The 57,671-nt window shown below is 70.9% G+C and carries 45 protein-coding genes (1 of these 45 only partly in view); 22 read left to right on the plus strand and 23 right to left on the minus strand.

All coding sequences use genetic code 11. The annotated features are described in order from the left end of the window. The first annotated feature begins 69 nt into the window (after positions 1–69). Positions 70–963 (plus strand): putative endonuclease domain-containing protein, encoded by an 894-nt coding sequence (locus AB0C03_RS21755; RefSeq protein ID WP_357638580.1) that lies wholly within the window; start codon positions 70–72, stop codon positions 961–963. A 128-nt stretch (positions 964–1,091) separates the two neighbouring features. Here the strand turns inward: AB0C03_RS21755 and AB0C03_RS21760 are convergent, their stop codons facing one another. From AB0C03_RS21760 to AB0C03_RS21780, 5 genes are read right to left on the minus strand one after another with little or no spacing between them, the layout of a single operon-like run. Beyond that, positions 1,092–2,039, minus strand: coding sequence for an ABC transporter substrate-binding protein (locus tag AB0C03_RS21760; protein ID WP_030335085.1), 948 nt, complete (start codon positions 2,037–2,039; stop codon positions 1,092–1,094). Then, entirely contained in the window at positions 2,039–2,890 is an 852-nt protein-coding gene (locus tag AB0C03_RS21765; RefSeq protein WP_357638582.1) for an ABC transporter ATP-binding protein, read from the minus strand. The genes AB0C03_RS21760 and AB0C03_RS21765 overlap by 1 nt, the downstream gene beginning before the upstream one ends. A gap of 19 nt (positions 2,891–2,909) precedes the next feature. Then, positions 2,910–4,091 (minus strand): FecCD family ABC transporter permease, encoded by a 1,182-nt coding sequence (locus tag AB0C03_RS21770; RefSeq protein WP_357638584.1) that lies wholly within the window; start codon positions 4,089–4,091, stop codon positions 2,910–2,912. Then, complete coding sequence (locus AB0C03_RS21775; RefSeq protein WP_030335090.1) at positions 4,088–5,134, minus strand: FecCD family ABC transporter permease; 1,047 nt, start codon at positions 5,132–5,134, stop codon at positions 4,088–4,090. The genes AB0C03_RS21770 and AB0C03_RS21775 overlap by 4 nt, the downstream gene beginning before the upstream one ends. A gap of 60 nt (positions 5,135–5,194) precedes the next feature. Next, positions 5,195–7,150 carry a multicopper oxidase family protein gene (locus AB0C03_RS21780; protein WP_357638587.1) on the minus strand — a complete coding sequence of 652 codons (1,956 nt, stop codon included), beginning with the start codon at positions 7,148–7,150 and terminating at the stop codon, positions 5,195–5,197. A 118-nt stretch (positions 7,151–7,268) separates the two neighbouring features. Between AB0C03_RS21780 and AB0C03_RS21785 the strand changes: the two genes are divergently transcribed. Then, a complete protein-coding gene (locus tag AB0C03_RS21785) occupies positions 7,269–7,628 on the plus strand; it encodes a YciI family protein (protein WP_030335093.1) in 360 nt (119 codons plus the stop codon). A gap of 11 nt (positions 7,629–7,639) precedes the next feature. On the opposite strand, the gene AB0C03_RS21790 is transcribed toward AB0C03_RS21785, so the two are convergent. Beyond that, positions 7,640–8,032: a cytidine deaminase family protein gene (locus AB0C03_RS21790; RefSeq protein ID WP_030335095.1), complete on the minus strand. Its 393-nt coding sequence runs from the start codon at positions 8,030–8,032 to the stop codon at positions 7,640–7,642. A gap of 155 nt (positions 8,033–8,187) precedes the next feature. Between AB0C03_RS21790 and hrpA the strand changes: the two genes are divergently transcribed. Beyond that, positions 8,188–12,234, plus strand: coding sequence for an ATP-dependent RNA helicase HrpA (gene hrpA, locus AB0C03_RS21795; protein WP_030335097.1), 4,047 nt, complete (start codon positions 8,188–8,190; stop codon positions 12,232–12,234). Between the two features lie 6 nt (positions 12,235–12,240). Here the strand turns inward: hrpA and AB0C03_RS21800 are convergent, their stop codons facing one another. Continuing rightward, positions 12,241–13,170, minus strand: coding sequence for a LysR family transcriptional regulator (locus tag AB0C03_RS21800; RefSeq protein WP_030335099.1), 930 nt, complete (start codon positions 13,168–13,170; stop codon positions 12,241–12,243). An 83-nt stretch (positions 13,171–13,253) separates the two neighbouring features. On the opposite strand from AB0C03_RS21800, the gene AB0C03_RS21805 reads away from it, so the two are divergent. The 7 genes from AB0C03_RS21805 to AB0C03_RS21835 all read left to right on the plus strand — a co-directional run bounded on the left by AB0C03_RS21805 (position 13,254) and on the right by AB0C03_RS21835 (position 21,858). Next, the gene (locus tag AB0C03_RS21805; protein ID WP_081883961.1) at positions 13,254–13,937 is read left to right on the plus strand and encodes a succinate dehydrogenase cytochrome b subunit; all 684 of its coding nucleotides are present in this window, start codon (positions 13,254–13,256) and stop codon (positions 13,935–13,937) included. Between the two features lies 1 nt (position 13,938). Then, positions 13,939–15,876: a fumarate reductase/succinate dehydrogenase flavoprotein subunit gene (locus tag AB0C03_RS21810; RefSeq protein WP_030335103.1), complete on the plus strand. Its 1,938-nt coding sequence runs from the start codon at positions 13,939–13,941 to the stop codon at positions 15,874–15,876. Continuing rightward, positions 15,873–16,637 (plus strand): succinate dehydrogenase/fumarate reductase iron-sulfur subunit, encoded by a 765-nt coding sequence (locus tag AB0C03_RS21815; RefSeq protein WP_210860989.1) that lies wholly within the window; start codon positions 15,873–15,875, stop codon positions 16,635–16,637. The genes AB0C03_RS21810 and AB0C03_RS21815 overlap by 4 nt, the downstream gene beginning before the upstream one ends. Positions 16,638–17,366: 729 nt before the next feature. Next, positions 17,367–18,551, plus strand: a complete 1,185-nt coding sequence (locus tag AB0C03_RS21820) for a zinc-dependent alcohol dehydrogenase (RefSeq protein ID WP_357638591.1) — start codon at positions 17,367–17,369, stop codon at positions 18,549–18,551. A 16-nt stretch (positions 18,552–18,567) separates the two neighbouring features. Further along, on the plus strand, positions 18,568–19,497 hold the full coding sequence (locus AB0C03_RS21825) for an SDR family NAD(P)-dependent oxidoreductase (RefSeq protein ID WP_357638593.1): 930 nt from the start codon (positions 18,568–18,570) through the stop codon (positions 19,495–19,497). A 101-nt stretch (positions 19,498–19,598) separates the two neighbouring features. After that, a complete protein-coding gene (locus tag AB0C03_RS21830) occupies positions 19,599–20,603 on the plus strand; it encodes a serine hydrolase (RefSeq protein ID WP_357638595.1) in 1,005 nt (334 codons plus the stop codon). A gap of 160 nt (positions 20,604–20,763) precedes the next feature. Then, positions 20,764–21,858, plus strand: a complete 1,095-nt coding sequence (locus AB0C03_RS21835) for an MBL fold metallo-hydrolase (protein ID WP_357638703.1) — start codon at positions 20,764–20,766, stop codon at positions 21,856–21,858. A gap of 58 nt (positions 21,859–21,916) precedes the next feature. Here AB0C03_RS21835 and AB0C03_RS21840 read toward each other — a convergent pair whose 3' ends face one another. Beyond that, positions 21,917–23,428 carry a deoxyguanosinetriphosphate triphosphohydrolase family protein gene (locus tag AB0C03_RS21840; RefSeq protein ID WP_030335115.1) on the minus strand — a complete coding sequence of 504 codons (1,512 nt, stop codon included), beginning with the start codon at positions 23,426–23,428 and terminating at the stop codon, positions 21,917–21,919. Positions 23,429–23,552: 124 nt separating this feature from the next. Here AB0C03_RS21840 and AB0C03_RS21845 point away from each other — a divergent pair, with 124 nt between their 5' ends. Next, entirely contained in the window at positions 23,553–25,994 is a 2,442-nt protein-coding gene (locus AB0C03_RS21845; protein WP_357638597.1) for a Tex family protein, read from the plus strand. 198 nt (positions 25,995–26,192) lie between these two features. On the opposite strand, the gene AB0C03_RS21850 is transcribed toward AB0C03_RS21845, so the two are convergent. After that, positions 26,193–27,140 (minus strand): DUF389 domain-containing protein, encoded by a 948-nt coding sequence (locus AB0C03_RS21850; RefSeq protein ID WP_030335119.1) that lies wholly within the window; start codon positions 27,138–27,140, stop codon positions 26,193–26,195. Positions 27,141–27,555: 415 nt separating this feature from the next. Between AB0C03_RS21850 and AB0C03_RS21855 the strand changes: the two genes are divergently transcribed. The 6 genes from AB0C03_RS21855 to AB0C03_RS21880 all read left to right on the plus strand — a co-directional run bounded on the left by AB0C03_RS21855 (position 27,556) and on the right by AB0C03_RS21880 (position 34,089). Beyond that, on the plus strand, positions 27,556–27,735 hold the full coding sequence (locus tag AB0C03_RS21855) for a hypothetical protein (RefSeq protein WP_030335121.1): 180 nt from the start codon (positions 27,556–27,558) through the stop codon (positions 27,733–27,735). A gap of 23 nt (positions 27,736–27,758) precedes the next feature. After that, positions 27,759–28,214, plus strand: a complete 456-nt coding sequence (locus AB0C03_RS21860) for a hypothetical protein (RefSeq protein WP_357638600.1) — start codon at positions 27,759–27,761, stop codon at positions 28,212–28,214. A 291-nt stretch (positions 28,215–28,505) separates the two neighbouring features. Continuing rightward, the gene (locus AB0C03_RS21865) at positions 28,506–29,543 is read left to right on the plus strand and encodes an MraY family glycosyltransferase (RefSeq protein WP_357638602.1); all 1,038 of its coding nucleotides are present in this window, start codon (positions 28,506–28,508) and stop codon (positions 29,541–29,543) included. Next, on the plus strand, positions 29,512–30,612 hold the full coding sequence (locus AB0C03_RS21870; RefSeq protein WP_357638603.1) for an NAD-dependent epimerase/dehydratase family protein: 1,101 nt from the start codon (positions 29,512–29,514) through the stop codon (positions 30,610–30,612). The genes AB0C03_RS21865 and AB0C03_RS21870 overlap by 32 nt, the downstream gene beginning before the upstream one ends. Before the next feature lie 100 nt (positions 30,613–30,712). After that, on the plus strand, positions 30,713–31,963 hold the full coding sequence (locus tag AB0C03_RS21875) for a glycosyltransferase family 4 protein (RefSeq protein WP_357638605.1): 1,251 nt from the start codon (positions 30,713–30,715) through the stop codon (positions 31,961–31,963). Between the two features lie 251 nt (positions 31,964–32,214). Beyond that, positions 32,215–34,089, plus strand: coding sequence for a nucleoside-diphosphate sugar epimerase/dehydratase (locus tag AB0C03_RS21880; protein ID WP_210865506.1), 1,875 nt, complete (start codon positions 32,215–32,217; stop codon positions 34,087–34,089). Positions 34,090–34,292: 203 nt separating this feature from the next. Here the strand turns inward: AB0C03_RS21880 and wecB are convergent, their stop codons facing one another. From wecB to AB0C03_RS21895, 3 genes are read right to left on the minus strand one after another with little or no spacing between them, the layout of a single operon-like run. Then, positions 34,293–35,417, minus strand: coding sequence for a non-hydrolyzing UDP-N-acetylglucosamine 2-epimerase (wecB, locus tag AB0C03_RS21885; protein WP_210857618.1), 1,125 nt, complete (start codon positions 35,415–35,417; stop codon positions 34,293–34,295). Further along, on the minus strand, positions 35,414–36,553 hold the full coding sequence (locus AB0C03_RS21890) for a polysaccharide biosynthesis C-terminal domain-containing protein (protein WP_210865505.1): 1,140 nt from the start codon (positions 36,551–36,553) through the stop codon (positions 35,414–35,416). Before AB0C03_RS21890 ends, wecB begins: the two co-directional genes overlap by 4 nt. Next, positions 36,547–37,587 (minus strand): SDR family NAD(P)-dependent oxidoreductase, encoded by a 1,041-nt coding sequence (locus AB0C03_RS21895; RefSeq protein WP_030335135.1) that lies wholly within the window; start codon positions 37,585–37,587, stop codon positions 36,547–36,549. The genes AB0C03_RS21890 and AB0C03_RS21895 overlap by 7 nt, the downstream gene beginning before the upstream one ends. 596 nt (positions 37,588–38,183) lie before the next feature. On the opposite strand from AB0C03_RS21895, the gene AB0C03_RS21900 reads away from it, so the two are divergent. Then, positions 38,184–39,509, plus strand: a complete 1,326-nt coding sequence (locus AB0C03_RS21900) for a hypothetical protein (RefSeq protein WP_210865503.1) — start codon at positions 38,184–38,186, stop codon at positions 39,507–39,509. Here the strand turns inward: AB0C03_RS21900 and AB0C03_RS21905 are convergent. Next, the gene (locus AB0C03_RS21905) at positions 39,480–40,808 is read right to left on the minus strand and encodes a glycosyltransferase (RefSeq protein WP_357638608.1); all 1,329 of its coding nucleotides are present in this window, start codon (positions 40,806–40,808) and stop codon (positions 39,480–39,482) included. The two genes, AB0C03_RS21900 and AB0C03_RS21905, sit on opposite strands and share 30 nt — an antisense overlap. Beyond that, a complete protein-coding gene (locus tag AB0C03_RS21910; protein ID WP_357638610.1) occupies positions 40,805–41,890 on the minus strand; it encodes a glycosyltransferase in 1,086 nt (361 codons plus the stop codon). Before AB0C03_RS21910 ends, AB0C03_RS21905 begins: the two co-directional genes overlap by 4 nt. Before the next feature lie 162 nt (positions 41,891–42,052). Here AB0C03_RS21910 and AB0C03_RS21915 point away from each other — a divergent pair, with 162 nt between their 5' ends. Then, positions 42,053–43,357, plus strand: a complete 1,305-nt coding sequence (locus AB0C03_RS21915) for a glycosyltransferase (RefSeq protein ID WP_357638612.1) — start codon at positions 42,053–42,055, stop codon at positions 43,355–43,357. A 10-nt stretch (positions 43,358–43,367) separates the two neighbouring features. Here the strand turns inward: AB0C03_RS21915 and AB0C03_RS21920 are convergent, their stop codons facing one another. The 4 genes from AB0C03_RS21920 to AB0C03_RS21935 form a co-directional block, all read right to left on the minus strand. Next, a complete protein-coding gene (locus AB0C03_RS21920) occupies positions 43,368–43,988 on the minus strand; it encodes a DapH/DapD/GlmU-related protein (RefSeq protein ID WP_357638614.1) in 621 nt (206 codons plus the stop codon). Continuing rightward, positions 43,948–45,471 carry a lipopolysaccharide biosynthesis protein gene (locus AB0C03_RS21925; protein ID WP_357638616.1) on the minus strand — a complete coding sequence of 508 codons (1,524 nt, stop codon included), beginning with the start codon at positions 45,469–45,471 and terminating at the stop codon, positions 43,948–43,950. Before AB0C03_RS21925 ends, AB0C03_RS21920 begins: the two co-directional genes overlap by 41 nt. Next, positions 45,471–46,418, minus strand: coding sequence for an NAD-dependent epimerase/dehydratase family protein (locus tag AB0C03_RS21930; protein WP_030335149.1), 948 nt, complete (start codon positions 46,416–46,418; stop codon positions 45,471–45,473). Before AB0C03_RS21930 ends, AB0C03_RS21925 begins: the two co-directional genes overlap by 1 nt. A 108-nt stretch (positions 46,419–46,526) precedes the next feature. Beyond that, positions 46,527–47,510 (minus strand): acyltransferase, encoded by a 984-nt coding sequence (locus AB0C03_RS21935; protein ID WP_357638618.1) that lies wholly within the window; start codon positions 47,508–47,510, stop codon positions 46,527–46,529. A gap of 41 nt (positions 47,511–47,551) precedes the next feature. On the opposite strand from AB0C03_RS21935, the gene AB0C03_RS21940 reads away from it, so the two are divergent. Then, a complete protein-coding gene (locus AB0C03_RS21940; RefSeq protein WP_030335153.1) occupies positions 47,552–50,659 on the plus strand; it encodes a M14 family metallopeptidase in 3,108 nt (1,035 codons plus the stop codon). 100 nt (positions 50,660–50,759) lie between these two features. Beyond that, positions 50,760–51,683 (plus strand): NAD(+)/NADH kinase, encoded by a 924-nt coding sequence (locus AB0C03_RS21945; protein WP_387221958.1) that lies wholly within the window; start codon positions 50,760–50,762, stop codon positions 51,681–51,683. A 133-nt stretch (positions 51,684–51,816) separates the two neighbouring features. On the opposite strand, the gene pgm is transcribed toward AB0C03_RS21945, so the two are convergent. Next, positions 51,817–53,460 (minus strand): phosphoglucomutase (alpha-D-glucose-1,6-bisphosphate-dependent), encoded by a 1,644-nt coding sequence (pgm, locus tag AB0C03_RS21950; protein WP_030335775.1) that lies wholly within the window; start codon positions 53,458–53,460, stop codon positions 51,817–51,819. Positions 53,461–53,491: 31 nt separating this feature from the next. Then, a complete protein-coding gene (glgC, locus tag AB0C03_RS21955) occupies positions 53,492–54,724 on the minus strand; it encodes a glucose-1-phosphate adenylyltransferase (protein WP_030335777.1) in 1,233 nt (410 codons plus the stop codon). A gap of 72 nt (positions 54,725–54,796) precedes the next feature. On the opposite strand from glgC, the gene glgA reads away from it, so the two are divergent. Then, positions 54,797–56,002: a glycogen synthase gene (gene glgA / locus AB0C03_RS21960; protein ID WP_030335778.1), complete on the plus strand. Its 1,206-nt coding sequence runs from the start codon at positions 54,797–54,799 to the stop codon at positions 56,000–56,002. An 18-nt stretch (positions 56,003–56,020) separates the two neighbouring features. Here glgA and AB0C03_RS21965 read toward each other — a convergent pair whose 3' ends face one another. The 3 genes from AB0C03_RS21965 to AB0C03_RS21975 form a co-directional block, all read right to left on the minus strand. After that, a complete protein-coding gene (locus tag AB0C03_RS21965) occupies positions 56,021–56,416 on the minus strand; it encodes a fluoride efflux transporter FluC (RefSeq protein WP_030335780.1) in 396 nt (131 codons plus the stop codon). Continuing rightward, positions 56,416–56,814 (minus strand): fluoride efflux transporter FluC, encoded by a 399-nt coding sequence (locus AB0C03_RS21970; RefSeq protein ID WP_051708754.1) that lies wholly within the window; start codon positions 56,812–56,814, stop codon positions 56,416–56,418. The genes AB0C03_RS21965 and AB0C03_RS21970 overlap by 1 nt, the downstream gene beginning before the upstream one ends. 78 nt (positions 56,815–56,892) lie before the next feature. After that, on the minus strand, positions 56,893–57,671 hold the 3' portion of the coding sequence (locus AB0C03_RS21975) for an inositol-3-phosphate synthase (protein WP_030335783.1). The gene runs 166 nt beyond the window's last position; 779 of the gene's 945 nt are visible here — the last part of the coding sequence; the start codon falls outside the window, past its right edge; its stop codon occupies positions 56,893–56,895.

Below are 57,671 nucleotides of genomic sequence, written 5' to 3' on the forward strand. Positions count from 1 at the left end.
CGTCCGGCCCCACGTGAGGGTTATCCACAGGGGCTGTCGGCGGGCGTACCCGGCCGGCAGGGTGTCTTCATGCCTGCTTCTCCACGGCGTCCGGCAAGGTTGCAGGGGCGTGTCTTCCGCGGCTCCCGCGCCGTCGCGGACGGACTCATCACCCCTGCGGAACTGCGCAGCTCGGCGTGGCGGCCCCTCTTCCGCGACGTCTACGCGGATGCCCGACTGGAGGTCACGCACCGCGCTCGTTGTGCCGCGGCGGCACAACTGGTGCTACCCCCGGGTGTGGTGATCGCCGGGCGCAGCGCGGCAACGCTCTACGGCGCAGCGTCGGTCGCCGGCAACGAGCCGGTCGATGTCCTCGTGCCCAGCGGCCAGCGGTTCGGACCGGTGTCGGGCCTCGCCGTCCACGTCGGCACGATCGACGGGGCCGACGTCACGCTACGCCGGGGCATCCCGATGACCACGCCGACGCGTACCTGCTGGGATCTGGCCCAGTGGCTGCCGACGGAGGAGGCCGTCGCGATCGTGGATCGGCTCGCCCACAACCATCTGGTGGCACTCGCATCGTTGCGGGCAAACGCCCGGGCGCGGGTCGGCGACCGAGGGTGGAAGCGCATGGTGCGGGTGGCCGCCCTGGCTGACGCGGGCGCGGAATCGGCACCGGAGTCCCGACTTCGCGTGCGGATCGTGCTCGCCGGGGTGCCGACGCCGGTCACCCAGTTCGTGGTCGAGCGCGAGGGGAGATTCGTGGCCCGCCTGGACCTGGCGTGGCCACACCTCAAGGTCGCCGTCGAGTACGACGGACTGTGGCACGACGATCCCGAGCAGTTTCACCGCGATCGACGTCGCCTCAACCGCCTGCTCGGTGACAACTGGATCGTGCTGCACGTGACCGCGAAACGATTCCGGGAGGACTTCGACGGCTTCCTCGAGGAACTCCGTCAAGCCCTCAACTCCCGATCCCGCTGACCCCGACGGGCCCCCGACCCCAAGATCCGAACAACTTCCGGGTTACTGCTGCTTCTGCGGCTTGGGAGGCAGCAGTTTCCCGGTAGTTGCGCGGATCTTGGGGTTCGTTCGCGACGGTGCCGGCGGGGTCAGGCGGCGGGGAGGTACTTGGCCAGGTCGTCGAGGATCTTGTTGGCGGCGCCGACGCCGATGCCGGTCATCCAGACCTCGTCGGAGACGGGGTACGCCTTGCCGGCCTTGACGGCGCCCAGGCCCTTCCAGAGGGTTCCGCCAGCCACCTTGCTCTGCTCGGCGGCGGCCTTGTCGCCGTACGCGGTCACGAAGATGACGTCACCGTCGACTTCGCTGATCCGCTCGGGGCTGACCAGGTCGAAGCGCTTGTCCTCCTTGTTGGCGAGCATCTGCCGCTCGGGGCGGCCGAGGCCGGTGTCGCCGATGACGATGCCAGAGAACGAGTCCGGGCCGTACACCCGGATGTTGCCGGGCAGGAACCGCACGATCGACACCTTGCGCGCGGCGGGGTCGCCGAGGGTGGCACCGAAGTCCTTGGCCCGCTTCTCGTACGCGCCGAGCAGGTCCTTGGCCTGCTGCTCGCGGCCGAGCGCCTTGCCGTCGAGGAGGAGGTTCTCCTTCCAGGTGATGCCCACCTTGTCGGTGAACACTGTCGGCGCGATGGCGGCCAGTTCGTCGTAGAACTTCTCCTGGCGGAACTTGCTGCCCAGGATGAGGTCCGGCTTCAGTGCGTTGATCGCCTCCAGGTCGGGCTCGGTGAGCACCCCGACCTCCTTGATGCCGGCGAGCTTGTCCGCGCCGAAGTAGGTCGGCCAGCTCTTGGCCTCACCGGCGGTGGCGGCACCGACGGGCGTGATGCCCAGTGAGAGCGCCGTGTCGATCTTGTCGGTGTCGAGCACGACCACCCGCTTGGGCTCCGCCGGGACCTTGGTGGTGCCCATGGCGTGGGTGATCTCCCGGGTCTCCCCGGTGGTGGTGCCGGCGACCGGGTCGCTCTCACCGCAGGCGGTGAGTCCGACGCCGAGGGCGGCGGCCGCGGCGAGAGCGGCGACGAGACGACGCATCAGAGTCCTTTCGAGGGGTACGAGCCGGCGAGCGGAATCGCTGCGTCGGCGGGGGTGACCGGGCTGGCGGAGTTGCCACCGGTGTACGCGGGCACCACCAGGGGTGCGCCGGTCACCGGGCAGGGCACGACCACACAGGCCAGCCCGAAGACGTCGCGGACCAGGTCGGCGGTGAGGATCTCCCGGGGCGGTCCGGCGGCCACCACGGCGCCGGCGCGCATCGCGACCAGGTGGTCGGCGTAGCGGGCGGCCTGGTTCAGGTCGTGCAGCACGGCGACCACGGTGCGGCCCCGCTCGGCGCGCAGCCGGTGCAGCAGGTCCAGCACCTCCACCTGGTGGGCCAGGTCGAGGAAGGTGGTCGGCTCGTCCAGCAGCAGGGCGTCGGTGTCCTGGGCGAGGGTCATGGCGATCCAGACCCGTTGCCGCTGACCGCCAGAGAGGCTGTCCACCGGTCGGTCGGCCAGGTCGGTCACGTCGGCGAGGGCCATCGCGTGGTCCACCGCCGCGCCGTCCTCCGACGACCACTGCCGCCACCACCGCTGGTAGGGCTGCCTGCCCCGCCCGACCAGGTCCGCCACTGTGACGCCCTCGGGCACCAGCGGGCTCTGCGGCAGGACGCCGAGGCGGCGGGCGACCTCCCGGGTCGGCAGGTCGCGGATCGCGGTGCCGTCCAGCAGCACCGTGCCCCGGCGGGGGTTGAGCAGCCGGGCCATCGTGCGCAGCAGGGTGGACTTGCCGCACGCGTTGGGGCCGACGATGACGGTGAACGCGTCGGTCGGCAGGTCCAGGTCGAGCCCGTCGAGCACGGTCCGGTCGTCGTAGCCGGCGACCAGGTCGCGGGTAGAGAGCATCACACGACTCCTCGAGGCGTCACGACGACCGCCGCCGACCACGCAGCAGCAGGAAGATCAGGTACGGGCCACCGATCGCGGCGGTCAGCACCCCGGCGGGCAGTTGGGTGGGTGCGAACAGCCGCCGGCCGGCCAGGTCGGCCAGCACCAGCAGGAGCGCGCCGAGCAGGGCCGCGCAGACCAGCGGCGGCCGTTCGGCGCGTACCAGCCGGCGGGCCACCTGCGGGGCGACCAGCGCCACGAAGTCCACGGCCCCGACCTGGGCGGTGACCATCGCGGCGACGAGCACACCGGTGCCGGCGAGACCGATCCGGCGGGCCACCGGGCGCAGCCCGACGCCCCGGGCGGTGTCGTCGTCGAGGGCGGTGCTGTTCAGCGCCCACCCGGCCCAGGCCAGCACCGGCAGCAGCACCAGCAGGGTGCCGGCGATCCAGGCGGCCTCGGTCCAGCCCTTGCCGGCCAGGGTGCCGATCAGCCAGATCTGCGCGCGCAGCCCGTCGATCGGGTCGGCGGTGAGCATGACCACCTCGGTGAGCGCCCGGAAGCCGAACGCGACCGCCACGCCGGCGAGCACGAACCGCTGTGCCGCCAGCCCGTGCCGGGCGCCGAGGGCGAACAGCAGCGCCGCCGCGAGCAGCCCACCCACCAGCGCGGTGGGCGCCACCAGCACGGCGGCCATTCCGCTGGTCAGGGCCACGGTCGCGGCGAGACCGGCACCCTGGGTGATGCCGATGACGTCCGGGCTGGCGAGCGGGTTGCGGGCCACGCTCTGGATCAACGTGCCAGCCACGCCGAAGGCGGCGCCGGCCACGGCGGCCAGCACGACGCGCGGCAGCCGAAGGTCGAAGACCACGAGGTCGTACGGGGTGCCGGCCCCGGAGAGGGCACGCAGCACGTCGGCCGGGGCGACGTACGGGGTGCCCAGCGAGAGACTGAGCACCACGGCCAGCAGGAGCAGCACGGTCAGCACGGCGGCCACCAGGACCGCGCGACGGCGGATCAGCAGGCTGACCGGGCCGATCCGCAGCAGCGACCGCCCGGCCAGCCGGATCGACTCACCGGACGGCACGGCGGTGCTCGACAGGCCGGCGGCACCGGGCGAGGCGGAGGCAGCGGCGGGCGAGCCGGCGGCGGAGGCGGCGGACGAGGCGGCGGCGTCAGACGCGTCGGAGGGGCCGGAGGTGCGCTGGGTGGTGGTCACGCGGTCACCACCCGGGCGCGACGGACCAGCACGGCCAGCAGTGGCGCACCGATCAGCGCGGTGACGATCCCGGCCGGGATCTCGCCGGGTGGGGCGACGAGCCGACCGACGATGTCGGCGGCGAGCAGCAGCGCCGGCCCGAGCAGGGCGGAGACGGCCAGGGTCCAGCGGTGGTCCGCGCCGACCAGGGCGCGCGCCAGGTGCGGCACGGCCAGCCCGACGAACGCGACCGGGCCGGCAGCGGCCACCGCCGCACCGGTCAGCAGCACGGCGGCGAGGCCACCGCCGAGGCGGACCAGGCCGATCCGGTGGCCGAGTCCACGGGCCACGTCGTCGCCGAGGGCCAGCGCGTCCAGACCGCGGGCCACCAGGGCGGCCAGGACCAACCCGACGAGGACGAACGGCAGCACCTGCGCGGTGACCGACAGGTCCCGGCCGGACAGCCCGCCGACCACCCAGAAGCGGTACTCCTCGAAGGTGCGGGCGTCGATGCTGAGCAGGGCGTACACCCCGGAGGCCAGGCTGGCGTCGAGCGCCGCGCCGACCAGCGCGAGGGTGACCGGGCTGGCGCCCTCGCGGGCGCGGGTGGCGATGGCGAAGACCAACAGCCCGGCGATCAGGGCTCCGGCGATGCCGAACCAGACGTACCCGGCGAGCGTGCCGACGCCGAAGACGGAGATCGCCAGGACCACCCCGAACGACGCGCCAGCGCTGATGCCCAGGATGCGCGGCTCGGCGAGGGGGTTGCGGGTGAGCGCCTGGAACAGCACCCCCGCCACGGCGAGCGCGAGGCCGACGGCGAGGCCGAGCGCGGTCCGTGGCATCCGCAGCTCACGGACGATGGTGCTGGCGTCGCCGCCGTCGGGTGCGACGAGCGCGTGCCAGACCTGGTCGACGCCGAGTTGTCGGCTGCCGAGCGCGAAGCTGGCCAGCACGGTGAGCAGCAGCACCAGCGCGGCCCCGACGGTGACGGCCACCCGGCGGCCGGTACGGGTGCCGGACCGGTTGCGGGCCGGGGTCGGCCGGGTGGCGAGGGTGGTCACGAGTCTCCTGCACGTTCACGCTTAGGTTCGCCTAACCTTAGCCGAGCTGCAGAAAGAGGCCTAACCGGCGTCTGTCGATGCCGTCGGGGCTCCCCCGGCCCCGCCCGCCGCGCCACCGTCACCGGCCGCCGCGCCACCGCGCGGCAACACGTTCAGCGGTCGCATCATCTCGTTGTCCTCGTGCTCCAGCAGGTGGCAGTGCCAGGCGTACCGACCCGGCAGGTCGAAGTGCGCCTTGATCCGGGTCACCTCCCACGGGTACGCGAGCACCGTGTCCATCCACCCCCGGTCCGCCGGGCCCGGCTGCACCCTGCCCGAGTGTCCCCGGCCGAGCAGCTCGAACTGGACCTGGTGCAGGTGGACCGGGTGCACGTGCCGGGTGAAGTTGCGCACCTCCCAGACCTCGGTGTCGCCGAGGGTGGGCTGTTCGGTCACCGGATCGCTCCAGCGCAACGGCAGACCCCGGCCGCGCTCGTCGAGGACGCCGAGCAGCATCACCGTCGACCCGCCGGACCCGCGCTCGTTGAGCGACAGCCGGCGTACCCGCTGGGCCGCTCCGAGCCGAGGGTGCGCCGGCAGCCGTAGCTGTTCCGGTGGGACGCTGGGATCCGCGCCGGCGGCGTCGGTGACCACGAACCGCAGCACCTGCCCGGTGGTCTGCGGGTCGGCCGGCGGGAAGTCCACCCCGGGGCGACCGCCGGCGTACATCCCGTCCGGCCCTTCGTTCACGAGGTACAGCTCGGTGCCGGCCGGGACGTCGGTGAAGTCGACGATCGCGTCGACCCGCTGGGCGGGGCCGAGTGACACGCGTTCGTGCGCCACCGGCTCCGGCAGGAAGCCGCCGTCGCTGCCGATCTGCCAGACCGGCAGCACCGGCCGGGCCGGCCGGGCGGTGGCGTTCGCGGCCACGCTGAGCAGCAGGAAACGGCTGTTGCAGCCGTTGAGCAGCCGGAACCGGTAGCGCCGGCGCCGCACTGTCAGCGTGGGCCAGGTGCGGCCGTTGACCACGATGGTGGAGCCGGAGAACCCGGGCACGGACACTGGCGGCCCGTCGCCGTTGCCGGAGTACCGCTTCGGGTATTGCAGGTCGCCGTCGGCGGTGAAGCTGCGGTCCTGGATCATCAGCGGGATGTCGTGGTACGAGGCGGTCGGCGGGTCGTCGCGGGTCGGCGCCGGGCCGGGCAGCACTTCCTCCGGCAGCTCGTCCCCGCCGAGCAGGTAGAACCCGGCGGGCCCGGCGTAGACGTTCTCGCGGGTGAGCCCGAGCGTGTGGTCGTGGTACCAGAGGGTGCACGGGCGCTGGTCGTTCGCGTACTCGAAGGTGGCCGAGCCCGGCGTCCAGCGCAGCCCGGACCGTTCGGCGAACCGGGACCGGAACTCGCGGTACGCGCTGCCGGACACGGCGAAGTCCGGCGGCAGGTCGCGGGCCGTCGGCAGGTACCACGCCTCCGCGTGCCCGTCGCTCTCCTGGGCGCTGTGCGCGCCGTGCAGATGCACCACCTGCGGCACCGGTCCGCGATACCCCTGCGGGCTGCCGTCCCACCGCCCGTGACGGTCCCGGTGCTCGATGCCACCGGCCGGGTTGGCCCAGTGCACTGTGGGGTCCACCGGCAGCAGGTGCGGCAGGTAGTCGCCCCGGTCGTCGACGAGCTGGTTGACCCAGGTCACCCGCACCGGCCGGCCGACCCGGGCCATGATGGTGGGCGCCGGGTAGCCGAAGCTGCCGGGGTGGGCGGTGGAGCCGTAGCCCCACACTGTGGTGCGCGGCCACGGGGGCGGCAGGATCTGCTGGCGGAACTGTCGTACCGCGATCTCGTAGGTGTCGCGCTCGGGATCGGGCGCCACCGTCGGCATCGCCGGGGGGATCCGCAGCGGCGTGACGTACTTCGGGATGTCACGGGCGTCCAGCGACGCTGCCGCGGCGAGCGCCCGGCCCGATGCCGGCCAGCCCGCCGGGATCAGCGCCGCCGCGCCGCCGGTGGCACCGGCCACGAGCAGCCCACGTCTGGTGACCATGCCGCACCTCCCAATCGTCGCGAACCTCGATATGAGAATGAGATTCGCGGACGACCACAGGACGGACAGATGCTCGATGGCACCCAGAAGAGGGACATTCGCCTCATAGGGTGGGAACATGCGATTCGACCAGCACACGGTCGTCCTGCTGAGCCGACCGTCGGATCCGCCGGAGCTGCCGCAGGACGCCATCGACCGCCTGCAGGACGCCCACCTGGCGCATCAGGCGGGCCTCGTGCAGCAGGGGCTGGTGCTCGCGGCCGGGCCGTTCCTCCACCCCGACGACGAGCGGTTGCGGGGCTTCGTGGTGCTGTCCATCGCCCCGGACGAGGCCCGCGCGCTCTTCGCCAACGACCCGGCCGTGCGTGCCGGTCGCCTGCTCGCGCGGGTGACCACCTGGCTGCTCCCGGAGGGCAACCTGCGCTTCGAGAGCGTGCCGGTGCCGCAGTCGATGCTGGAGGCCGCCGCCGGAGACTGACGCGCGCCCGGTCAGCCGGCCGAGTCGCTGCCGGTCTCCGCCGGCAGCTTCCCGAGCGGGACCACCAGCGGGGCGTCCATCGGGCCGACGATCACCCGCAGGTCCGGGAAGTGGTCGGCCAGCACCTGCCGGCACCGGGCACAGGGCGCGACGACCTCGCGACCGCGGTCGGCGACCGTGACGATCGTCTCCAACGCGGTGACGCCCTGCGTCGCGGCCGTGGCGATCACGACCAGCTCGGCGCAGACCGCTGCGCTGGCGTGCCGGACGTTCACGCCCGTGAAGACCCGCCCGTCCACGGTCCGGGCCGCCGACGCGACAGTGTGGCGCTGGCTGCGGCACCGCAGCTTGGCGACCGCGGTGGCGGCCTGCACCAACGCGCGGTCGGTGTCACGCATCTCCATCCCGGCTCCCCCAGCGCTCGACGTCGGCCGCCAACTCTAGGTCCCGGTCATGGCCGTCACGGGACCGGAGGCCCCCGGTGAACGGCAGTCGAGGAGCGGGCCGCTCGATAACCCGGGGGCGGTGCGCCGCCGGGCTGCCTATCCTTGGGCACGACATGCAGAATCCAACCGCCTCCGTCGCGACCGATCCCGTTCGCGAGCTGCACCGCCGCCTCACCCCTCTGATGTTCCGCGACCAGCGCCGACTCCAGCGGCGGCTGGACGGTGCCCGCAAGCTGCGCGACCCGCAGCGTCGGGAGGCGGCGCTGACCGAGATCACCGCCGACCTGGTCCGGGCCGAGCAGCGGCTCGCCGCCCGCCAGGCCGCGGTGCCCGTGATCACGTACCCGGCGGGTCTGCCGGTCAGTGAGCGCAAGGACGACATCGCCACGGCCATCCGCGACCACCAGGTGGTGATCGTGGCGGGCGAGACCGGCTCCGGCAAGACCACCCAGATCCCCAAGATCTGCCTGGAGCTGGGGCGCGGCGTGCACGGCCTGATCGGGCACACCCAGCCCCGGCGGTTGGCCGCCCGCACGGTGGCCGACCGGATCGCCGACGAGCTGGGCACCGAGCTGGGTGACGTGGTCGGCTACAAGGTGCGCTTCACCGACCAGGTCAGCGAACGCAGCCTGGTGAAGCTGATGACCGACGGCATCCTGCTGGCCGAGCTGCAGACCGACCGGATGCTGCGCCAGTACGACACGCTGATCATCGACGAGGCGCACGAGCGCAGCCTCAACATCGACTTCATCCTCGGGTACCTGCGGGAGCTGCTGCCCCGCCGACCCGACCTCAAGGTGATCATCACCTCGGCGACCATCGAGACCGACCGGTTCGCCAAGCACTTCGCTGACACCGAGGGCAGTCCCGCGCCGGTCGTCGAGGTCTCCGGACGCACCTATCCGGTCGAGGTCCGCTACCGCCCGCTGGTCGAGCTCGCCGAGGGCGAGGACGACGGCGACGCCGACGAGGAGAACGTCCGCGACCAGATCCAGGCGATCGGCGACGCCGTCGAGGAGCTGGCCGCCGAGGGCCCCGGCGACATCCTGGTCTTCCTCAGCGGCGAGCGGGAGATCCGGGACACCGCCGACGCGCTGGGCAAGCTGGTGCAGAAGAAGCGAACGCTGCTCGGCACCGAGATCCTGCCGCTGTACGCGCGGCTCTCCTCCGCCGAGCAGCACCGGGTCTTCGCCGCGCACAACTCCCGTCGGGTGGTGCTCGCCACCAACGTCGCGGAGACCTCGCTGACAGTGCCCGGCATCAAGTACGTGGTGGACCCGGGCACCGCCCGCATCTCCCGCTACTCCAGCCGGCTCAAGGTGCAGCGGCTGCCGATCGAGCCGATCTCCCAGGCCTCGGCCAACCAGCGCAAGGGCCGCTGCGGCCGTACGTCGGACGGCATCTGCATCCGCCTCTACGACGAGCAGGACTTCGCGTCCCGGCCCGAGTTCACCGACCCGGAGATCCTGCGGACCAACCTGGCGTCGGTCATCCTCCAGATGACAGCGATCGGGCTCGGCGATCTCGCCGCGTTCCCGTTCATCGACCCGCCGGACAAGCGCAACATCACCGACGGTGTCAATCTGCTGCACGAGTTGGGCGCGTTGGACCCGACCGAGGTTGACCCGGCGAAGCGGCTCACCGCGCTCGGTCGGCGGCTGGCCCAGCTGCCTGTCGACCCGCGACTGGCCCGGATGGTGGTCGAGGGCGAGCGCAACGGCTGCGCCACCGAGGTGCTGGTGATCGCCGCCGCGCTCTCCATCCAGGACCCGCGGGAGCGACCGGCGGAGAAGCAGGCCCAGGCCGACCAGGCGCACGCCCGGTTCGCCGACAAGGAGTCGGACTTCGTCGCCTACCTCAATCTGTGGCGTTACCTGCGCGAGCAACAGCGCGAGCTGTCCTCCAGCGCCTTCCGCCGGATGTGCAAGGCGGAGTACCTGAACTACCTGCGGATCCGCGAGTGGCAGGACATCGTCAGCCAACTGCGCCAGGTGCTGCGTACCCCGGGCGAGGGCGACCGGCGCGGTGGACGGCCGGCGCCCGACACCCCGGCCGACGCGGACGCCGGCCGGGCCCGCCGTGGTGGCGCGGACCTGCCGGAGGAGATCGACACCCCGAAGGTGCACCAGTCGCTGCTGCCCGGCCTGCTGTCGCACATCGGCCTCAAGGACGCCCAGAAACACGAGTACCTGGGGGCGCGGGGGGCGAAGTTCGCTGTCTTCCCCGGATCGGCGTTGTTCAAGAAGCCGCCGCGCTGGGTGATGGCCGCCGAGTTGGTGGAGACATCCCGGCTGTGGGGCCGCATCGCCGGTCGGGTCGAGCCGGAGTGGGTCGAGCCCCTCGCCCAGCACCTGGTCAAGCGCAGTTACAGCGAGCCGCACTGGGAGAAGAAGCAGGCCGCGGTGATGGCCTACGAGAAGGTCACCCTGTACGGCGTTCCGCTGGTCAGCTCCCGCAAGGTCAACTTCGGGCGGATCGACCCGACGCTGAGCCGGGAGCTGTTCATCAGGCACGCCCTGGTCGAGGGTGACTGGCAGACCCACCACCAGTTCTGGGCGGAGAACAAGCGGCTGCTCGCCGAGATCGAGGAGCTGGAGAGCCGGGCCCGACGCCGGGACATCCTGGTCGACGACGAGACCATCTTCGGCTTCTACGACCAGCGGATCCCGGCCGACGTCTCCTCCGGCCGACACTTCGACTCGTGGTGGAAGAAGACCCGCCGCGAGCGACCCGACCTGCTCACCTTCACCCGCGACCTGCTGATCAACGATGGTCGGGCGGGCGTGGCCGAGGACGACTACCCGGACGAGTGGCAGACCGACGGGGTGAGTCTCCCGCTGACGTACCGGTTCGAGCCGGGCACGCCGGACGACGGCGTCACAGTGGACATCCCGTTGCCGCTGCTCAACCAGGTGCCGGCGGAGAGCTTCGACTGGCAGGTGCCGGGGCTGCGCGAGGAGACGGTGATCGCGCTGATCCGCTCGCTGCCGAAGGCGATCCGCCGCAACTTCGTCCCGGTGCCGGACTACGCCCGGGCCGCCCTGGCGGCGATCACGCCCGGCGAGGAGTCGCTGCTGGACGCGCTCACCCGGCAGCTGCGCCGGATGACCGGGGTGACAGTGCCCCGCGATGCCTGGGAGCCGGGCAAGCTCCCGCCGCACCTGCGGGTGACCTTCCGGGTGCTCGGCGACGACGAGAAGCCGGTCGCCGAGGGCAAGGACCTGCCGGCCCTGCAACGCCAACTCCGCCAGGAGGTACGCCAAACGGTGGCGGCCGCCGCGCCGGAGGTGGCCCGCACGGGCCTGCGGGAGTGGAGCATCGGCACGCTGCCCCGCACCATCGAGCAGGTCCGGGCCGGCTACGCGGTCACCGCGTACCCGGCGCTGGTGGACGAGGGCGCCACGGTCGGGGTGCGGGTGTTCGACTCCCCCGCCGAGGCGGAGGCGGCGCACTGGGCGGGCACCCGCCGGCTGCTGCGGCTCACCGTGCCGTCCCCGGCTCGGTTCCTGCAGGGGCGGCTGAGCAACGAGGCGAAGCTGGCGCTGAGCCGTAACCCGCACGGCGGTGTACAGGAGTTGATCGAGGACGCCGCGGGCGCGGCCATCGACCGGCTGATCGCTGCGGCCGGTGGGCCGGCGTGGGACGCCGACGGTTTCGCGGCGGTGCGTGAGAAGGTCCGCGCCGACCTGGTCGACACCGTCGTCGAGGTGATGGACCGGGTCCGCAAGGTCCTCGCCGCCGCGTACGCCGTCGAGCAGCGCCTCGGCGCGACCCGCAACCTCGCCGTGGTGGCGGCGCTGGCCGACATCCGCAACCAGCTCGCCGGGCTGGTGCACGCCGGGTTCATCACCGAGACCGGGTACGCGCGCCTGCCCGACCTGCTGCGCTACCTCACCGCCATCGAACGTCGACTGGACCGCCTCGGCGGCAACCCGCAACGCGACCGCCAACAGCAGGACCGGATCGCCGTGGTGCAGAAGGAGTACGCCGACCTGCTCGCCAACCTGCCGCCGGCCCGTCGGCAGGAGACAGCGGTCCGGCAGATCCGCTGGATGATCGAGGAGCTGCGGGTGAACGTCTTCGCCCAGGCGCTGGGCACCCCGTACCCCGTCTCGGAGCAGCGAATCTACCGCGCGATGGACGACGCCGAGGGCCGCTGACGCCGGTCAGAGCGGGTCCACCCCGGGCGGGAGCTCGTCGCGGTCGATGGCCGACTGAATGTAGTCGAGCAGGATGCGGCGCAGCTCCCGGCCGGCGTGGGTGGGTACGACGTCACGGCGGCGGGCCACCGCGATGGTCCGCCGCACCCCGGGCGGGGCGAGCGGGGTGATCCGCACGCCCGGTCGGCGCGCCAGCACGATGCCGGGCACGAGCGCGATGCCGAGCCCCGCCTCGACGAAGCTGAGCACGGCGTCCATCTCGCCGCCGTCCACCGCGAAGCTCGGTTCGAAGCCCGCCTCCCGGCAGGCCTGGATGGTCGCGTCGCGCAGGTCGTACCCCTCCCGGAACATCACCATCGGCTGGTCCCGAAGGTCGGTGATGCGCAGCTCGCCCGTCGCCGAGGCGGTCGGCACCTCGTCCACCGAGGCCACCACCAGGCTCTCCCGCAGGATCGGGTCGACCCGCAGACCCGGGTCGGCGCCCTGCGACGGCATGATGATCAGCGCCAGGTCCAGATCCCCGCGCAGCAGGTCACGGACGAGGTCCTGGGAGCCGCCCTCCTCGACGCGCAGGTCGACCGTGGGGTGCGCGTCGCGGAACCGGCGCAGCACCGGCGGGGCGAGCGAGGTGGCCAGGCTGGGGGTGGCCCCGAGCCGGACCCGGCCCCGGCGCAGCCCGACCAGCTCCTGGACCTCCCGGGTCGCCGTCTCCACGTCGGCGAGGATGCGGGTGGCCAACGGCAGCAGCACCTCACCCGCCGCGGTGAGCGCGATGTTGCCCCTTACCCGCTCGAACAGGGGCGCCCCGAGGTCGGCCTCCAGAGCGTGAATTTGCTTACTGAGAGAAGGCTGAGTGATGCCGACCAGGTCGGCGGCTTGGGTGAAATGTCGTACTTCGGCCACCGCGACGAAGTACCGGAGCTGATGGAGCTGCATCTACATAGCCTACGGCTATCAACGCTGCGAGTTTGATGCATTGGACGACTGATCGAAGTGCTCCTAGCGTCGGTCTCGTGGTAATGACGAAAACTCGGTCGCCCATCCGCTCGAACGTCGGCCTCAAGGCCGTCATGGCGGTGACGGGCATCCTGCTGGTGCTCTTCCTCATCGCCCACATGCTGGGGAACCTGAAGGTGTTCACGGGGGAAACCTCGTTCGACCACTACGCGCACTGGCTGCGCGACATCGGCAAGCCACTGCTGCCCGGCGTCTGGTTCCTGTGGATCCTGCGCACCGTGCTGGTGGTGGCGGTCGTCGCCCACATCGTGGCCGCCACCGTGCTGGCCCGGCGGGCCCGCGCCGCCCGCCCGGTCAAGTACGCCCACCGCAAGAAGGTCAACGGCAGCTACGCCGCGCGCACGATGCGCTGGGGCGGCGTGATCATCCTGCTCTTCGTGATCTACCACCTCCTGGACCTGACCACCGGCACGCTGAACCCGGTCGGCAACGAGAGCAAGCCGTACGGCAACGTCGTCGCCGACTTCGCGCCGGAGCGCTGGTACGTCACGCTCTTCTACACGCTCGCCATCGTCACGGTGGGCTTCCACCTGCGCCACGGCGCGTTCAGCGCGTTCCGCAGCCTCGGCCAGCAGACGCCGCGCGGCGAGCGGCGGGCGCGTACCGCAGCTCTGGTCTTCGCCGTGCTGCTCTGCGCCGGGTACCTGGTGGTCCCGTTCGCCGTACTCACCGGATTGGTGTCCTGACATGGAACTCTTCACCGAGGGCGACCCGATCGCCGACACCAAGGCTCCCGCCGGCCCGGTCGAGAAGCGTTGGGAGACCCGGCGCTTCGAGGCCAAGCTGGTCAACCCCGCCAACCGCCGCAAGATGACGGTGATCGTGGTCGGCACCGGCCTGGCCGGCGGCTCGGCCGCCGCCACCCTGGCCGAGCAGGGCTACCACGTGAAGTCCTACTGCTACCAGGACAGCCCGCGCCGCGCGCACTCCATCGCGGCCCAGGGCGGCATCAACGCGGCGAAGAACTACCGCAACGACGGCGACTCCGTCCACCGGCTCTTCTACGACACCGTCAAGGGCGGCGACTTCCGCTCCCGCGAGTCGAACGTGCACCGGCTGGCCGAGGTCTCGGTCAACATCATCGACCAGTGCGTCGCCCAGGGCGTGCCCTTCGCCCGCGAGTACGGCGGTCTGCTGGACACCCGCTCCTTCGGTGGCGCCCAGGTGCAGCGCACCTTCTACGCCCGGGGCCAGACGGGTCAGCAGCTGCTGCTCGGCGCGTACCAGGCCCTGGAGCGGCAGATCGGCCTGGGCAACGTGGAGATGAACGCCCGGCACGAGATGCTGGAGCTCGTCCTCGTCGACGGCAAGGCCCGGGGCATCGTCGTCCGGGACCTGGTCACCGGCGAGATCAGCACCGAGATGGCCGACGCCGTGGTGCTCGCCTCCGGCGGCTACGGCAACGTCTTCTACCTCTCCACCAACGCCAAGGGCTGCAACGTCACCGCCACCTGGCGGGCGCACCGCAAGGGCGCGTACTTCGCCAACCCCTGCTACACGCAGATCCACCCGACCTGCATCCCGGTCTCCGGCGACCACCAGTCGAAGCTGACCCTGATGAGCGAGTCGCTGCGCAACGACGGCCGGGTCTGGGTGCCGAAGACCAAGGGCGACGACCGCAACCCGAAGGACATTCCGGAGGACGAGCGGGACTACTACCTGGAGCGGATCTACCCCTCCTTCGGCAACCTGGTCCCCCGCGACATCGCCTCCCGGGCCGCCAAGAACGTCTGCGACGAGGGCCGCGGCGTCGGCCCGACCAAGCTCGGCGTCTACCTCGACTTCGCCGACGCGATCAACCGGCTCGGCCGCAAGGCCATCGAGGCCAAGTACGGCAACCTCTTCGAGATGTACGAGCGGATCACCGGCGAGGACCCGTACGAGGTGCCGATGCGCATCTACCCCGCCGTGCACTACACGATGGGCGGCCTGTGGGTCGACTACGACCTCCAGTCGAACATCCCCGGCCTGTTCGTGATCGGTGAGGCGAACTTCTCCGACCACGGCGCGAACCGGCTCGGCGCCTCGGCGCTGATGCAGGGCCTCGCCGACGGCTACTTCGTGCTGCCCACCACCATCGCCAACTACCTGGCCTCCGGCCCCCTCGACAAGGTCGACGCCAGCCACCCGGCGGCGATCGAGGCCCGCAACGACGTCGAGGACCGCGTCCGGCGGCTGCTCGCCGTCAACGGCGACCGGACCGTGGACTCGTTCCACCGCGAGCTGGGCCAGATCATGTGGGAACACTGCGGCATGGAGCGCAGCGAGGCCGGCCTGCGCAAGGCGATCGGTGAGATCCGCTCGCTGCGCGAGGCGTTCTGGCAGCGGGTCAAGGTGTCCGGCACCGGCGAGGAACTCAACCAGTCGCTGGAGAAGGCCGGCCGGGTGGCCGACTTCTTCGAACTGGCCGAGCTGATGTGCATCGACGCCCTGCACCGCGAGGAGTCCTGCGGCGGCCACTTCCGGGCCGAGCACCAGACCCCCGACGGTGAGGCGCAGCGCGACGACGACCGGTTCGCGTACGTGGCGGCCTGGGAGTTCACCGCCGACGGTGAGCCCTCGGTGCTGCACAAGGAAGACCTGAAGTTCGAATACGTCCACCCCACGCAGCGGAGCTACAAGTGAACCTGACCCTGCGCATCTGGCGCCAGAAGGGCCCTGAGGACAAGGGTCGGATGGTGACCTACCCGGTCGACGACGTGTCCCCGGACATGTCGTTCCTGGAGATGCTCGACGTGCTCAACGAGCGGCTGATCCTCTCCGGCGAGGACCCGGTGGCGTTCGACCACGACTGCCGCGAGGGCATCTGCGGCATGTGCGGCCTGATGATCAACGGCGACGCGCACGGGCCGCAGCGTGGCACCACCGCGTGCCAGCTGCACATGCGGCAGTTCAAGGACGGCGAGACGATCGACATCGAGCCGTGGCGGGCCAGCGCCTTCCCGGTCGTCAAGGACCTGGTGGTCAACCGCAGCGCCTTCGACAGGATCATCGCGGCCGGTGGGTACGTCACCGCGCCGACCGGCAGCGCGCCCGAGGCCCACTCCACCCCGGTGGCCAAGGCCAACGCCGACGCCGCCTTCGAGTCGGCGGCCTGCATCGGCTGCGGCGCGTGCGTGGCCGCCTGCCCGAACGGCTCCGGCATGCTCTTCACCGCCGCCAAGCTCACCCAGCTCTCGCTGCTGCCGCAGGGCCAGCCCGAGCGCTACACCCGGGTGATCGGCATGGTCGACGCGCACGACGAGGCCGGCTTCGGCGGCTGCACCAACGCCGGCGAATGCACCCCGGCCTGCCCGAAGGGCATCCCGCTGAACACCATCGGCCGCCTCAACCGCGACTACCTCACGGCCACCGCCAAGGGCGCCAACAACACCCCTGGTTCCTGAGGGTCCAGCCCCGTACCGAACGCCCGACCGCCGTACCCCACGCTCTTTCCGGGGTACGGCGGTCGGGCGTCTGGTAGGGCGGGCTCTCGGTCGTTGGTTGCGGTGGGGCTGGGGCGACCGTCCCCGGCTCCGGGCGGTCAGGCTTGATCCCTCCGCCGGGGACGGCCGCCCCAGCCTGACCCCGGTCGCGGCCCGTCCGCATCGCATGATCCACTCGCGTTTCAGGAAATCGGCCGGTTACCGCACGCCGGATACCGCGATTTCAAGAAACCCGAGTGGATCCACCCGATCTCGGCCCAGCTGACCCCGAGACCACCACGACAAAGGGGTCAAGACGGACGAGCCGCCACTCAAGGACCCGCGCACACCCGGGTGACCCCCGCCCGGGTGACCTTCGGAGGTGCGGCATCGAGCGGCAGCAACCGGTGTCAGGGCTCACGGACCTCCGCAGGAACGCACAGACGGACGCCCATCAGCGAGGCCTGGGGGGCGACCGTCACCGGCGTAGGGATCAAGCCTGACCGCCCGAAGCCGGGGACGGTCGCCCCCAGGCCCCCACCGCAACCACCACCAACCCGAGGGGAATGGTCACCCCGGGCCCCACCCCAACCACCGCGAACCCCGAGGCAGACCAGGCCCGGAAGGCAGGAATCCGGGACTGACGGCCGGTTCAAGTGCCCGAGCCCGGGTAGCAGTCCTCTCAGACAGCGTGGAGAGGGGACGAGGGACATGAAGGCACTCACCTGGCAGGGCAAGCGGGACGTACGTGTCGAGGAGGTCCCGGACCCTCGGATCGAGGAGCAGACCGACGCGATCGTGAAGATCACCTCGACCGCTATCTGCGGCTCGGACCTGCACCTGTACGAGGTGCTCGGGCCGTACCTGAAGCCGGGTGACATCCTGGGCCACGAGCCGATGGGCATCGTCGAGGAGGTCGGGCCGGAGGTGACCGGGCTCAAGCCCGGCGACCGGGTGGTGGTGCCGTTCAACATCGCCTGCGGCAGTTGCTGGATGTGTTCGCGCCAGCTCTACGCCCAGTGCGAGACCACCCAGGTCACCAGCGAGGGCAAGGGCGCGGCCCTGTTCGGCTACACCTCGCTCTACGGTTCGGTGCCGGGCGGGCAGGCCGAGTACCTGCGCGTCCCGCAGGCCCACTTCGGGCCGATCAAGATCCCGCAGACCGGCGCCGACGAGCGGTACCTCTACCTGTCCGACATCCTGCCGACCGCCTGGCAGGCGGTGAAGTACGCGGACACCCCACCGGGTGGCACCCTGGCCGTCTTCGGGTTGGGTCCGGTCGGGCAGTTCTGCGCACGGATCGGCCGCCACCTCGGCGCGGGCCGGGTGATCGGGCTGGACCTGGTGCCCGAGCGGCTGGAGCTGGCCCGCCGGCACGGCATCGAGGTGCTCGACGTCAGCGAGCTGTCCGACGTGCCGGGCGCGCTGATCGACCTGGTCGACGGCCGCGGCCCGGATGCGGTGATCGACGCGGTGGGTATGGAGGCGCACGGTTCGCCAATGGGCAAGCTGGCCCAGACGGCCGCCGGGCTGCTGCCGGACAAGGTGGCCCAGACGATGACCGACCGGGCGGGGGTGGACCGACTCTCCGTCCTGCACGCCGCGCTCAAGGCGGTACGCCGCGGTGGGACGGTGTCGATCTCCGGGGTGTACGGCGGTGAGGCGGACCCGATGCCGCTGATGGAGATGTTCGACCGGGGTGTCCAGCTGCGGATGGGGCAGTGTCACGTGCGCCGGTGGACCGACGAGATCCTGCCGCTGCTCGCCGGCGACGACGACCCGCTGGGCGTGGAGGACCTGCGTACCCACCGGGTGCCGCTGGCCCGGGCGCCGCAGGCGTACGAGATGTTCCAGAAGAAGGAGGACGGCTGCATCAAGGTCGTGCTCGCACCATGAGGGCGAGGGGTGCGCCGTGAGCCGGGTGGTCGTGATCGTTGGCGCGAGCAGCGGGATCGGCCGGGCGACGGCGCGGGCGTTCGCCGAGCGCGGCGACCGCCTGGTCCTCGCTGCCCGCGCCGCCACGACCCTGGCCGAGGTACGCGCCGAGTGCGCCGAGGCCGAGGTGCTGACCGTGCCGACCGACGTGACCGAGCCGGACGCGCTGGACACGCTCGCGGGCGCGGCGGTCGAGCGTTTCGGCCGCATCGACGTGTGGGTGCACACGGCGGCGGTGATGGCCTACGGGCGCTTCGACGAGCTGCCGGAACAGGTCTTCGACCAGGTGGTGCGGACCGACCTGCTCGGCGCGGCGGCCTCGGTGCGGGTGGCGTTGCGGCACTTCCGGGTCGCCGGGGCTGGCACGGTGATCCTCACCGGGTCGGTTCTCGGGCACATCACCGCGCCGTACATGAGCGCGTACGTGACGAGCAAGTGGGGGTTGCAGGGTCTCGTCCGGGCGGTGCAGCAGGAGTTGCGCGACCGCCCGGCGATCCGGCTGTGCCTGGTCAACCCGGGCAGCGTGGACACTCCCGTGTACCAGCAGGCGGCCAACTACCTGGGCCGGATCGGGCGGCCGCCCGCGCCGATCGCCCGGCCGCAGCGGGTGGCGCGGGCCATCGTGGACTGTGTGGACCGGCCCCGCCGGGAGGTGTCGGTGGGCCGGCTCAACGTGGTGCTGCGCGCCGGTTTCACCGTACTGCCGGGGGTTTATGACGTGTTGGTCGGACCGTTGATGCGGGCGGCGGGGCTCAGCGGACGCCCGGTCGCCGCGCACGACGGCTCGGTCTTCGCGCCGAACCCGGCCGGCGAGGCGGTGCACGGTGGTCACCTTCCCGACCTGCGGCAACTCGTGTTCGGACCGGTTGGCGCGGTGGGCGCCGCGCTGCGCCGGCGGCTCGGCTGAGCCACTCAGGACGATCCGGGGGCGTCGTGTATCGATCAACTCGCATAGGGTGGTGGGCCAGCAAGCGCTCTGGCGCACCACGATCGGGGAGACGATTCATCATGCGACTGAACCGCAGAACGGCACTCGGCCTGGGCACCGTGGCCACCGCCGGCACGGTGCTGGGCGCCGCCGCCCCGGCGAGCGCCGCCGAGGCCACCGAGACGTCGCCGACCACCCCCGCTCGGGCCGCCCGACGGGTCGCCGCCGTCTTCACCAAGCACAGCACCGAGGCCGGTGGCAACTGGCAGGCGTACGTCAGCGTCGCCGACCCGGCCGGTGCGCCGGTGGTCGCGGTGCAGGCCGACGCGGACCGGCGGATCGAGGCGTACAGCGTCAACAAGATCGCGGTAGCCACGGCGGTGCTCGACAAGGTCGACCGGGGGCTGCTCACCCTGGACCAGCAGGTCGAGGTGAGCGCGGCGATCGTCGTACCGGGCGGTGACGGCATCTTCAGCCTCGACGGCGCGTACCCGAGCCGGGTGACCATCGGGCACGTGCTGGCCAACCTGCTGACCGTCTCGGACGACACGGCGGTGCGGCTGTGCGGCCTGGTCGCCCCGGCCGCCGAGATCAACTCCATCCTGGTCGCCAAGGGCTTCCCGAACACCCAGGTCGAGCCGGTGGCCAACCCGAACCGGTTCTTCCTCGGCACCAGCACCCCGCGCGAGACGCACGACCTGCTGCGCGCCCTGGTCGCCGGCACGCTGCTCTCCCCCGCCTCGACGACGTACCTGTTGGGCCTGCTGCGCTCCCCGGTGGCGTTCACCGACGGCATCCGGCGCACGATGTCCTCCGACGAGCGAGCCCGGGTCGCCACCAAGGCCGGCTGGTTCGCCGACGCCCGGCACGAGGCCGGGGTGATCTTCGACCGTTCCGGTGCGGCGGTGCTCACCTACGCGCTCTTCGCCGACGGGCAGGCCAACCCGGAGGACTTCGGCGCGACCCACCCGGCGGTGCAGGCCCGGGCCGCCATGGGCCCCAAGTTCCTGGCCGCGGTGGACCGGATCGCCGGCGTGGGGACCACGTTCCGGATCACCGCCCGACGCCCCAGCAACGGCGGCTGACGCCATCCCGGGTCGGTCGCCACCGTCGGCGACCGACCCGGCGTGGCGACCGCCGGGGCACGGGTCGGTTCGGGTGACTACCGTGTAGGGCGGACACGTCGGAGGGACGGCAATGGCACGAGCGCGGAGCACGGACATCGAACGGTCGCTCGGGCGGCGGATGCGCGGCGCGGCTGGGCTGGCCGCGCTGGCCGGCCTGGCCTGGGTCGCCCGGGATGTGCCGGCGGCGCTCGGCGGCCGGCTCAGCGGGGCCCGCGCCGAACGGGCGGCCCGCTCGCCCCAGTTCCGCGACGGCACCTTCCACAACCAGGCCGGCACCCGCACGATGGTCGCCGAGCCGGGCCGCAACCTGGTCCGCGAGCTGATCTTCGGTAAGCAGAAGCGGCGCCCGACCACACCGGTGCCGCTGCTGCGGCCCGGCACGACGGACGCCGCCGACGCGGCCGACGAGCTGAACATCGTCTGGTACGGGCACGCCTCGACGCTGATCGAGATCGAGGGCCGGCGGGTGCTGCTCGACCCGGTGTGGAGCGACAGGTGCTCCCCGTCTCCTCTGGTCGGCCCGCGCCGGCTGCACGAGCCACCGGTCGGCATCGACGAGCTGCCCCCGCTGGACGCCATCCTGATCTCCCACGACCACTACGACCACCTCGACATGGCCACCGTGCGGGCGCTGCTCGCCGGGCAGTCCGCGCCGTTCCTGGTACCGCTCGGCGTGGGCGCGCACCTGGACCGCTGGGGCGTACCCGCCGAGCGGATCATCGAGCTGGACTGGTCCGAGTCGCACCAGGTCGCCGGCCTGGATATCACCGCGACGGCCGCCCAGCACTTCTCCGGCCGTGGGCTGCGCCGCGACGGCACCCTCTGGAGTTCCTGGGTGGTGGCCGGGGCCCGCCGCAAGGTCTTCTACACCGGCGACTCCGGTTACTTCGCCGGGTACGCGGAGATCGGCGCCGAGCACGGGCCGTTCGACGTGACGCTGATGCAGATCGGCGCGTACGACCGGGCGTGGCCGACGATCCACATGTTCCCGGAGGAGGCGGTGAACGCCCACCTCGACCTGCGTGGCGGGCTGTTCGTGCCGGTGCACTGGGCGACGTTCAACCTGGCGCTGCACGACTGGTCCGAGCCGGTCGACCGGTTGTGGGCCGAGGCGAAAGCCCGCGACGTGCGACTCGCCGTGCCCCGCCCCGGCGAGCGGGTGGTGGTCGACGAACCGCCCGCCGTCGACGGCTGGTGGCAGGCCATCGCCTGAGGCAGTCCGTCAGGCCTCCGCAGCGCTGGCCTGAGCCGTCGGCCCGGGGTCTCGCGGGTCAGAGGACGAACGCGTCGGTCCAGAGCGCGCCGGACCGGCCGGAGAGGGCGTCCAGCATGGCCACCGCCTGACCGTCGGTGAGCTGCGCGACGAAATCGACGATGGCCCGGCCCCGGGCCCGACCGATCCGGTCCGGGGTACGCGGGTGCAGCTCGGCCTCGGCCAACTCGACCAGGTCGTGCAGCCGGCGGGGCAGCCGGGATTCCTCCTCCGGGTCGAGCAGCCACTCCCAGAGGGCCTCGACCAGGGTGCCCAGCAGCCGGGCCTGACCGCGCTGGTGCAGGGCGAGGTCCGGGCGGGCCAGCACGAACCGGTGGTGCACGAACTTGAGCACCTGCACTTCGTGCCACTGCGCGCAGCCGAGCAGCACGTACCCGGAGCGCACCGACGGCTGATCGGTGACGGTGATCGCCTCGACGAAGCGGGTGGACCAGCGGGCGGAGAAACGCGCCACGTACTGCTCGGCCTCGATCGAGCCGTCGAACGGCATCGCGAGCAGCCCGTCGACCAGCTCCTCGCGGACGTGCTCGACGGCGGCGGCGAACGCGTCGTCGTCGGCGATCCAGGCGTCCTTGCGGTGCAGTTGTCGACGCAACCGCTCGATCGCCGCCCCGGGTCGCCGCGCCGACGTGGCCAACGCCGCGTCGGTGATCGCCCGGAAGTGCCCGCTCTCGCGCTGCCAGGCCATCAACTCGGCGGAGACCGACCCCTGCTGGAGCACACCGACCCGGTAGAAGTCCTCCACGTCGTGGATGGCGTACGCGATGTCGTCGGCGGTGTCCATCACGGACGCCTCCACCGTCTGCTGCCAGTCCGGGATGCGGCCGGCGAACGGCTCCCGGGCCTGCCGCAGGTCGTCCAGCTCGGTGCGGTACGCGCCGAACTTCGACGAGCCGCTGTCCGGGTCGTCCGGCGGAGGGGTGGCTCCGCGCGGCGGCGGATCCATCGTGCGCGGGTGCGGGTCGGGGTGGTCCAGCCGGGTCCACGGGTACTTCAGCATCGCCGCGCGGACCGCCGCCGTCAGGTCCAGCCCGGTGGTGGCCGCGCCCCGGATCTCGGTGCTGGTGACGATCCGGTACGACTGCGCGTTGCCCTCGAACCCGTCGGAGAGGCCGAGGCGCTGACGGGCCAGCCGGTCCAGCACCCGCTCCCCCAGGTGCCCGAACGGTGGGTGGCCGAGGTCGTGGGCGAGCGCCGCCGCCTCCACCACGTCGGGGTCGAGGCCGCCGAGCTTGTCCAGCAGGTCACGCCACCGCTCGTCGGCCGTCAGCCGCTCGGCGATGGCCCGGGCCACCTGGGCGACCTTGAGGCTGTGGGTGAGCCGGTTGTGCACCAGCAGCCCGGAGCCGACCGGGCTGATCACCTGGGTGACACCGCCGAGGCGGGCGAAGAACGGCGAGCCGACGATCCGGTCCCGGTCGGCGCGGAACGGGTTGGCCGCGAGGTCGCCGAGGGCCCGGGCGCTGCCGCCGAAGAGCCGCCGGGCGCGCGGCTCCGCAGCAGATTCCATGATCGCCACGCTAGCGCAGGCCCGCCGGGACCGCCGCCGGTCACCCCGGCCAGCCGCGACGACAGCTGTCGGGGCCGCCCGGCAGAATGCAGGCGGTACCCACTCCCGAAGGCGGATCGAGATCGTGACCCAGTCTGTTCATCAGCGGATCGCCGACGAGCTCGGCGTGGCCGAGCGTCAGGTGCGGGCGGCCGTGGAGCTGCTCGACGGCGGCGCCACAGTGCCGTTCATCGCCCGTTACCGCAAGGAGGCCACCGGCCTGCTCGACGACACCCAGCTGCGCACCCTGGAGGAGCGGCTGCGCTACCTGCGCGAGCTGGACGAGCGGCGGGCGGCCGTCCTGGAGTCGATCCGCGGTCAGGGCAAGTTGGACGAGGCCCTGGAAGCGCAGATCATGGCCGCCGACTCGAAGTCGCGGCTGGAGGACATCTACCTGCCCTACAAGCCGAAGCGGCGGACCCGCGCCCAGATCGCCCGCGAGGCCGGCCTCGCCCCGCTGGCCGAGACGCTGCTGGCCGACCCGACCCAGGACCCGAAGGCCACCGCCGCCGCGTTCGTCGACGCGGAGAAGGGCGTCGCCGACGCGGCCGCCGCGCTGGAGGGCGCGCGGGCCATCCTCATCGAGACCTTCGCCGAGGACGCCGACCTGATCGGCACGCTGCGCGAGCAGATGTGGTCGCGGGGCCGGCTGGTTTCCCGGGTACGCGACGGTCAGGAGGCCGCCGGCGCCAAGTTCGCCGACTACTTCGACTTCTCCGAGCCGTACCCGAAGCTGCCCTCGCACCGGATCCTGGCGATGTTCCGGGGCGAGAAGGAGGGCGTGCTCGACCTGACCATGGAGCCGGAGGAGGCCGGTGAGGCGGACGCGGCGCCGACCGGCCCGACCCGGTACGAGGCGGCCATCGCCGGCCGGTTCGGGGTGTCCGACGCGGGCCGCCCGGCCGACCGCTGGCTGACCGACACGGTCCGCTGGGCGTGGCGGACCCGGATCCTCATCCACCTTGGCGCGGACCTGCGGATGCGGCTGTGGCAGGCGGCCGAGGAGGAGGCGGTGCGGGTCTTCGCCACCAACCTGCGGGACCTGCTGCTCGCCGCGCCGGCCGGCACCCGGCCCACCATGGGCCTGGACCCGGGCCTGCGCACCGGCGTGAAGGTGGCGGTGGTGGACGCCACCGGCAAGGTGGTCGCCACCGACACCATCTACCCGCACGAGCCGCGCCGGCAGTGGGACGCGTCGGTGGAGATCCTGGCCCGACTGGCCGGGGCGCACGGGGTGGAGCTGATCGCGATCGGCAATGGCACCGCCTCCCGCGAGACGGACAAGCTCGCCGGTGACCTGATCGCCCGGCACCCGCAGCTCAACCTGACCAAGGTGATGGTCTCCGAGGCCGGCGCGTCGGTCTACTCCGCCTCCGCGTACGCCGCGCAGGAGCTGCCCGGGATGGACGTGTCGCTGCGCGGCGCGGTCTCCATCGCCCGGCGTCTGCAGGACCCCCTGGCAGAGCTGGTCAAGATCGACCCGCGGTCGATCGGCGTCGGCCAGTACCAGCATGACCTGTCCGAGGTGAAGCTGTCCCGGTCGCTGGACGCGGTGGTGGAGGACTGCGTCAACGCGGTCGGGGTGGACGTCAACACCGCCTCCGCGCCGCTGCTCACCCGGGTCTCCGGGATCGGCGCCGGGCTGGCCGAGAACATCGTGCTGCACCGGGACGCCAACGGGCCGTTCCGCTCGCGTACCGAGTTGAAGAAGGTGGCCCGGCTCGGCCCGAAGGCGTTCGAGCAGTGCGCCGGCTTCCTGCGCATCCCCGGCGGCGACGACCCACTGGACTCGTCCAGCGTGCACCCCGAGGCGTACCCGGTGGTGCGCCGGATCCTGGCCAGCACCGGTCAGGATCTGCGCTCGGTGATCGGTAAGAGCACGATCCTGCGCGGGCTGCGGGCCACCGACTTCGTCGACGACCGGTTCGGCCTCCCCACCGTCACCGACATCATCGCCGAGCTGGAGAAGCCGGGCCGCGATCCCCGCCCGGAGTTCCGCACCGCCACCTTCGTCGAGGGCGTGGAGAAGATCAGCGACCTGACGCCCGGCATGGTGCTGGAAGGTGTGGTCACCAACGTGGCCGCGTTCGGCGCGTTCGTCGACGTCGGGGTGCACCAGGACGGGCTGGTGCACGTGTCGGCGATGTCCCGGACCTTCGTGAAGGACCCCCGCGAGGTGGTGAAGTCCGGCGACGTGGTCAAGGTCCGGGTGCTCGATGTGGACGTACCCCGCAAGCGCATCTCCTTGACCCTGCGCCTGGACGACGAGCCGGCGGCCGGCGGTGCTGGTCGGACGAGCCAGGAGGGGCGTGGCGGCCCGGCGCAGCGCGCACCGCAGGGCGGTCGTGGCGGCCAGGGCGGTCGTGGCGGCGGCCAGGGTGGCCGTGGCGGCCAGGGTGGCCGTGGCGGCCAGGGTGGTCGCGGCGGCGGGCAGCAGGGCGGTCGCGGCGGGCAGCAGCGGCAGGGCGCACCGGCGCCGGCCAACGACGCGATGGCCGAAGCCCTGCGCCGCGCCGGCCTGGCCTGACCCCGGTCAACCGGCGCGAGCGATCGACCGAAACGCCCACGCCACAGCAGATCTTGGACAGTTTCCGTTCAGACGGAACGGAAACTGTCCAAGATCGGGGTCCGTCCGGGCGACGACCCGCGCGAAACGCGAGCCAGGCCGATGACGTGGTCGCGGCCGGTGGCCGCGACGGTGAGTCGATCCCGTTGCGGACGCTGCTCACCCGGTTGCTGGACGACGGGACCGACGAGCCAGACCCCACCACCAGACCTGCTGCACCACGAGGGTGAGCAGTCCGGCCAGGACGATCGCACACAGGTTGATCACCAGTTGGAGGGCCGAGCCGCCCGCTTCGTCCCACACTCCGTAGGCGGCGGCCACCGCCACGTTCGCGGCGGCCGGGACCGTGGTCACCGAGATCAGCACGCCGACCAGGCTGCCGGACTTCTTCGACGTCAACGAGAGCATCCCGGCCACGCCGGCAAGTAGACCGACCACCCAGGACAGCGCGTCCGGCCGCCAGATGAAGTCGGTGAGCGGACGTTCGGCGAGCAGCATCTCCCGACTGACCAGGCCGGCGGCGGTCAACGCCCAGGTGCTCAGCACGGTGACCGCCATGGCCGCCATAAAACCGACAGTCAGGGCAAGCACCGAGCGGCCGATCACGTCCAACCGACGACGTAGCAACGCCACGCAGAGCGCGGCGAGCGGGCCGAACTCCGGACCGACCACCATCGCCCCGACAATGAGGATCGGCTGGTCCAACAGCACACCGATGCCGGCGATCATGGTGGCCACCACGATCAGTACGAGGTAGGTGCCGGACAGTTCGGTCTGCTCGCCAGTCTTCGCGGCGATCTCGTCCCAGACCACCGCGTCCGCCCCGCTGCCCGGTGCCCGCTCCGCCGCTCGGTCAGCCGCGGCGGAGACGGTCAACTCCACATCGTCGGCCGCGATGCCGCCGGTGTCGTCCACCCCCATCCGCTGCAACTCCTGCAACACCCGGTCGGCGCTCTCCCGCACGACGTCGAACTGGATGAGGTCGCCCGGGGGCTGCCGGGCGACGCCGGGCAGCACCACCAGGTGGGTCACGCCGGGCTCGGCGGCCAGCAGGTCGATCACGTTCGCCGACTGCTCCGGCGAAGCGATCACCCTCAGGTGCAGCACGTGTCCTCCCCCTCACCCGACCGGCCCGTCCCCTACCCGCCCGACCGGCCGGTCGAGACCCTACCGCCCGGCCGCCGGCCGCACCGACCGCAGGAGGGCGTACGGCTGCTGAACCCGCAATGGCCTGGTCGACCGACCCTGCCCGGCGACGCGTGCCGGGCGCAACCACGCGGCGGGTTGCCGGGCAGGGCAGCCGCGCCGGGCAAAGAACCTCTTGCGGCATCCTTTGGAGCTGATGCGGCAAACGAATCGCGCCGTATCCCGCGCCACCGCGTCGCTCCGAATCTGATACGACGAGCGGGTCATGCCGTGATGTCACAAACGGGTCAGCTCGAAAGGACTCGCCAAGCACTCCCAGACCGGGCGCGGGACACAGGTGGCGCAGGGGAGGACGGGACCGTCCACAGCGGCGGCTGTGGACGACCCCGCGCAGCGCCCGCTCGACCCGCTCGGCACTGGCGGCGCGCGGAGAGCGAATGGCCCGCAGGAGCGCAGCGGGCGGCTGGACGCTGTCATCGACCTGGGTGCGGTCGGCGTGGTCGACCCCGCGGTGGACCTGATCGTCCGGCACACGCTGCGGGCCGTACTCGACTGAGCCGGTGGCGTACCGTCACCCTCGTGGGTGAGCGGGACGCCCGGGAGTGGCGGGATCAGCAGCGGCAGGCGGTGCGGGCGCACGCCGACGCGGACGCGCGGCGGCGGGCCGCCGAGCACGCGCAGGCGGCGGACCTGGTGGCCTGGTTCGTGGCTGAGGCCACCCGGCGAGGGCTGCCCACCACCCGGTTGGCCGCCCGGGGGTACGACGGGCGTGGACGCTACCGGACCAGGCTGACCGGCTGGTATGTCGACCGGGCCGAGACCCGGGCGGTGGACGTGGATGGCCGGTTCCACCTGTTGACAGTGCCGGGTGGTTGGCGGGCCTGGCTCTTCGGTGCCGACCCGGAACCCAGCCCGGCGCCGTTGGTCGTCGGGGCCGGCGGTCGCGACGGCGAGTCGATCCCGTTGCGGACGCTGCTCACCCGGTTGCTGGACGACGGGACCGGCGAGCCGGGTTCGCCCCCCGCCCGACTCTGAGCGGGCCGGCCGGCCCGTCTCACATTCGGTGGCCGGCCACCGTCACCGTCACGTCCGCCGGGGTGACCGACGAGGTCAGCCCCCGCATCGGGCTGCCGGACGTCGTCGAGAACAGCGCGAGCGGTTTCAGCCGCCTGTTCCACACCGAATAGCGCGAACGGTCGTTTGTCCATAGTAGCGACCCCCTATGATTGATTCATCCTCGTTTGACCAGTTCAAACCAAAGGCACAATTGGTGAATCTCGTACGCATTCAAGAGGATCCTCACTGCATTTCGTCAGGAATCACGCCATGCTGAGTGTTCCGCTCGCTGGCGGAATCGTTCTCGCACTCGTCGTCGGCACGCTGCTGCAACCGCTCGTCCTTCGCCTGCTGAGAGCAGCAGCGGTGCTCGACATACCGTCGGAGCGGTCCTCGCACAGCACACCGATCCCGCGCGGCGGCGGCGTGGGAGTCGCCGCGGCGGCGGGGCTCGCGCTTCTCCTCAACGAACACGCCCGGTCCATCGCCGTACCGCTGCTCTTCTTCGCGGCGATCGGGCTCCTGGAAGACCTGCGGGGTGTCCCGATCCGCAGCCGACTGCTCCTGCAGGTGCTGGCCGGCCTGGGCACGGCGGTGATCCTGGTGCCCGGCGGGCAGGCCTGGTACGTCCACGTGCTCCTCGTCCTCGCCCTGGCGGCCTGGGTGACCTCGTACGTGAACGCCTTCAACTTCATGGACGGCATCAACGGCATCTCGGCCGTGCACGCGATCCTCGGCGGGTTGGCGTACGCCGTGCTCGGAGTGCTCACGGACCTTCCGCTACTGATCGCGGCCGGCAGTCTGATCGCCGCCGCCTCGCTGACATTCCTGCCCTGGAACGCCTGGGTCGCGAAGGTCTTTCTCGGCGATGTCGGGTCGTACGCCCTGGGCGGTGCGCTCAGCACGATCGCCGCCTACGCCATCGTGCGCGGCACGCCGCCGGAGGCCGCCGTGGCGCCACTCGCGTTGTATCTCGCCGACACGGGCTGGACGCTCCTGCGCCGCATCAGCAAGGGCGAAGCCTGGTACCGCCCCCACCGCAACCACGCCTATCAGCGGCTGACGGACGGCGGTTGGTCGCACCAGCGGGTCACCGCGACGACCGCCGTCGTCGGCGCGACAGTGGCCGGCTGCCTGGTCGCCGCGTCCTTCAGCGGACCAGTCACCCGGGTCGCGCTGGACGCCACGGCCCTCGCCATCCTCGCCGCCTACCTCGCTGCCCCCGCCTGGCTCACCGCACAGCGGGCCCAGCCTTCGCCGGAAGGAAGAACGATCCATGCCAGAACTGTCAGCTCAACGAGCCGGTGACCCGGCCGGGCCCGGGAACCGGCCGGTGCAGAAGGTCGCGGTGCTGGGCAGCAGCGGCTTCGTCGGCCGCGCGGTCGTCGCCGAGCTGCGCAGCAGGGGTGTCGAGGTCCAACTCGTCTCCGCACCGCGCCTGTCGTGGCCACTCACCGAGTCACTCCGGAGGAATTCGGTGCCGGCGGATCTCCAGCGGGACGTCGTCGATGCCCTCGCCGCACAGCTCGACGGCGCACACGTCGTGATCAACACGGCCGGGCTGCCGAACGGGTCCGCCCCGGACAGCGCGGAGTTGTACGGCGGAAACGCACTGCTGCCCACCCTCGTCGCCCGAGCCAGCGCCCTGGTCAACGCCGACCGGCTGGTCCACGTCAGCTCGGCGGCGGCGCAGGGGGCGATGGATCTCGACGAGACATCGCGGACGATGCCCTTCTCGCCGTACTCCCGCTCGAAGGCGGTCGGCGAACGCCTGCTGCAACGCGAGGACTGCATCGATACGGTCATCTATCGGTCGACCTGGGTTCACGACGTGGATCGACCGAACACCAGGGCGCTCGTCCGGCTCGCGCAGTCGCGGATGAGCTGCGTCGCCGGGGACGGTACCGCGCCGACACCCCAGGTCCTCATCGACGACGTCGCCGCGGCGATCGCCCACCTCGGGCTCGTCGACGGCCCGGTGCCGCCCATCGTGCTCCAGCCGCACAACGGCATGACGACAGGGCTGCTGCTGCGCCTGCTCGGTGGCCGCGAGCCACTGCACCTCCCACCACTGATGGCGCGGTACGCGACGCGCTGCGTCACCGCGTACGGGCGGACGGGTCTGCACGCCAACGCGCACGCCCGTCGGGTGGAGATGCTCCTGTTCGGCAAGCGGCAGACGCCGGGCTGGCTCACCGACCAGGGGTTGGCGCCCACGCTGCGCCCCGAGGCGTGGGAGCGGCTGAGGACTGCCGGCGCCGAGCCGACACCCGCCGCGACGCCGAACGCCGACGCCGTGGCGCGGCCCCGAACAGGTGACCGGCGACCGGTCGAGACGAGCGGAGCGGACGCGGAAAACCGCTCCCTGACGACGTAGCTCCGCCCCCAACAGGAAGGCTCTCCATGGCTCTCGCCCCCGGGTCAGGCCCGACCGACCTGATCGGTTCCTTTGCTGCTCCGGCCACGGTGGCAGCGCGGTGAGAATCGGGATCATCACCCAGTGGTACGACCCGGAGGGTGGCTCCGCCGTCGTTCCGGGGATCATCAGCCGGTCGCTCGTCGCCCTCGGGCACGAGGTGCACGTGCTCACCGGCTTCCCGAACTATCCGTCCGGCCGGCTGTCTCCGGGCTACCGGCTGCGCCCCTACCGCTTCGAGATGATGAACGGCGTCTCGGTGCACCGGGTGCCGCTGGTGCCCAGTCACGACCGGTCGGCGCTCGGGCGGGCCGCCAACTATCTCAGCTTCGCGGCCTCCGCCGCGGCCCGGCTGGACCTGCTCCGCAAGGTCGACGTGTGGCTGGTCTACTCGTCGCCGGCGACGGTGACGCTGCCCGCGATGGTGGCCCGTTGGCTGCACGGACGCCCGTACGTGATTCTCATGGAGGATCTCTGGCCGGACACCCTGGCGGAGAGCGACTACGTGCGCCCGGGCCGTCGCACCGACCTGATCGTCCGGTGGCTCAACAGGTTCTGCGACACGGCGCACCGGGGCGCGTCCTCGGTGGCGGTCATCGCCCCTGGCATGGCCGACATCCTGAGCAACCGAGGTGTCCCCCGGGACAAACTCTCGGTCGTCTACAACTGGGTCGACGAGCGCCTCTTCCGGCCGCGAACACCTGATCCCCAGTTGGCGGCGGCCCTCGGGCTGAAGGGCTTCGTCGTCATGTACGCCGGGAGCATGGGAAACCTCCAAGGGCTCGACGTCGCCGTCGACGCCCTGGAGCATCTCGCAGACATCCCGGACCTGACACTCGTGTTCGCCGGCAGCGGTGTGGAGGAACGCCGGCTGCGCGAATCGGCGGCACGGTACGCGCCCGGCCGGGTGGTGTTCCTCGGCCAGCAGCCGGTCGAGCGGATGGTCGAGCTGATGCCGCTCGGTGACGTCCAGTTGATCTCCCTGCGCGATCAGCCCCTCCTCCGGTCGATCATGCCCAGCAAGGTGCAGAGCACCCTGGCGTGCGGACGTCCCATCGTGGCCGCTCTGGCGGGTGACGCGGCCCGGCTCGTCGACGAGTCCGGTGCCGGGTTCGTCGCCCCTCCCGGCGACCCCTACGCACTGGCCGACGCGATCCGTCGGATGTACGAGTTGGGCGCTGAGAAACGCGAGGAACTGGGCCGCGGCGGTCGGCAGTTCTACCTGGAACGGCTCTCCGAGCGGGTCGGCAGCGTCGCGCTCGCCATGCACCTGGAGAAGGCGGTCCGGGGCCACGTCCCGGCCGCCGGCTGATCACGGTGCCGGTGGCGTTGTCGAGGAAGACGGCTCACCCGGTGGCACCCAGTGGCCAGGCCGAACGGCGGTGGCTGAGGCCGCTACAGCAGCCAGGCGCACTGGGCGGCCAATAGGATAGCCGGATCTTCAGCTCAGATAACCCGAAACACGGCCAGAGCAACTGCTTCGCCCTGTAACAAGGACAAAGAGCGCAAAGCTCCTTCTGCCGGGCGGCGGAAGAGTCGGAGATCGGGACAGGGAGCCAGTACATGCCCCAGGACACGGAGCACACGGAGCGGCCGGACCAGCGGACCCGGCGGGCCAGGGCCCGCCGGCGCGCCATCGGATTTCTCGCGGCCGACACCGCCGCCTGGGTCGGTGGTCTGGTGGCCGCCGCCTGGACCCGGTTCGAGTTCCAGCTCCCTCCCGGCCAGCTCGGCCGGGCCGCGGCGGTCGGACTGGCCGCGGCGGTCCTGCACGTGGCGGTGGCGGCGTTGCGCCGGCTCTACTCCGGACGGCACCCGCTGGGCAGCCTTCAGGAGGTCCAGGGCGTCGCCGGCACCACCATCACGACGGCCGCCATCCTGCTGCTCGGGCTCCTGCCGTCCGGCGATCGGCCGGTGCCGGCGAGCACCCCGCTGGTCGGCGGCGCACTCGCGCTACTGCTCATGCTCGGTAGCCGGTTCGTGTACCGGCACCGACACGACCTCGCCATGCGCCCGGATGTCAGGTCGTCGACGCCGGTGCTGCTGTTCGGGATGGGTGACGCCGGTCAAGGGCTGCTCCGCGCCATGCTCAGCGACCCGCGCGGCCGGTACCTGCCGGTCGGCGCGCTCGACGACGACGCCGACAAACGTGACCTGCGCATCGGTGGGGTGCGGGTGCTGGGTGGACGGCACGACGTGGCCGCCTCGGTCCGCCGTACCGGCGCCACCGCCGTCATCTTCTCGGTGGCCAACGCGGACGCCGCGCTGATCCGCCAGATCCGCGAGGCCACCCTCGAGGCCGGCGCGGTCTTCAAGGTGCTGCCCCCGGTGCGGGACCTTGTCGACCACCGGATCACCGTCACCGACGTCCGGGACGTGGAGGTCAGCGACCTGCTCGGCCGCCGGCAGGTGGTCGGCGACCTGCCGCTGAGCACCAACAGCCTGACCGGCCGACGGATCCTCGTCACCGGCGCCGGCGGGTCGATCGGCTCCGAACTCTGCCGTCAGGTGATGAAGGCCAACCCGGGCGAGCTGATGATGCTGGACCGGGACGAGTCGGCCCTGCACGGCCTGCAGATGTCGCTCGCCGGACGGGCCATGCTGGACGGCCCCGAACTGATCCTCGCCGACCTGCGCGACGACGAGGGCATCCGGCGGATCATGCGGGAACGCCGTCCGGAGATCATCTTTCATGCGGCGGCGCTCAAACACCTGACCCTGCTGCAACGGCACCCGGGCGAGGCGGTCAAGGCGAACGTCTGGGGCACCCTGTCGGTGCTGGACGCCTGCCAGGACGTGGCGAAGTTCGTCAACATCTCCACCGACAAGGCAGCCAACCCCATCAGCGTCCTCGGCTACTCGAAGCGCATCACCGAACAGTTGACAGCTCACGCCGCGTCCCGGTTCCCGGGCACGTTCCTCAGTGTTCGCTTCGGCAACGTGCTGAGCAGCCGCGGCTCGGTGGTGACGGCCTTCCAGCGGCAGATCGAGGCAGGGAAGCCGCTGACCGTCACCCACCCGGACGTCACCCGCTATCTGATGACCATTCAGGAGGCCGTCCACCTGGTGCTCCAGGCTGCCGAGATCGGCCGAGACGGCGAGGCGCTGGTGCTCGACATGGGCGAACCGGTCCGGATCGTCGACCTGGCGCGTCAGATGGCCGAGCAGGCCGCCAGCTCCGTGCCCATCGTCTACACCGGGCTGCGGCCGGGCGAGAAGCTGCACGAGGACCTGCTCGGCGTCGGTGAGGTCGACACCCGACCGTTCCACCCCCTGGTGTCCCACGTGGCCGTGCCGCCGCTCGACCCGATGGAGGTGAGCGGGCTCGACCCGTACGACGACCCGGCGAAGATCATCGAGCAGCTCGCGCTGCTCTGCGCCCAGCCGGTCGCTCCGGCGGTGAAGGGCCCGCGGGGCGTGCCCCTGCAGTCGCACTGATCTGATCGACCCCGTCGCCACGGCGGGGCTGAACGGGGTGACGCCACGCGGGCGTCACCCCGTTCCGTTCGCCCACGGGGGCGTCCCGCCGTCACGGCGCACCAGCGCGCGGCCCAGGGCCGGGAGTCCGGCGAGGTCCAGGCGCACAGCGACCAGGGCCGGCGATCACGCGTTCGTGATCGCCGGCCCTGGTGCCGAGTTGGTCAGCGGCGGATGCCCGCCCAGTCGTGGTGCCGGCGCACTGTGGAGAGGATGAAGTCCACCACCCGCCGGGAGGTGTCGGGCACCTGGTAATCGGCCGGGCAGGGCACCCCCTCGGCGGCGACCTGCGCCACCGTCACCTCGACCGCCTCGACCACGCCCAGCGGGTCGAGGCCGGTCATGATGATGCCGCCCGCGTCGAGGGCCTCCGGGCGTTCGATCGACTCGCGCAACGTCACCGCGGGAAAGCCGAGGATGGCGGCCTCCTCGCTGATCGTCCCGCTGTCGGACAGGGTGCAGAACGCCTTCGTCTGCAGGTGCACGTAGTCCAGCAGGCCGAACGGGTCGTGGAAGGCGATGCCGTCCAGTGCGCTGGCATCCGGGGCCAGCGCCTCCAGCCGCTTACGGGTGCGCGGGTGGGTGGAGACCAGCACGGGGAAGCCCCACCGGTCGCGAACCGCGACCAGGCAGTCCAGCAACCGCTGGAGCCGCTCGGGGCGGTCCACGTTCTCCTCCCGGTGCGCGCTCACCAGGAAGTACCGGCCCTGGTCGAGTTCCAGTTGACGCAGGATGGTCGAGCTGGCGATCGGAGTCCGGTAGTGCTCCAGCACCTCCCGCATGGGTGAGCCGGTGTGCAGGATGCGGCGTGGGTGCAGGCCCTCGGCGAGCAGGTTACGCCGGGCGTGTTCGGTGTAGACGAGGTTGAAGTCGGCCACGTGGTCGACCAGGCGGCGGTTGGTCTCCTCCGGCACGTTCAGGTCGAAGCACCGGTTGCCGGCCTCCATGTGATAGACCGGCACCCGCATCCGGCGGGCCATCAGCGCGGCGATGCAACTGTTGGTGTCACCGAGCACCAGCAGGGCGTCGGGTCGCTCCTCGGCGATCGCGGTCTCCATGCCGACGAGCACCCCGCCGAGGACCCTCCCCAGCGACGAGGTGTCGACCCGGAGAAAGCGGTCCGGCTCCCGCAGCCGCAGCTCCTTGAAGAACACGTCCGACAGGGTGCTGTCCCAGTTCTGCCCGGTGTGCACCAGCGTGTGCTCCACCGTGTCGTCGAGTCGCGCGAGCACCCGGGAGAGCCTGATGATCTCCGGCCGGGTGCCGACGACAGTCATGATCCGGGTCATGCCCGCCCTCTCTCTGCTGCCGCCAGGGGCGCCGTCCGGGCCGCCTCCACCGGCTCCGCCCAGGTGTCCGGCCGGTCCGGGTCGAAAAGCTCGTTGGTCCAGAACATCGTCACCAGTTCGTCGACACCGGTGTTCACCAGCTTGTGCACCCACATCGTGGGCATGTCGACGAGGGTTGGCTCGGCACCGCTCACCGGGAACCGCAGCACCTCGTGGTCGCCGACCCGGCGCAGGCTGATCTCGGCCGAGCCGCGCAGCACCACGAACCGCTCCACCTTCGCCAGGTGGAAGTGTTCTCCCCGGGTGATCCCGGGCCGGGTGGTGGAGCAGAACGACTGCCCCGCCCCGCCGTGCGCCTTGACCGTCTCGACCAGTTCGCCGCGGGCGTCCGCTCGCCGGGGCAACGCCATCGGGTAGTGCGCCGGGAAGCAGTGCGACCGGTAGGTGTTGAACAGCCGCACGTCGTGCCGGTTCAGCAGGGACGGGATCTCCCCGGTCCGGTACGTCGCGGCCATCCCGGCGAGCCGGTCCGCCAAGGCTTGGACGCCGACACGCAGCGCCGGCATGGCCGGATCCCACGACCCCCCGCGGGACAGCCCGATGAGCCGGGCGGCGGCATCGGTGACGTGCACCAGGCTCAGTTCACGGTCGGCGTGCACCTCGGGCCGCCCACCCTCGGCGAGCAGCCGGCAGAAGGTCGCCACCGCCGAGTTGTAGTGCGGTCGCCCGTGCTCGCCGTACAGGTTCGGCAGCAACACGTCGTCGAGGTCGACGCCGGTGTCCGCCAGCACCCGCGCCGCCTCGGCCTTGGCGTCGCCGTACGGTGTGCCGTTGCCGGCCTGCACCGAATTGGCGTAGACCACCCGCGCCGGCGGGTTCGCGCAGTGCTTGAGCCCGTCGGCGAGTTGGGTGGCGAGCTGGATGTTGCCGGCGGCGACCTCGGCGGCGTCGCCCCGGTTGACGCCGGCCAGGTGCAGCAGGCGGTCGTGGCCGGCGATCTTCGCCGCGATCACTCCCGGGTCGGCCAGGTCGACACGGCTGAGCACTGTCGGCTCCGGCCACCCCAGCGCGCGCAGCAGCACCCGGACGTGCCAGCCGAGAAAACCTCCGCCGCCGGTGACGGCGAGCTTCAGCACGCCAACACCGGGTCTCGCAGCGCCAGCTCCGCGCGCACCTCGGGCAGCGTCTTCAGCAATTCGACAAGCTCGGGTACGCCGAGCTGCGGCGCGTTCGACGAGTTGAAGTCCTCGGTCAGCCCGGCACCGAACTCGCCCTCGGAGACGTAGAGCGCGTAGTTGAGATCGCGACCGTCCAGCGGCACCCGGAGAAAGTCTCCGAAGTCCTCGGCCTGGGCGAGTTCCTCCCGACTGGCCAGCGTCTCGGCCTGCTTCTCGCCGTGTCGAATGCCGATCACATCGAGCTTGGCGGGTACGTCGAAGAGCTGACACACCGCCTCGGCCAGGTCGCCGACGGTGCACGCCGCGGCCTTGCGGATGAAGATGTCACCCGGCCGCGCGTGCTGGAACGCGTGCTCGACCAGCTCGACGGAGTCCGCCAACGACATCACGAACCGGGTCATTCCCGGATCGGTCACGGTGGGCGCCCGGCCCGCCTTGATCTGCTCGATGAAGAGCGGAATCACCGACCCACGCGAGTACATGACATTGCCGTACCGCACGCAGGAGACGGTGGTGGCGCTGTTCGGGTTGTTCCGGGCGTGCGCCTGGACGACCTTCTCCATCATCGCCTTGCTCATGCCCATCGCGTTCACCGGGTAGACGGCCTTGTCGGTGCTGAGCACCACCACCGACCCGACGCCGTTGCGCTCGGCGGCCTCGACGACGTTGCTGCTGCCCAGCACGTTCGTCCGTACTGCCTCGAGGGGGAAGAACTCGCACGACGGCACCTGCTTGAGGGCGGCGGCGTGGAAGATGTAGTCGATGCCTCGGCTGGCCTTGAGCACCGAGTCGTAGTCGCGGATGTCGCCGACGTAGTAGCGGACCCGCTCGTCACCGAGCAGCCGACGCATCGCGTCCTGCTTGGCCTCGTCCCGGCTGAGCACCCGAACCTCGCCGACGCCGCGGGCGAGGAGCCGGCGAACCATGGTCTGACCGAAGGAACCGGTGCCGCCGGTGATGAGCACGCGGTGCCCGGTGGTAGCGAAAGTCATAAACCCTCCCGTGTCGTCGATTCGCCGATCCATAACCCGACGAGTCGGCGAGTGGAGCCAGGGCGTCGCCCACGATCCATCCGCAGCAAGGGCCGGCTCGGCCGGTTGCGGCACCGGGGACAACGACATGTCCAGCCGGCAGATACGCTTCTCGCTGCTAAATCGCCGTAAAGCATGACAAGGAAGAAACGATCGCGGGTGGTCGGTCGCCCCGGGGACCGCACGCGGCGACGAGTCGCGCCAAAGTGCGCAGCCCGAACGGCATCTGTCGCAGTCATTTCATGAAACATGCGAATTACCGGATCGACGCTTGCTATAACACCCTTACGCACTGGTGACACACATCCGGCACGTCCGCCTGCGACCTTGGCCGGCTCTTCAGAACGACACACGTCTTCGGTCCTGCCGTGCGCCTACCGACGGACAGCTTGGCGGTGCAGGCCGGGATGAGCAGAACGACCACTACCGGGACGCACCCGGCGGAGCGGACACTGACGCGGGAGCACAGCTGGATGAGCACGACAACACCAGACCTCACCACACGTCGATTCGCGCCAACGCCGGCGTTGCCGCGAACGAATCAACAACCCCCGGCCGTGTTCCGTCGTTCGCTGCGAGCGTGGCTGCCACTGTTGTTGGCCGGCGGCTGGATGCTGGGCACATTCGGCCTCTTCTGGACCGGGGCGTTGGCGCAGGAGGTGCCGAACCGCGGCGTGCTGTGGCTGTTCGTGTTGAGCGCGACCGGCGCCTTTGCCGTCGGTTATGTCGCACAGCTCTTCCGCGGCAATTCCGCGCCCAGGGCCAGAACGACCCGCTCCACCGACATCCTGCGGGCTCGCCGGTTGGTGCTGGCCGGTGGCATCTACTACATGGTCTTCGGCGTGGCCCTGCTACTCGAATACGGGGCAACCGGTCCGGGCAGCATCATTGCCAGCCTGCAGGACCCAGCGGGGGCGTACCTCAACAAGTTCACCGTCTACCAGCAGCAGGAGGACGCCGGGCGGACCAACCCGGTCATCCAGGTACTGACCCTGCTCGGCGTTCTGGGCACCGCGCTCGTGCCACTGCTCGTCGTCTACTGGCGGCGACTGTCGAGCGGCCTGCGACTCGTGGGGCTCGCCGGCATCGGCGTCTACAGCGTCTTCTTCCTCTACATCGGCACGCTCAAGGGCCTCGGCGACTTCGTGTTGATGATTGCCGCCGGGCTGCTCATCGCGTCGTCGCGGAATCCCGATCGCATCGCGCAGCGGCAGAAGCGGCGACGCGCGACGGTGCTGGTGGCGGTCGTGGTCGTGCTCTTCTGCGGCTACATGATGAGCAATCAGGCAGATCGCGTGGACCAGTTCGGCACCCAGGATCGGGTCCGTGCGAATCCGACGGTCGAGCGGATCGCCGGCGAGCAGGTGGCGACCGGGCTGGCCGCGCTGGTGATCTATCCAACCCACGGTTACCTCGGCCTCGCCTACAACCTCGAAACGCCGTTCACCTGGTCCCACGGGCTCGGCAGCACCCCGGCGATCACCTCGTACGCCAGCCAGTACCTCGGCATCGACGCTGACCAGTACCCGGCGTACCCGGTCCGTACCGAATACCGGACGGGGTGGCCTGCGGGCATGTACTGGGCGACGATCTATCCCTGGCTGGCCTCAGATCTCACCTTCCCGGGAACGGTGCTCTTCATGGCCCTGCTGGGTTGGTTCTTCGCCCGGCTCTGGCGCGAGGTGAACCTCTCGGGTGGCATCCTGCCGATCTTGATCTTCGTGCAGATGTGTCTGCTCGTGGCGTACATCCCGGCGAACAATCAGCTCGGCATGTCGCGCCCAGCGCTGATCGGCGTCGTCACCCTGCTGTTCCTGTACGTGTGGACGGCCCTCACCCGCAGCGGGAGCGGGTCAACGCCTCCCGCGCGGGTGCTGCGGTAGGCCGCGCTTCTCCACCGACCCGCCACCACCACCCGGTGGGGCGGTCATCAGGTCGGCCAGGAAGGACCGGAGCCGTTCGCCCTGTGCCTCCGGACCGCGCGTCCGTCGTACGAACGCGGCCCCCGCGCCCCCGAGAGCGGCCCTCTCCTCGGGAGCCATGGCGAGCACCCGGAGCAGGACGTCGCGCAGGCCCTTGGCCGTGTCGGACTCGGCGAAGCACAGGTACGGGTCATAGTCGGGCGGGATGCCCGGCAGCCTGGTGGTCACCACCGGAACGCCGGTCGACAGGTACTCGATGAGCTTCGACGGAAACGAGTAGCGGACGAACGACTGATCCACCGGTCGCGGGTTCACCAGAACCGAGGCACGTGCGAGGCGCGGCATCAGCGCCGCGCGGTCGAGCAGCTCCGGGGCGGCGATCCGGGGATCGGCCTCGGCCTGGGTCCGGGACCATTCCTCCAGCTCTCCCCTACCGAACAGGAACAGGCGCAGATCGGGATCGTCCATACCGCGGAACGCCTCGACCAGACGATCCACACCGTAGGCCCGGGTGAGCCCGCCGGCGTACACGACGTCGCGGCAGACCGCCGGCGCTTCGTCCGGCGCCACGCGGGGCCGAGCTGAGACGAGCGGACGGGTGGGGTGGGCCGTCGACGCCTCGGCCGGGGGCGGATCGCAGATTCCCTCCATGACCAGACGCGGGAGCGAGGGCGCGAAGTCCTCGGCGAGCGCGGTGGTGAGCACCACGACGCCGGAACACCGCCGCAACGCCAACCGGACCAGCGTGTGATCCAGCCGCCGTAACGCCCGGACGATCCGGCCGTCCTCAGGGAGAACCACTCCCGGGGGATCCGTCAGGACCGGCACCACCCGTACCGACCGTCGCCACGCGACCAGGGCCCCGAACCACAGGAACGGCGAGTGGACGCCGTGGATGAGCAGAACGTCGTCGCCGTGCTGGCGCAGCGTCCGCGAGCCCGCACGGACGACCGCGACGAACCGCGTCAGATGTTTCAGGCCGAGCAGGTTGACGAAGCCCAGCAGCTCTCCCTGCACGCCGTCCTGCTCGAACCGCCCCGACCTGAAGCGGATCTGGCGGTTGCGCGGGAAGGTCGACGCGGGGGCCGCGGAGAGCAGACGGACCGGACTGCCCGCGGCGCGGATGCTCCTCACCAGGGCCCAGGCGAACGTGTGGGTCTGGGTGGGCATGACGACGTCGTGCGCCACGATGTGACGGAACAAGTCGTCCCCGATGGTGAAGCCCAGCAGTAGCACCCGGGGACAGGGCTCGTCGGTCACGTCGCACCTGCCAGGATGCGCTGGTAGACGCCATCGAGAGACCGGAGCATGACCGGCAGGCTGTACGCGTCGTGCACCACCTTGCGGCCCGTCTCCCCCAGGTGCCGGCGTTCGGCGGCGTCGTCGAGCAACGGCTCCAGGGCCGTGGCGAATGCGACAGGGTCGCCGGCCGGCACCAGATGACCGCCGCCCTGGCGAAGCACCTCGATGTTGCCACCGACGGCCGAGGCTACGACGGGCAGAGCGTGGGCCATCGCCTCCAGCAGAGCGTTGGACAGGTTCTCGTGCAGGGTGGGAAAGACGAAGATGTCCGCGGCCGAGAGGAGGTCCGGCACGTCGAGCCGATTGCCGAGCAGCCGCACCTCGATGCCGTGCACGTCGGCCAGTGCCTCGGCGATTCCGGCCCGGTCCGGTCCGTCACCGGCGACCAGCAGCACCCGGCGACCAGGGCGTGGCGGCAGTCGGCGAAGCGCGTCCGCCAGCACCCCGAAGCCCTTGTCCCAGTTCAGGCGCGCTACCGCGATCATGGCCACGTCGTCGTGGGCAAGGCCGAGGGCCGCGCGTCGGCTACTCCTCACGGCACCGACATCGGTAGGTAGCGGAACCCCGTTGGGGATCACGCCGACGAGCTTGCCGGCGTGTGCCCGGACGAAGTCCCGGTTGGCGGCGTACTCGCAGACCGTGGCGACGTGGCTGGCCATCCGCAGCGTTGCCGGCTCCGCGCCACGGACCACCATCGTTCTCCGCCAGGTGTGGCCGCCGTGCCTCAGGTCCCGCACGGTGCCGTGCACCGTGACCAGGATTCGGGGGCAGCCGGCCAACCGGGCGGCGAGCACGCCATGAAAGCCCTCGTTCTGCAGGCCGCGCACGTGCACCAGGTCGGGGCGTACCCCCCGCAGAAGTCGGACCCACTGGCGCAGCAAAGGCACGTTGAGGCCACCGTTGCCGCCGACCTGATGCATGCGGACGAACTCGTACCGCTCGCTGAGTGGGGAATCCAGCACCCGCCCCACGGCGGTCAGTGGCCCGTTGGCGCCGGGCGTACCGGCCGAGTGCTGCACGACTATCGGCCGTGCTCGCACAGGTGGGGTGTACGGACTCTGCTCGTCCCGACTGGCTGGCTCCACTGACACTCCATCGTCGACGACCGGCACCGGCGGCGTGCCCTGATCCCCAGTAATCGAATCGGTGCGTACAGTAACACCGGCAATAGCCGTCAAAAGCCTGAGACACGCTTTATACGAATGGAAAGCATGAAAAGCTACGAGACCCTCACCTCTCCAGCTCAGCCGACCATTACCTCCGGCGAACCCGGGCCACGAGTGGTCATGGTGGCGGCGTACCGGTTCCCGCACGGTGACGCCATGTCGAACCGACTGCTCCAGCTGGCCCGCTCCGCGACTCCTCCGGGCGCGACAACCCTGATCGTGAACGACTGGCCCGACAACGAACGGCAACCTGAGCTGTTCGCCCTGCCACCCGAACTGCGTCTGATCACGCTGGTCGCCGCAGGTGGAGGCAGCCGGCTCCGGCGCTGGCTGCGCCGGCAGAGCCGACCACTGCGCGTACTCAAGGCCCTGCGTCAGGCGGGGGTGCCCGTCGGTGAGGTCACTGCTGTCTGTCTTCCACTCGGGTTGTGGAACCTGACCACCTGGATCGTGTTACGGCTGACGATGCGCTGCCCGTTGACGGTGGACGTTCTCGAACGGCACGACCCCCGACAGTTTCGCCGTGGACGCCTGACGCCCTACTTCATCCGGCACCGGTGGCACTCCTTCCTCGCTGCGCGGCTGGCCGATCGGATCATCGCCATCTCCACGACGCTGCAGCGACGTCTCATCCGGCCGAACCGGCCCGTCCTGGTGGTTCCGCCCCAGGTCGACTGCGCCGACTATCGCCAACCGGCGCCCTCGTCACTGACGAAGAGCCTGCGTCTGCTGTACGCCGGCACCGCGGGCTCCAAGGACCACCTCGCCGCGGTGGTGGAGGGCATCCGTCGACTGCCGGAACCCGAACGCCAGCGGGTCCGGCTGACGATAGCCGGGATGACCCAGGAGCAGGCCGCAGCCATGTCCGACCTGGACCAGGGGGCGGTGACGGACCTCGGCGACCAGGTCATCTTCCTGGGGCGGGTGTCGCGCGAGCGTGTTCTCGCCGAACTGCGCGCGGCGCACTTCTCGGTGCTGGTCCGACCCACCGGGGGTTACGCCGAGGCGGGCTTTCCGTCGAAGGTCCCCGAGAGTCTGGCCGCCGGCTGCCCGGTTCTGCTCAACCACACCAGTGACCTGGCGACCTACATTGATGACGGCCGAGAGGGCATCGTGCTGGCGGGTCCCGGCGCGCACGACGTGCGGGACGGCCTCATGCGGGCGCTCACCCTGGACGACGCGCAGTGGTGGCAGATGAGCCGGCGTGCCCGGGAGCGGGCTGCGGCGTTCGACTACCGGGCCTGGGCACCCACGGTGAGCGCGTTCGTGGCCGGGGCGCGGACCGAGCAGGACCACGTGAGCGGGCAGACGGACGTACGCCCACCGCGCGGCGGGTGGTGATTCGACCCGATCACCCCAGCGGACCAGCGGGAGCTGTCGGCTCAGTCGTCCTCCTGCTGCCGGCTGAGGTCGCTCGCGCCGCCCGGTCCTTCTGATGCCCCGGCACGCCGTAGATCTCTCGGATCACCGCGGCCTTTTCCTGAGCGGGCAGGTGTCCACAGCCGAGTGACTTGGCCTTCATCGCGGTGAGGTACTCGTCGGTGCTCCGGAGAACGCGGGCAGGTACGCCCGCGGCGACGCTGCCGTCCGGAACGTCACGGGTCACGACCGAACCAGCGCCGATGATGCACCGATCCCCGATCCGCACCCCCGGCATGATGATCGATCGGACACCGATGTAGACGTCGTCGCCGATACTGATCGGCGCGGTCCATTCAAGATCGGGATGCTCTCCGCGCAGAATGAGAGTGCCACCGTCGTGGGTGAGGAACTGCACTCCGGCCGTGATGTAGACATTGTGGCCCAAGGTGATCAGCCATGGTTCAGAGCCGAACATGCTCCGGTTGACGCCGTAGAAACGCACCCGTCCGCGCAGGTTCACCCCGATCGAACGCGCGAACCCTTCCGGGTCGCGGGCTGCCGCTCGCCGATCACGCAGGGCGGCGACGATGCCGCGCAATGTACTCACCATCATGCTCCATTTCGATCGGATTCGATCTCTTTGCTGAGACGCTGGCCAACGCCTTGCGGTATCCGACGACGGCGGCGGGAAGCACGGTGACCCCGTACGACAGCGCCGAGGCGAGCGCCACACCGGACAGCCCGTCCCTGCCCGCAAGGAGGATCTTCAGCGGTACGGCGACAACAAGGCAGACCGCCCAGCCGAGAAACTGCGCCCCCAGCAGCCCGACGCTGTTCTGCACCATGAAGAGCGGCGCCGCGACAGCGAGAAACACCGACCACACGGCGAGCGCGACGAACAGCGGGACCGGCACGTGGTCAAGGTCGTCCGACCGCACCCAGAGGCGCAGGATGTCGTTGCCGCCCAGAATGAGGCACAGCGCGGGCAGTGTCACCACCGCAGCGGACAGGTAGACCATCCGTCGGGTGCTGCGCCGGACCCAGGTCACATCACCCCGTGCGAGCGCCTCGCCGTTGGCCGGCCAGAGCGGCAGGTTGACCAAGGTGACGAACAGAACCAGCACGGCGAACATCCGCAGGATCACCGCGTAGTTCGCGGCCGCGTGCAGACCGAGCACCCGACCGACCAGGAACCCGTCGATGTTGAGGGCGATGGAACTCAGCACGGAGAGTCCGAAGAACCGCAACCCCAGTCGGAGCAGCCCCCGCACTTTCGAGGCGCGCACGTCCTTCACGCGTGGCCGGAGGTCGGGCTGCTGCCAGCCGAAATAGCAGATCGAGTTGGCCAGGTTCAGCAGCGGCACGGCGAGCACCGCGGCGGCGATCACCAGAACCGGAGCGGCGTTCACGGCGACGGCGGCCACCACCAGAGCCGCCGAGACGAGACTGCCGGCCGCCTGCCAGAGGTTGCTCTGCCCGACCTGTTGGTGGGCGTACTGCACCCGCTGGATGAGGGCCAGCGGGATGTTGATGAGGAAGGCACCGAAGCAGAGCAAGACGACCGCTCGGGCGTCCCGAGCCACCACCGGGTCCACGACGTTCAGAAACGCCGGCCAGGCAACCAGCTGAATGCTGAGCACCAACACCAGCAGGAGCGCCACCGCAAGGCAGGTGAGCAGGGCGTAGGCGCTCGCGATCTCCCGGGCCGCCACGCGGCGATCACCTGTGGCGTACAGCCGCGAGAGCCGGGTGAGCAGACCGTTTCCCAGGCCGAAGTCGGCGAACAACGCCATCGCGGTCAGCGACGTGATCGCCATCCACATGCCGTACCGCTCGGCGCCGAGATAGCTGAACGCGATCGGGGTGATCAGCAGCGGCGCGACCAGGCCGACGGCCTTGCCGGCGAGCGACGAGGCGATGCCGGTGACCAGCGCACGGCCACGCGACCGCCGTGCCGCCGACACGTCGTCCTGGCGTGGCTCCGCCTGCACCGTCGTGGCCCGTACCGCCGGCGTGGTGGCAGCGGACGCCTCGTCAACCGCGTCGACCAGCACGGGCGGGGCCGCCCCAGCGCGTGAGGGGCGGTCGGCCATCAGGCGGGCTGCTTCAACACGTGCGCCTCGAACCACTCGACGGTGGCCCGCAGACCGTCGAGCCGGGGAGTTGGCACCACGTCAGGAAAGAGTGAACGGAGCACCCTGTTGTCGGCCTCGGAGTGCCGGACGTCCCCGGGGCGGGGCGCCACGTGCCGCCGAATGATCGGGCGGCCGATGATCTGCTCCAACTCGGACACCACAGTGCGCAGCTCCGCACGAACGCCGAAGGCGAGATTGACCGGCTGAGGATGGGTGACCGTCCGCTCGACAGCGGCCAGCAGCACCGCGCAGACCGTCTCGACATAGGTGAAGTCGCGTGACTGCCGACCATCTCCGTGGAGTTCGGTCGGCTCACCGCGCAGTGCCGCGTAGATGAAGCGGGGGATGACAGCCGCGTACCCGTGATCGTGGCGCTGGGCCGGACCGTAGACGTTGAAGAACCGGAACGCGAGGGTGGGAAGACCGAAGGACGTCTGGTACGCCAGTGCGTAGGCCTCGGTGGCCAGCTTGCTCACCGCGTACGGACTGAGCGGGCGGGTCCAGGCGAGCTCGGTCTTCGGCAGCACCGGGTTCGCGCCGTACACCGACGAGGACGAGGCGACGACGACATGGCCCACGTCGTGCCGGCGCGCTGCCTCCAGAACCCGCAGCGTGCCGGTGGCGTTGGCGTGGTGTGAGGCGATCGGATCACGCAAGGAGCGCGGCACGCTCGGCAGCGCCGCCAGGTGCACCACCGCGTCGCGGCCGGCCATCGCCCGGTCCAGCGCCTCGTCGTCGAGCATCGAACCGGGAATCGTGTCCACGTCGAGGCCGTCGAGGTTGCTCATCCGCCCGGTCGCCAGGTCATCAAGAATCCGGATGTCGGTGACGCTGCGCCGCAGGACCGCGGCGCGGGCGAGATTGGAGCCGATGAATCCCGCACCGCCGGTGATGAGTAGTCGCATGCGTCCCGCCTCCACGCCCCGTTTACTGGTCAACCGGTCCAACGAGTTTCCCCAACGACTGTCACGCTTCGTCATCGTGCGACTACGGCACGACGATGCGCCGCGCCGTCAGGGGACGGTGGCGACGGACGGGTCGGGCCGCGCGGCGGACCCTGGAAGATCCGACAGCACCGCCAGCTCCGCTGGCGTCAGTCGGCGTTCCGGCGGGTAGAGCTGCTCTTCGTGCGAGACGATCGCCTCCACCGGCCAGCGCAACCGGATCACTCGGGCGGGGTTGCCGGCGGCGATCGCGTAGGGCGGCACCGGACGGGTCACCACGGCCCCCGCCCCGATCACCGCACCGCGACCGATCGTCACTCCGTGCAGGATGACGGCACGGGTGCCCACCCACACGTCGTCGCCGATCGTCACTCCCCGATCGAGAGCCCTGTCGGTGGGACACTTCTCGACGGAGATCATCGGCACGCCGAGGCGGTCGATCCGGTGGTTGCCACCCCGGATGGTCACCTCGGGCCCGAACATGACGTTGTCACCGATGCGGATCCGGGATCGAGCAGCCATGATGACCGGACGGTGACCGAGATCGACATTGCGGCCGACCTCGATCGTCTCGTAGGTGTAGACGCCGTCCGGGTCGAAGGTGAAGTTGTCTCCATGGGCGGCAAACCGGCGAGCGCTGGCCACGCCCCGCACGGCCCTGCGAGCCCGCGAGCCGTTGACCCAGATCAGGTCGAGGAGGCGGGCAATCGCCGTGACCATCCGCCCCGGGTGCCGCGACGACACGCGCATCAGGCTCGGCACCGCCCCGCGACGATGACGCCCGGCCGGACCGGACCACGGATCTGACGCATCGACACCTGCTCCCCCATCTGGCTTCGTCACCACTGCTGCGGACAGGAGCGAGCGTACGTGCGGATAGTCGGTTTTATGCACGAATGCCCATCTCTTGCGTCGGGAGAGTGCACGGGACCGGACGTCGGCGCCGACTTTTACGGCGGCCAGCCCACGCGACCGGTCGTCACGACAGGAAGTTACGTCGACACGGTCAGCAACGTTCCCCCCATCGAACCATTGACATCGATCACGCCGCACCGAAGGCTCGCGCCTACAGGTCCTTCACCCAAGGAGGCGCGATGAGACCGAGACGACTGGCGATCGCCAGCGTGGTCACCCTGCTCGGCGCACTGGCACTCACCCCACCGGCCAGCGCGCGGCCACCGTCCGACCCGGGCGCCCGCGACGGCCTGGAGGTGTACGTCGGCACCGTCGACGCGAAACAGCGGGAGCAGCTGCGCGCGGCGGGGGTCGACCTCGGCCACGACGCGAAGACGGACTCGTCGGGCCGGACGACTGTCGAGACGGTGCTCAGCCGACGGCAGGCGAAGCGGTTGACCGACAAGGGCGTACCGCTGTCGGTGAAGAAGGTTCGCGGCAAGGACGCGTCGCAGGCGCTGCGGGAGCAGGGCGCGGCCGGCTGGACGAGTTTCCGTCCCTACGGTGAGCCGGGCGGCCTGCGCGACGAGCTGAACGCCACCGCGGCCCGGTATCCGAAGCTGACCAAGGTGCAGACGATCGGACGCAGCCAGCAGGGGCAGCCGATCGTCGCGGTGAAGGTCACCAAGAACGCGCGGACCGTCGCGGACGGCAAGCGGCCGGCGGTGCTCTATGCCGGCGCGCAGCACGCCCGTGAGTGGATCACGCCGGAGATGACCCGCCGGCTCATGCACCACGTGCTGGACAGCTACGGCACCGACCCGGAGATCACCAAGCTCCTGAACACGACCGAGCTGTGGTTCCTGCCGGTCGCCAACCCGGACGGCTACGACTTCACCTTCACCCCCGGCAACCGGTTGTGGCGCAAGAACCTGCGGGACAACAACGGTGACGGGCAGATCGGCTCCGGCGACGGCGTCGACCTGAACCGCAACTTCAGCTACAAGTGGGGGTACGACAACGAGGGTTCGTCGCCGGAGCCGAACAGTGAGACCTACCGGGGTCCGGGCCCCAACTCGGAGCCGGAGACGGTGGCCCTGGACCGGCTCTTCAAACGGGTGGGGTTCGAGTTCTTCGTCAACTACCACTCGGCGGCCGAGCTGCTGCTCTACGGCGTCGGCTGGCAGGTGAGCACCCCCACCCCGGACGACGAGATCTACAAGGCGATGGCCGGGGACGACGCGCACCCGGCGGTGCCCGGCTACGACCCGGACATCTCCGCGGAGCTGTACACCACCAACGGGGACACCGACAGTCACGCCACCGTCAAGTACGGCACGCTGGGCTTCACCCCGGAGATGTCCACCTGCGAGGCCGCCTCGGCCGTCGACCCGGACGACCAGTGGCGCCCGGAGGACTGCGTCAGCGGTTTCATCTTCCCGGACGACGAGGCGCTGATCGCCGGCGAGGTGGGCAAGAACCTGCCGTTCGCGCTGGCCGTGGCCCGGTCCGCAGCGGACCCGGACGAGCCGGTGTCGGTGGTCGGTCGCAGCACCCCGGACTTCGTGGTGGATGCCTTCGACACCTCGTACGGGCGCACCCAGCAGGTCGCCTCGATCACCCGTCGGGCGCTGAAGAACGTGCGGATGCACTACATGGTCAACGGTGGACGGCCGAAGACTGTCGCGGTCCGCGAGTGGCGCGGCGGCGAACGGTACGGTGACACGCACGACGACTACTACGCCGAGCTACGCGGCACGGTCAGCGGCGCTAAGCCGGGCGACCGGGTGGAGGTCTGGTTCACCGGGAACAAACCGCGTGCCGGGGTGGTGGCCAGCGACCACTTTACCTATCGGGTGCACAACGACATCGGCGGTGACGTGCTGGTTCTCGCGATGGAGGACGTTACCGGCCTCAGCCCGGCGCAGACCGGCAGCACCGCGAAGTACGCCGACGAGGTCGCGGCGTCGCTGAGCGCCGCCGGGCGCAGCAGCGACGTGTACGACTTCGACGTCATGGGCCGCAAGGCGCCGCATCCGCTGGGCGTGCTGTCGCACTACCGGGCGGTGGTCTGGGAGACCGGCGACGACGTGATCCTGCGCTCCCCCGGTCAGGTGGCCGGCACGACGGCCAGGGCGGCCCTGGACACCGAGCTGGCCGTTCGGGACTACCTGAACGAGGGCGGCAAACTGCTGGTCAGCGGCCAGTACGCGTTGTTCGCGCAGGGCGCCAACGGGTCGTACGTCTATCACCCGGACGCGCCACCGGAGTGCACCGACGCCGGGGCCGCCAGCTGTCTGCCCCTGTTGAACGACTTCCAGCAGTACTGGCTGGGCGCGCACACCTACGTCAGTGACGGCGGGACCAGCCCGGCGGGGGAACCGTTCCCGGTCGCCGGGACCGACGCGGCGTTCACCGGCTTCACCGGGCAGCTGAACGCTTCGGGCTCGGCGGAGAACCAGGCGCACACCGCGTCGTTCCTGACCACGTCGAGCTTCCTGCCGCCGGACGAGTTCCCGCAGTTCGCCAGTTCCGCGCCGGTGGGCTGGACCCGACCGGGCGGTGCGCCGTTCGATCCGCGTACCGGTGAGTGGTACCTGTACAGCGGGCAGACCGACGAGTCGTACAAGCGGCTCACCCGCACGGTGGACCTCACCGGGGCGAGCAGCGCGGAGTTGCGCTTCTTCACCTCCTACGAGATCGAGCAGGACTGGGACTTCATGTTCGTCGAGGCGCACGAGGTGGGCAGCGACGACTGGACGACCCTGCCGGACGTCAACGGCAAGACCGGCACTGTCACCGGCGACAGCTGCACCGAGGGTTGGGTGGAGCAGTTGCACCCGTTCCTCGCGCACTACCAGGGCGCGGACTGCTCCCCCACCGGGAGCACCGGCAGCTGGAACGCGGCGACCGGGTCGTCGGGTGGCTGGAAGGAGTTCGTTGTCGACCTGTCGGGCTACGCCGGCAAGCAGGTCGAGGTGTCGATCACGTACGCCTCGGACTGGGGCACCCAGGGGCTGGGTGTCTTCCTGGACGACGCCCGGGTGCTTGTCGACGGGTCGACAGTGGCGGAGACCTCGTTCGAGTCGGCCGACCTGGGGGGCTGGACGGTGGCCGGTCCGCCGCCCGGCTCCGCGGGCAACGCCAACGACTGGTCGCGCAGCCAGCAGGCGTTCGAGGAGGGTTCGGTGGTGGTCACCGGGGACACGGTGTATCTGGGCTTCGGGTTGGAGGGTCTGCCTCCGGCGGCCCGCGATGACCTGGTCGCCCGCTCGTTGACCCACCTCACCGGTCAGCCCCGCCCCTGACGGCGGCGAGGTGTGCCGGCGGTCCGCGGGCCGCCGGCACACCTTCGGCGTACGCCGGGTGCGCCCGCCAGCGATGTGATGAGCTGTACGGGTGTCGGGGCTGGGACTTGTGTTGCACCCCACCCGGGATGTCACCGAGGTGGTCGGGATCATCGAGCGGTGGGCGACGCGTCACCACAAGACGCTGATGGTGCGCGAGGAGGACCAGCACCGTGTCCCGTCCGCCGTCGAGCCGGTGCCGGCGGGTGAGGTCGCGGCCCGCGCCGACGCGTTGATCAGCATCGGCGGTGACGGCACCATGTTGGGTGCGCTGCGCTCCGCCATCGGCGACCCCAAGCCGGTGCTCGGCGTACACCTGGGTCGTCTGGGGTTTCTCGTCGAAGTCGAACCGCCGGAGTTGCCCGAAGCGCTGAGCCGGCTGCTGTCGAAGGATTTCACCATCGAGTCGCACGCCTGCCTCGCCTGCGACGTCTGCGGTGACGACATCGTGGCGTTCAACGACATCGCGTTGGTTCGCCAGCCGGGGGCCGGCTTCGTCAGCGTCACGCTCGCCATCGACGGCCAGCAGTACGGCTACTACCGCAGCGACGCCGTGGTGGTCAGCACTCCGATCGGCTCGACGGCGTACAGCTACGCCGCCGGTGGTCCACTGATCTCCCCGGCGGCGGACTCGGTGGTGATCACGCCGGCGGCGCCGATGGCCGGCATCTCCCGGGCGGTGGTGCTCTCCCCGGACGAGAAGATCCGGTTGGAGTTGCAGCCCAACTCGTCGCCGGTGGTCGTGGAGATGGACGGGTTGGTGTTCCGCGACGCGGCGACGGAGGGGACGGTGGACATCTCGTACCGCCGCGACGCCGGTCTGGTGGTCCGCTTCGATCCGCTGCGTTACCAGGAGCGCAACCAGTTGAAGATGACGCTGCTCGACCTGCCGTTCCTCCCCGAGCAACTCCGCGAACTACTCCCCGAAGAACTGCGCCGGCGCGGCCAACAACTACCCCCACCCGCCGACCCCCCACCCTGCTGATACCCCCCACCCCGCCCCCCCTGCTGCCTGCCCCGCGACGCCGTTGATCAAGAGGTTTGCGTCACGACACGCCGGTCGGCATGACGCAAACCTCTTGATCAACCGGGGTAAAGGGGGGGCAGGGGGGTGCGGGTTAGGCCTGGGTTAGGGCTTGGTCTACCAGGGTTTTGGCTTCTTCCTGGATCTTCTTCAGGTGGTCGGGGCCCTGGAAGGACTCGGCGTAGATCTTGTAGACGTCCTCCGTGCCGGAGGGCCGCGCGGCGAACCAGCCGGACTCGGTGCTGACCTTCAGGCCACCGATCGGTGCGCCGTTGCCCGGGGCGGTGGTCAGCGTCGCGGTGATCGGCTCACCGGCCAGCTCGGTGGCGGTGACCTGGTCCGGGGAGAGCTTGCCGAGCACTGCCTTCTGCTCCCGGGTGGCGGGGGCGTCGATCCGGGCGTACGCGGGCGCGCCGAAGCGCTCGGCCAACTCCGCCCAGTGCTCGCTCGGGCTGCGGCCGGTGGTGGCCTGGATCTCGGCGGCGAGCAGACAGAGCAGGATGCCGTCCTTGTCGGTGGTCCAGGTCGAGCCGTCGCGGCGCAGGAACGACGCCCCGGCGCTCTCCTCACCGCCGAAGCCGACAGCGCCGTCGAGCAGGCCGGGTACGAACCACTTGAAGCCGACCGGCACCTCCAGCAGGGGTCGGCCCAGGTCGGCGGCAACCCGGTCGATCATCGACGAGGAGACCAGGGTCTTGCCCACGGCGGCCGCCGGACCCCACTCGGTGCGGGTGCGGAACAGGTGTCCGATCGCCACCGCCAGGAAGTGGTTGGGGTTCATCAGCCCGGCGTCCGGGGTGACGATGCCGTGCCGGTCGGCGTCCGCGTCGTTGCCGGTGGAGATCTGGTAATCGGCCCGCGCGGCGATCAACGACGCCATCGCGTTCGGCGAGGAGCAGTCCATCCGGATCTTGCCGTCGCCGTCCAGGGTCATGAACCGCCAGGTCGGGTCGACGGTCGGGTTGACCACCGTCAGGTCCAGCCGGTGCCGCTCGGCGATCTCACCCCAGTACGCCACGCTCGCCCCGCCCAGCGGGTCCGCGCCGATGCGGATCCCCGCGTCACGGATGGCGTCGATGTCGATCGCCGCCGGCAGGTCGTCGACGTAGTGGGCGAGGAAGTCGTACTCCCCGGTGGTGTCGGCGGCCCGCGCCCGCGCGTAGGTGATCCGGCGGACCTCCTTGAGCCCGGCGGCGAGGATGGCGTTGGCCCGGTCCTGGATCCACCGGGTGACGTCGGTGTCGGCCGGCCCGCCGTTGGTGGGGTTGTACTTGAAACCGCCGTCGTCGGGCGGGTTGTGCGACGGGGTGATCACGATGCCGTCGGCGAGCCCGCTGGTCCGCCCCCGGTTGTGGGTGAGGATCGCGTGCGACAGCGCCGGGGTCGGGGTGTAGCCGTCGCGGCTGTCCACCAGCACGGTGACCCCGTTGGCGGCGAGCACCTCCAGGGCGTCCACCGCGGCCGGCGCGGAGAGCGCGTGGGTGTCCCGGGCGAGGAAGAGCGGCCCGTCCAACCCCTGCTCGCGTCGGTAGTCGCAGAGCGCCTGGGTGACCGCGAGGATGTGGTCGGAGTTGAACGCGTTGCGCAGGCTGGAGCCGCGGTGCCCGGAGGTGCCGAAGGAGACCTGCTGGGCCGGGTCCGCGGGGTCCGGATGCTCGGCGTAGTAGGCGGTCACCAGGCGCGGCACGTCGACCAGGTCGGCGGGCTCGGCGGGCTGGCCGGCACGGGGGTGGGTCACTGCGGGATCCTCCTCGGGAAGTGCGGGACGCTCACGGCACGACCTTCTGGCCCTTGCCGATCACCACGATGCCGTTGTCGGAGACGGTGTAGCGCTGCCGGTCCTTCTCCAGGTCGACGCCGATCTCGACGCCCTCCGGGACGAACACGTTCTTGTCCAGGATGGCCCGTCGGATCACCGCGTGCCGGCCGATCTCCACACCCTCCATCAGCACCGAGCCCTCGACGTGCGCCCAGGAGTGCACCCGCACCTTCGGCGAGACGATCGAGTTCTCCACCAGCGAGCCGGAGATCACCACACCCGGGGAGACCATCGAGCCGACCGCCCGGCCGACCCGTTCACCCCACTGGTGGACGAACTTCGCCGGCGGCCACGGCGGCTGCTCGGTGTAGATCGGCCAGTCGAAGTTGTACATGTTGAAGACGGGGTGCACGTTGATCAGATCCATGTGCGCGTCGTAGAACGAGTCGAGCGTTCCCACGTCCCGCCAGTAGCCGCGGTCGCGGTCGGTGCTGCCCGGCACCTCGTTGTCGCGGAAGTCGTAGACGTTGGCCTCGCCGCGCTCGACGAGCATCGGGATGATGCTGCCGCCCATGTCGTGCTTGCTGGTCTTGTCTTCGGCGTCGCGCTCGACCGCCTCGCAGAGGGCCCGGGTGGTGAAGACGTAGTTGCCCATCGAGGCGTAGATCTCGTCCGGCGCGTCGGGCAGGCCGACCGCGTCGGTGGGCTTCTCGCGGAACGCGCGGATCCGCTTGCCGTCCTCGCCGACCTCGATGACGCCGAACTGGTCGGCCATCGACAGCGGCTGGCGGATGCCGGCGACGGTCACCGCCGCACCGGAGGCGATGTGGTCCTCCACCATCTGCCGCGGGTCCATTCGGTAGATGTGGTCGGCGCCGAAGACGATCACGTAGTCGGGCTGCTCGTCGTTGATGAGGTTGAAGCTCTGGTAGATGGCGTCGGCCGAGCCGGCGAACCACCACGGGCCGCGACGTTGCTGCGCGGGCACCGGGGTGACGTAGTTGCCGAGCAGCGTGGACATCCGCCAGGTCTTGGTGATGTGCCGGTCGAGGGAGTGGGACTTGTACTGGGTCAGCACGACGATCTTGAGATAGCCGGCGTTGGCCAGGTTGGAGAGGACGAAGTCGACCATGCGGTACATCCCGCCGAACGGGACGGCCGGCTTGGCCCGGTCCGTGGTGAGTGGCATCAGGCGCTTGCCCTCCCCACCCGCCAGGACGATCGCGAGCACCTTGGCAGCCATGCCCCGACGCTATCCACCCTCGCCCCACTTCACCACTCGTACGGGGAGTCTTCTGCACTAGGGTGCGGGGTCATGACGGAACCCACCCCGCCGCGCGTCGATCTGCTCACCCGCGAGTACCCACCGGAGGTCTACGGCGGCGCGGGCGTGCACGTCGAGTACCTGGCCCGGGAGTTGCGCCGCCGCACCGACGTGCGGGTGCACTGCTTCGGCCTGCCGCGCACCGAGCCGGGCGTCACCGCGTACCCCGAACCGCCCGGCCTGACCGGCGCGAACGCCGCGCTGCGCACCATGGGCGTGGACCTGGAGATGGCCGCCGGCACGGCCGGCACCGACGTGGTGCACAGCCACACCTGGTACGCGAACCTGGCCGGTCACACCGCGAAGCTGCTGCACGGGGTGCCGCACGTGGTGACCGCGCACAGCCTGGAGCCGCTGCGGCCGTGGAAGGCCGAGCAGCTCGGCGGCGGTTACGCGCTCTCCTCGTGGATCGAGCGCACGGCGTACGAGTCGGCCGACGCGATCATCGCGGTCAGCGGCGGGATGCGCTCCGACGTTCTCACCGCGTACCCGCAGATCGACCCCGACCGGGTCCGGGTGGTCTACAACGGCATCGACACCATCCAGTACGCCCCGGACGCCGACACCGACGTGCTCGACCGGCTCGGCATCGACCCGTCCCGGCCGAGCGTGGTCTACGTGGGAAGGATCACTCGGCAGAAAGGGCTGCCGTACCTGCTGCGCGCCGCCCGGGAGTTGCCGGCGGACACCCAACTGGTGCTGCTGGCCGGCGCGCCGGACACCGCCGAGATCGCCGCCGAGGTCGAGGAGTTGGTGGCCGAGCTGCGGGCCAACCGTTCCGGGGTGGTCTGGGTGGCCGAGATGCTGCCCAAGACCGAGGTGATCCAGGTGCTCACCCACGCCACCGTCTTCGCCTGCCCGTCGGTGTACGAGCCGATGGGCATCGTCAACCTGGAGGCGATGGCCTGCGAGACGGCGGTGGTGGCGACCGCCACCGGCGGTATCCCCGAGGTCGTGGCCGACGGTGAGACGGGGCTGCTGGTGCCGATCGAGCAGGCCACCGACGGCTCCGGCACGCCCCTGGCCCCGGACCGTTTCGTGGCCGACCTGGCGGCGGCGATCAACACTCTGCTGGCGGACCCGGCGCGCACCGAACGGTTCGGCCTGGCCGGCCGGAGACGCGCGGTGGAGCACTTCTCCTGGGACGCCATCGCCGGGCAGACCCTGGAGGTCTACCGCTCCGTGCTGGCCCGCTAGACAGGCTGCCTGCTGGCGCTAGAGCAGGCTGCCGAGCCACAGGCCGAGTGCGGCCAGCACGAGGCTCGCGCAGAGGCTGCCGAGCACGTTGAAGGCCTCGACGGCGGCGTTCTTGCGCAGCAGTCCCAGGGTGTGCCACTCCTCGGTGGAGAAGGTGGTGTACGCGCCGAGGAAGCCGACGCCGACGACGGTGGCGAAGTCCTGCGCGCCTCCGGCGGTGTGTTTCACCGCGTAGCCGGTGACGATGCCGAGCACGAACGCGCCCGACACGTTGATCAGGAAGGTGCTCGCCGGGAACGCCTTGCTGGACCCGGTGGCCCGCCTGCTCCACCACGGCTTCACCAACGCGTCGACGCCGGCGCGGCTCAGCGCTCCGAGTCCGCCGGCCAGGAACACCCCGATGCCGACCCACATCAGGCACTCCTTGCCGTCGGACGCCCGGTGCGCAGTTCCACCAGGCGGGCGCCGAGCGCCGCCGCGAGCACTCCGAGGACGATGGACACGACCAGGTAGACGATGCCGATTCCGCTGCGCCGCGCCCCGATCAGCTGGTCGCTCTCGACGATGAAGTGCGACCAGGTGGTGAACCCGCCGATGAGCCCGGTCGACAGGAACGGCTTGCCCCACGGGCCCGGCAGCCGGTGTGCCGCGAGCAGCGTCATCACGGCGCCGAGCGCGAACGCGCCCACCATGTTGATCACGAAGGTGACCCAGGGGAAGTCAGGTGGCGTGGACGGCGCGAAGCCGAGCCCCAGCAGGTACCGCAGGGTGGCGCCGATACCACCGCCGACGACGATCGCGAGGATTGTCATTGGCCCATTGACTCACCGTCGTATGCCACCGACGCCCCGGCCGGGCGGCCCTCACCCGTACGGTCGACGTCCGCCCGGTCAGATCGGCGTTCCGGGTGGGGACTTGAACAACGACGTCGCCTGTGCGGGGTGACCGCCGTGCCCGTTGCGGAGCGCGACGGCCGCGATGCGGATCAGGTCGATGTTGACCCCGGCCGCGCCACTCGGGTCGTCAACCTTCAGTTTCACGTCGAGGCTCAGCGTCGTCTCACCCCAGCCCTGCGCCTCGATGTTGAGGTGCGCCACCTTCTGTGATCGCAGGTGCGGCAGGTAGCCGAGCGGAGCCACCTCGACCTTGTCGGCGTCCGGCAGGGCGTTGAGCTTGGACTGTTTCTTGGTGTTGGGGTTCTCGACCAGGTTGCGGAAGTCCTCGGTACCGCCCAGATTGACCTGGTAGGAACTGATCAGCGCCAGGCCCCGTTCGCGCAGCAGCCGCAACAGCGCGTTGTGCACCACCGAGGTGCCGAACTGGCTGGCCAGGTCGTCTCCGAGCAGCGGCAGACCGGCCGCCTCGAACCGGCTCATCACCTGCGGATCGCGGGAGATCGGGTCGGCGGTGGTGTTGATGAAGGCGACGCCCGCGATGCGCGCCGCCTCGGCGTACGCCCGGGCGGTCTCCGGTCGGCCGCTCGGCGCCGAGTAGAGCAGCACCTCCGCCCCGGCCAGTGCCGCCGCCACCCGGTCCACCCCGGTCGCGTCGACGAGCCCCTTCGTGACCGGCACACCCGAGCTGGGCAGGTCGCAGTTCAGCCGAGGGACGTTGTTGGGCGGCAGGAAGATCGCCTCGGTCAGATCCTTGCCGATCTTCTCCTTGGAGG

Source organism: Micromonospora parva (assembly GCF_040649675.1).
GTDB classification, from domain to species: domain Bacteria; phylum Actinomycetota; class Actinomycetes; order Mycobacteriales; family Micromonosporaceae; genus Micromonospora; species Micromonospora parva.

What these genes read in the sequence shown, in the direction of transcription:
- AB0C03_RS21755 (WP_357638580.1), top strand. Translation starts at nt 70, where the DNA reads ATGCCTGCTTCTCCACGGCGTCCGGCAAGGTTGCAGGGGCGTGTCTTC.
- AB0C03_RS21760 (WP_030335085.1), bottom strand. Translation starts at nt 2,039, where the DNA reads ATGCGTCGTCTCGTCGCCGCTCTCGCCGCGGCCGCCGCCCTCGGCGTC.
- AB0C03_RS21765 (WP_357638582.1), bottom strand. Translation starts at nt 2,890, where the DNA reads ATGCTCTCTACCCGCGACCTGGTCGCCGGCTACGACGACCGGACCGTG.
- AB0C03_RS21780 (WP_357638587.1), bottom strand. Translation starts at nt 7,150, where the DNA reads ATGGTCACCAGACGTGGGCTGCTCGTGGCCGGTGCCACCGGCGGCGCG.
- AB0C03_RS21785 (WP_030335093.1), top strand. Translation starts at nt 7,269, where the DNA reads ATGCGATTCGACCAGCACACGGTCGTCCTGCTGAGCCGACCGTCGGAT.
- AB0C03_RS21790 (WP_030335095.1), bottom strand. Translation starts at nt 8,032, where the DNA reads ATGGAGATGCGTGACACCGACCGCGCGTTGGTGCAGGCCGCCACCGCG.
- hrpA (WP_030335097.1), top strand. Translation starts at nt 8,188, where the DNA reads ATGCAGAATCCAACCGCCTCCGTCGCGACCGATCCCGTTCGCGAGCTG.
- AB0C03_RS21800 (WP_030335099.1), bottom strand. Translation starts at nt 13,170, where the DNA reads ATGCAGCTCCATCAGCTCCGGTACTTCGTCGCGGTGGCCGAAGTACGA.
- AB0C03_RS21805 (WP_081883961.1), top strand. Translation starts at nt 13,254, where the DNA reads ATGACGAAAACTCGGTCGCCCATCCGCTCGAACGTCGGCCTCAAGGCC.
- AB0C03_RS21810 (WP_030335103.1), top strand. Translation starts at nt 13,939, where the DNA reads ATGGAACTCTTCACCGAGGGCGACCCGATCGCCGACACCAAGGCTCCC.
- AB0C03_RS21820 (WP_357638591.1), top strand. Translation starts at nt 17,367, where the DNA reads ATGAAGGCACTCACCTGGCAGGGCAAGCGGGACGTACGTGTCGAGGAG.
- AB0C03_RS21830 (WP_357638595.1), top strand. Translation starts at nt 19,599, where the DNA reads ATGCGACTGAACCGCAGAACGGCACTCGGCCTGGGCACCGTGGCCACC.
- AB0C03_RS21835 (WP_357638703.1), top strand. Translation starts at nt 20,764, where the DNA reads ATGCGCGGCGCGGCTGGGCTGGCCGCGCTGGCCGGCCTGGCCTGGGTC.
- AB0C03_RS21840 (WP_030335115.1), bottom strand. Translation starts at nt 23,428, where the DNA reads ATGGAATCTGCTGCGGAGCCGCGCGCCCGGCGGCTCTTCGGCGGCAGC.
- AB0C03_RS21865 (WP_357638602.1), top strand. Translation starts at nt 28,506, where the DNA reads ATGCTGAGTGTTCCGCTCGCTGGCGGAATCGTTCTCGCACTCGTCGTC.
- AB0C03_RS21870 (WP_357638603.1), top strand. Translation starts at nt 29,512, where the DNA reads ATGCCAGAACTGTCAGCTCAACGAGCCGGTGACCCGGCCGGGCCCGGG.
- AB0C03_RS21880 (WP_210865506.1), top strand. Translation starts at nt 32,215, where the DNA reads ATGCCCCAGGACACGGAGCACACGGAGCGGCCGGACCAGCGGACCCGG.
- wecB (WP_210857618.1), bottom strand. Translation starts at nt 35,417, where the DNA reads ATGACCCGGATCATGACTGTCGTCGGCACCCGGCCGGAGATCATCAGG.
- AB0C03_RS21895 (WP_030335135.1), bottom strand. Translation starts at nt 37,587, where the DNA reads ATGACTTTCGCTACCACCGGGCACCGCGTGCTCATCACCGGCGGCACC.
- AB0C03_RS21915 (WP_357638612.1), top strand. Translation starts at nt 42,053, where the DNA reads ATGGAAAGCATGAAAAGCTACGAGACCCTCACCTCTCCAGCTCAGCCG.
- AB0C03_RS21920 (WP_357638614.1), bottom strand. Translation starts at nt 43,988, where the DNA reads ATGGTGAGTACATTGCGCGGCATCGTCGCCGCCCTGCGTGATCGGCGA.
- AB0C03_RS21925 (WP_357638616.1), bottom strand. Translation starts at nt 45,471, where the DNA reads ATGGCCGACCGCCCCTCACGCGCTGGGGCGGCCCCGCCCGTGCTGGTC.
- AB0C03_RS21930 (WP_030335149.1), bottom strand. Translation starts at nt 46,418, where the DNA reads ATGCGACTACTCATCACCGGCGGTGCGGGATTCATCGGCTCCAATCTC.
- AB0C03_RS21940 (WP_030335153.1), top strand. Translation starts at nt 47,552, where the DNA reads ATGAGACCGAGACGACTGGCGATCGCCAGCGTGGTCACCCTGCTCGGC.
- glgC (WP_030335777.1), bottom strand. Translation starts at nt 54,724, where the DNA reads ATGGCTGCCAAGGTGCTCGCGATCGTCCTGGCGGGTGGGGAGGGCAAG.
- glgA (WP_030335778.1), top strand. Translation starts at nt 54,797, where the DNA reads ATGACGGAACCCACCCCGCCGCGCGTCGATCTGCTCACCCGCGAGTAC.
- AB0C03_RS21965 (WP_030335780.1), bottom strand. Translation starts at nt 56,416, where the DNA reads ATGTGGGTCGGCATCGGGGTGTTCCTGGCCGGCGGACTCGGAGCGCTG.
- AB0C03_RS21970 (WP_051708754.1), bottom strand. Translation starts at nt 56,814, where the DNA reads ATGACAATCCTCGCGATCGTCGTCGGCGGTGGTATCGGCGCCACCCTG.